Source organism: Mycobacterium sp. IEC1808 (genome assembly GCF_002101935.1).
Lineage (GTDB): Bacteria > Actinomycetota > Actinomycetes > Mycobacteriales > Mycobacteriaceae > Mycobacterium.
In genome coordinates, this window is the sequence record NZ_LQPV01000006.1 from 1 (window position 1) to 54,191 (window position 54,191).

General features: G+C 67.3%; 61 protein-coding genes and 1 tRNA gene (1 of these 62 running past the window's edge). 30 read left to right on the forward strand and 32 right to left on the reverse strand.

Translation table 11 applies throughout. The annotated features are described in order from the left end of the window. From AWB92_RS03400 to AWB92_RS29250, 3 genes are all read right to left on the reverse strand, one after another. A partial coding sequence (locus tag AWB92_RS03400) for a PE family protein (RefSeq protein WP_085184343.1) occupies positions 1–656 on the reverse strand: 656 nt, incomplete at its 3' end. 927 nt (positions 657–1,583) lie between these two features. Further along, complete coding sequence (locus AWB92_RS03405; RefSeq protein ID WP_068107770.1) at positions 1,584–3,044, reverse strand: trehalose-6-phosphate synthase; 1,461 nt, start codon at positions 3,042–3,044, stop codon at positions 1,584–1,586. Next, on the reverse strand, positions 3,045–3,209 hold the full coding sequence (locus AWB92_RS29250) for a hypothetical protein (protein ID WP_142281923.1): 165 nt from the start codon (positions 3,207–3,209) through the stop codon (positions 3,045–3,047). Positions 3,210–3,462: 253 nt separating this feature from the next. On the opposite strand from AWB92_RS29250, the gene AWB92_RS03410 reads away from it, so the two are divergent. Beyond that, on the forward strand, positions 3,463–4,380 hold the full coding sequence (locus AWB92_RS03410; protein ID WP_068107772.1) for an enoyl-CoA hydratase: 918 nt from the start codon (positions 3,463–3,465) through the stop codon (positions 4,378–4,380). Between the two features lie 73 nt (positions 4,381–4,453). Further along, entirely contained in the window at positions 4,454–5,284 is an 831-nt protein-coding gene (locus AWB92_RS03415; protein WP_068107774.1) for an SDR family oxidoreductase, read from the forward strand. Here the strand turns inward: AWB92_RS03415 and AWB92_RS03420 are convergent. Further along, positions 5,267–6,157 (reverse strand): NAD(P)-dependent oxidoreductase, encoded by an 891-nt coding sequence (locus AWB92_RS03420; protein WP_085184086.1) that lies wholly within the window; start codon positions 6,155–6,157, stop codon positions 5,267–5,269. The two genes, AWB92_RS03415 and AWB92_RS03420, sit on opposite strands and share 18 nt — an antisense overlap. 65 nt (positions 6,158–6,222) lie before the next feature. On the opposite strand from AWB92_RS03420, the gene AWB92_RS03425 reads away from it, so the two are divergent. After that, positions 6,223–7,014, forward strand: coding sequence for an SDR family NAD(P)-dependent oxidoreductase (locus tag AWB92_RS03425; RefSeq protein WP_085184087.1), 792 nt, complete (start codon positions 6,223–6,225; stop codon positions 7,012–7,014). Between the two features lie 18 nt (positions 7,015–7,032). Here the strand turns inward: AWB92_RS03425 and AWB92_RS03430 are convergent, their stop codons facing one another. The 3 genes from AWB92_RS03430 to AWB92_RS03440 all read right to left on the reverse strand — a co-directional run bounded on the left by AWB92_RS03430 (position 7,033) and on the right by AWB92_RS03440 (position 9,536). Then, positions 7,033–8,586: an LCP family protein gene (locus AWB92_RS03430; protein ID WP_085184088.1), complete on the reverse strand. Its 1,554-nt coding sequence runs from the start codon at positions 8,584–8,586 to the stop codon at positions 7,033–7,035. Positions 8,587–8,874: 288 nt separating this feature from the next. After that, positions 8,875–9,258: an integrase gene (locus tag AWB92_RS03435; RefSeq protein ID WP_085184089.1), complete on the reverse strand. Its 384-nt coding sequence runs from the start codon at positions 9,256–9,258 to the stop codon at positions 8,875–8,877. An 8-nt stretch (positions 9,259–9,266) separates the two neighbouring features. Continuing rightward, positions 9,267–9,536 carry a hypothetical protein gene (locus AWB92_RS03440; protein WP_085184090.1) on the reverse strand — a complete coding sequence of 90 codons (270 nt, stop codon included), beginning with the start codon at positions 9,534–9,536 and terminating at the stop codon, positions 9,267–9,269. A gap of 72 nt (positions 9,537–9,608) precedes the next feature. Between AWB92_RS03440 and AWB92_RS03445 the strand changes: the two genes are divergently transcribed. The 4 genes from AWB92_RS03445 to AWB92_RS03450 all read left to right on the forward strand — a co-directional run bounded on the left by AWB92_RS03445 (position 9,609) and on the right by AWB92_RS03450 (position 11,816). Continuing rightward, a complete protein-coding gene (locus AWB92_RS03445; protein ID WP_085184091.1) occupies positions 9,609–10,355 on the forward strand; it encodes an alpha/beta fold hydrolase in 747 nt (248 codons plus the stop codon). Positions 10,356–10,536: 181 nt separating this feature from the next. Next, positions 10,537–10,677 (forward strand): hypothetical protein, encoded by a 141-nt coding sequence (locus AWB92_RS29965; RefSeq protein WP_173817339.1) that lies wholly within the window; start codon positions 10,537–10,539, stop codon positions 10,675–10,677. 28 nt (positions 10,678–10,705) lie between these two features. Then, entirely contained in the window at positions 10,706–10,882 is a 177-nt protein-coding gene (locus tag AWB92_RS29750) for a hypothetical protein (RefSeq protein ID WP_156766622.1), read from the forward strand. Between the two features lie 61 nt (positions 10,883–10,943). Continuing rightward, positions 10,944–11,816: an alpha/beta hydrolase gene (locus AWB92_RS03450; RefSeq protein ID WP_193791384.1), complete on the forward strand. Its 873-nt coding sequence runs from the start codon at positions 10,944–10,946 to the stop codon at positions 11,814–11,816. Here AWB92_RS03450 and AWB92_RS03455 read toward each other — a convergent pair. The 4 genes from AWB92_RS03455 to AWB92_RS03470 form a co-directional block, all read right to left on the reverse strand. Beyond that, on the reverse strand, positions 11,794–13,320 hold the full coding sequence (locus AWB92_RS03455) for a bifunctional phosphatase PAP2/diacylglycerol kinase family protein (protein WP_085184092.1): 1,527 nt from the start codon (positions 13,318–13,320) through the stop codon (positions 11,794–11,796). The genes AWB92_RS03450 and AWB92_RS03455 overlap by 23 nt on opposite strands. Positions 13,321–13,387: 67 nt before the next feature. Next, a complete protein-coding gene (locus tag AWB92_RS03460; RefSeq protein WP_085184093.1) occupies positions 13,388–14,401 on the reverse strand; it encodes a VOC family protein in 1,014 nt (337 codons plus the stop codon). Positions 14,402–14,424: 23 nt separating this feature from the next. After that, entirely contained in the window at positions 14,425–15,273 is an 849-nt protein-coding gene (locus tag AWB92_RS03465; protein ID WP_085184094.1) for an alpha/beta hydrolase, read from the reverse strand. A gap of 10 nt (positions 15,274–15,283) precedes the next feature. Beyond that, on the reverse strand, positions 15,284–16,831 hold the full coding sequence (locus AWB92_RS03470; RefSeq protein WP_085184095.1) for a bifunctional 3-(3-hydroxy-phenyl)propionate/3-hydroxycinnamic acid hydroxylase: 1,548 nt from the start codon (positions 16,829–16,831) through the stop codon (positions 15,284–15,286). 88 nt (positions 16,832–16,919) lie between these two features. On the opposite strand from AWB92_RS03470, the gene AWB92_RS03475 reads away from it, so the two are divergent. From AWB92_RS03475 to dmpG, 4 genes are read left to right on the forward strand one after another with little or no spacing between them, the layout of a single operon-like run. Then, on the forward strand, positions 16,920–17,576 hold the full coding sequence (locus AWB92_RS03475) for a TetR/AcrR family transcriptional regulator (protein ID WP_085184096.1): 657 nt from the start codon (positions 16,920–16,922) through the stop codon (positions 17,574–17,576). Beyond that, on the forward strand, positions 17,573–18,370 hold the full coding sequence (locus tag AWB92_RS03480; RefSeq protein ID WP_085184097.1) for a fumarylacetoacetate hydrolase family protein: 798 nt from the start codon (positions 17,573–17,575) through the stop codon (positions 18,368–18,370). Before AWB92_RS03475 ends, AWB92_RS03480 begins: the two co-directional genes overlap by 4 nt. A gap of 11 nt (positions 18,371–18,381) precedes the next feature. Next, positions 18,382–19,329: an acetaldehyde dehydrogenase (acetylating) gene (locus AWB92_RS03485; protein WP_173817340.1), complete on the forward strand. Its 948-nt coding sequence runs from the start codon at positions 18,382–18,384 to the stop codon at positions 19,327–19,329. Between the two features lie 2 nt (positions 19,330–19,331). Continuing rightward, positions 19,332–20,348 carry a 4-hydroxy-2-oxovalerate aldolase gene (dmpG, locus tag AWB92_RS03490; RefSeq protein WP_085184098.1) on the forward strand — a complete coding sequence of 339 codons (1,017 nt, stop codon included), beginning with the start codon at positions 19,332–19,334 and terminating at the stop codon, positions 20,346–20,348. Between the two features lie 26 nt (positions 20,349–20,374). Here dmpG and AWB92_RS03495 read toward each other — a convergent pair whose 3' ends face one another. Further along, entirely contained in the window at positions 20,375–21,562 is a 1,188-nt protein-coding gene (locus AWB92_RS03495) for an AI-2E family transporter (RefSeq protein WP_142281924.1), read from the reverse strand. Positions 21,563–21,834: 272 nt separating this feature from the next. Here AWB92_RS03495 and AWB92_RS03500 point away from each other — a divergent pair, with 272 nt between their 5' ends. The 7 genes from AWB92_RS03500 to AWB92_RS03530 all read left to right on the forward strand — a co-directional run bounded on the left by AWB92_RS03500 (position 21,835) and on the right by AWB92_RS03530 (position 27,281). Further along, complete coding sequence (locus tag AWB92_RS03500; protein WP_068187339.1) at positions 21,835–22,431, forward strand: HdeD family acid-resistance protein; 597 nt, start codon at positions 21,835–21,837, stop codon at positions 22,429–22,431. Between the two features lie 7 nt (positions 22,432–22,438). Beyond that, on the forward strand, positions 22,439–22,690 hold the full coding sequence (locus AWB92_RS03505; RefSeq protein ID WP_085184099.1) for a hypothetical protein: 252 nt from the start codon (positions 22,439–22,441) through the stop codon (positions 22,688–22,690). A gap of 133 nt (positions 22,691–22,823) precedes the next feature. Next, positions 22,824–23,471 (forward strand): S1 family peptidase, encoded by a 648-nt coding sequence (locus AWB92_RS03510; protein ID WP_085184100.1) that lies wholly within the window; start codon positions 22,824–22,826, stop codon positions 23,469–23,471. Positions 23,472–23,602: 131 nt separating this feature from the next. After that, positions 23,603–24,073 carry a lipoprotein LpqH gene (locus AWB92_RS03515; RefSeq protein ID WP_085184101.1) on the forward strand — a complete coding sequence of 157 codons (471 nt, stop codon included), beginning with the start codon at positions 23,603–23,605 and terminating at the stop codon, positions 24,071–24,073. 44 nt (positions 24,074–24,117) lie between these two features. After that, a complete protein-coding gene (locus tag AWB92_RS29970) occupies positions 24,118–24,984 on the forward strand; it encodes an MAP_0585 family protein (protein ID WP_173817341.1) in 867 nt (288 codons plus the stop codon). 101 nt (positions 24,985–25,085) lie between these two features. Beyond that, on the forward strand, positions 25,086–25,865 hold the full coding sequence (locus tag AWB92_RS03525; RefSeq protein WP_085184102.1) for an enoyl-CoA hydratase: 780 nt from the start codon (positions 25,086–25,088) through the stop codon (positions 25,863–25,865). 99 nt (positions 25,866–25,964) lie between these two features. Continuing rightward, complete coding sequence (locus AWB92_RS03530; protein WP_085184103.1) at positions 25,965–27,281, forward strand: PE domain-containing protein; 1,317 nt, start codon at positions 25,965–25,967, stop codon at positions 27,279–27,281. On the opposite strand, the gene AWB92_RS03535 is transcribed toward AWB92_RS03530, so the two are convergent. Then, positions 27,278–28,024: a DUF4383 domain-containing protein gene (locus tag AWB92_RS03535; protein WP_158090352.1), complete on the reverse strand. Its 747-nt coding sequence runs from the start codon at positions 28,022–28,024 to the stop codon at positions 27,278–27,280. The genes AWB92_RS03530 and AWB92_RS03535 overlap by 4 nt on opposite strands. 191 nt (positions 28,025–28,215) lie before the next feature. Here AWB92_RS03535 and AWB92_RS03540 point away from each other — a divergent pair, with 191 nt between their 5' ends. After that, the gene (locus AWB92_RS03540; protein WP_085184105.1) at positions 28,216–28,446 is read left to right on the forward strand and encodes a deoxyribodipyrimidine photolyase; all 231 of its coding nucleotides are present in this window, start codon (positions 28,216–28,218) and stop codon (positions 28,444–28,446) included. On the opposite strand, the gene AWB92_RS29975 is transcribed toward AWB92_RS03540, so the two are convergent. Then, positions 28,447–28,590 (reverse strand): hypothetical protein, encoded by a 144-nt coding sequence (locus AWB92_RS29975; RefSeq protein ID WP_173817342.1) that lies wholly within the window; start codon positions 28,588–28,590, stop codon positions 28,447–28,449. A 277-nt stretch (positions 28,591–28,867) separates the two neighbouring features. On the opposite strand from AWB92_RS29975, the gene AWB92_RS03550 reads away from it, so the two are divergent. Beyond that, positions 28,868–29,650, forward strand: coding sequence for a cutinase family protein (locus tag AWB92_RS03550; protein ID WP_085184347.1), 783 nt, complete (start codon positions 28,868–28,870; stop codon positions 29,648–29,650). Positions 29,651–29,688: 38 nt separating this feature from the next. Here the strand turns inward: AWB92_RS03550 and AWB92_RS03555 are convergent, their stop codons facing one another. The 4 genes from AWB92_RS03555 to AWB92_RS03565 form a co-directional block, all read right to left on the reverse strand. Beyond that, on the reverse strand, positions 29,689–30,030 hold the full coding sequence (locus AWB92_RS03555) for a hemophore-related protein (protein WP_085184106.1): 342 nt from the start codon (positions 30,028–30,030) through the stop codon (positions 29,689–29,691). A gap of 231 nt (positions 30,031–30,261) precedes the next feature. Beyond that, positions 30,262–30,495, reverse strand: coding sequence for a hypothetical protein (locus AWB92_RS29255; protein WP_142281925.1), 234 nt, complete (start codon positions 30,493–30,495; stop codon positions 30,262–30,264). A 225-nt stretch (positions 30,496–30,720) separates the two neighbouring features. Then, positions 30,721–30,795 (reverse strand) — tRNA-Thr (locus AWB92_RS03560). Positions 30,796–30,822: 27 nt separating this feature from the next. After that, positions 30,823–31,542 (reverse strand): hypothetical protein, encoded by a 720-nt coding sequence (locus tag AWB92_RS03565; protein WP_068187356.1) that lies wholly within the window; start codon positions 31,540–31,542, stop codon positions 30,823–30,825. 170 nt (positions 31,543–31,712) lie between these two features. Between AWB92_RS03565 and phoP the strand changes: the two genes are divergently transcribed. Next, positions 31,713–32,432, forward strand: coding sequence for a two-component system response regulator PhoP (gene phoP, locus AWB92_RS03570; protein ID WP_067155676.1), 720 nt, complete (start codon positions 31,713–31,715; stop codon positions 32,430–32,432). 28 nt (positions 32,433–32,460) lie between these two features. Beyond that, on the forward strand, positions 32,461–33,903 hold the full coding sequence (locus tag AWB92_RS03575; protein ID WP_068187358.1) for a HAMP domain-containing sensor histidine kinase: 1,443 nt from the start codon (positions 32,461–32,463) through the stop codon (positions 33,901–33,903). Here AWB92_RS03575 and AWB92_RS03580 read toward each other — a convergent pair. After that, on the reverse strand, positions 33,891–34,295 hold the full coding sequence (locus AWB92_RS03580) for an HIT family protein (protein ID WP_068107860.1): 405 nt from the start codon (positions 34,293–34,295) through the stop codon (positions 33,891–33,893). The genes AWB92_RS03575 and AWB92_RS03580 overlap by 13 nt on opposite strands. A 92-nt stretch (positions 34,296–34,387) precedes the next feature. On the opposite strand from AWB92_RS03580, the gene AWB92_RS03585 reads away from it, so the two are divergent. Next, positions 34,388–35,035, forward strand: coding sequence for a dihydrofolate reductase family protein (locus AWB92_RS03585; protein ID WP_085184107.1), 648 nt, complete (start codon positions 34,388–34,390; stop codon positions 35,033–35,035). A 290-nt stretch (positions 35,036–35,325) separates the two neighbouring features. Here AWB92_RS03585 and AWB92_RS03590 read toward each other — a convergent pair whose 3' ends face one another. From AWB92_RS03590 to AWB92_RS03630, 9 genes are all read right to left on the reverse strand, one after another. Beyond that, positions 35,326–35,748 (reverse strand): ketosteroid isomerase family protein, encoded by a 423-nt coding sequence (locus AWB92_RS03590; protein WP_085184108.1) that lies wholly within the window; start codon positions 35,746–35,748, stop codon positions 35,326–35,328. Positions 35,749–35,763: 15 nt separating this feature from the next. Then, complete coding sequence (locus AWB92_RS03595; protein ID WP_085184109.1) at positions 35,764–37,776, reverse strand: FAD-dependent oxidoreductase; 2,013 nt, start codon at positions 37,774–37,776, stop codon at positions 35,764–35,766. 15 nt (positions 37,777–37,791) lie between these two features. Continuing rightward, positions 37,792–38,919, reverse strand: a complete 1,128-nt coding sequence (locus tag AWB92_RS03600) for an NDMA-dependent alcohol dehydrogenase (RefSeq protein WP_085184110.1) — start codon at positions 38,917–38,919, stop codon at positions 37,792–37,794. A 152-nt stretch (positions 38,920–39,071) separates the two neighbouring features. Further along, positions 39,072–39,626, reverse strand: coding sequence for a hypothetical protein (locus tag AWB92_RS03605; protein ID WP_068187368.1), 555 nt, complete (start codon positions 39,624–39,626; stop codon positions 39,072–39,074). Between the two features lie 2 nt (positions 39,627–39,628). Next, positions 39,629–39,838, reverse strand: a complete 210-nt coding sequence (locus tag AWB92_RS03610; protein WP_068107848.1) for a ferredoxin — start codon at positions 39,836–39,838, stop codon at positions 39,629–39,631. 12 nt (positions 39,839–39,850) lie between these two features. Further along, positions 39,851–41,206 carry a cytochrome P450 gene (locus AWB92_RS03615; RefSeq protein WP_085184111.1) on the reverse strand — a complete coding sequence of 452 codons (1,356 nt, stop codon included), beginning with the start codon at positions 41,204–41,206 and terminating at the stop codon, positions 39,851–39,853. Then, positions 41,203–42,027, reverse strand: coding sequence for an SDR family oxidoreductase (locus AWB92_RS03620; RefSeq protein ID WP_068107853.1), 825 nt, complete (start codon positions 42,025–42,027; stop codon positions 41,203–41,205). The genes AWB92_RS03615 and AWB92_RS03620 overlap by 4 nt, the downstream gene beginning before the upstream one ends. Continuing rightward, positions 42,028–43,239 carry a cytochrome P450 gene (locus tag AWB92_RS03625; protein ID WP_085184112.1) on the reverse strand — a complete coding sequence of 404 codons (1,212 nt, stop codon included), beginning with the start codon at positions 43,237–43,239 and terminating at the stop codon, positions 42,028–42,030. It lies immediately after the preceding gene. Then, positions 43,236–43,856 (reverse strand): TetR/AcrR family transcriptional regulator, encoded by a 621-nt coding sequence (locus AWB92_RS03630; RefSeq protein ID WP_085184113.1) that lies wholly within the window; start codon positions 43,854–43,856, stop codon positions 43,236–43,238. Before AWB92_RS03630 ends, AWB92_RS03625 begins: the two co-directional genes overlap by 4 nt. Positions 43,857–44,040: 184 nt before the next feature. On the opposite strand from AWB92_RS03630, the gene AWB92_RS03635 reads away from it, so the two are divergent. The 4 genes from AWB92_RS03635 to AWB92_RS03650 all read left to right on the forward strand — a co-directional run bounded on the left by AWB92_RS03635 (position 44,041) and on the right by AWB92_RS03650 (position 47,648). Then, positions 44,041–45,510: an aldehyde dehydrogenase gene (locus AWB92_RS03635; protein WP_085184114.1), complete on the forward strand. Its 1,470-nt coding sequence runs from the start codon at positions 44,041–44,043 to the stop codon at positions 45,508–45,510. A gap of 9 nt (positions 45,511–45,519) precedes the next feature. Then, positions 45,520–46,269 carry an SDR family oxidoreductase gene (locus AWB92_RS03640; protein WP_085184115.1) on the forward strand — a complete coding sequence of 250 codons (750 nt, stop codon included), beginning with the start codon at positions 45,520–45,522 and terminating at the stop codon, positions 46,267–46,269. Between the two features lie 75 nt (positions 46,270–46,344). Further along, positions 46,345–47,199, forward strand: a complete 855-nt coding sequence (locus AWB92_RS03645; protein WP_085184116.1) for an NAD(P)-dependent oxidoreductase — start codon at positions 46,345–46,347, stop codon at positions 47,197–47,199. A gap of 11 nt (positions 47,200–47,210) precedes the next feature. Then, complete coding sequence (locus AWB92_RS03650; RefSeq protein WP_068187384.1) at positions 47,211–47,648, forward strand: carboxymuconolactone decarboxylase family protein; 438 nt, start codon at positions 47,211–47,213, stop codon at positions 47,646–47,648. Positions 47,649–47,672: 24 nt separating this feature from the next. Here the strand turns inward: AWB92_RS03650 and AWB92_RS03655 are convergent, their stop codons facing one another. Continuing rightward, complete coding sequence (locus AWB92_RS03655; RefSeq protein WP_085184117.1) at positions 47,673–48,758, reverse strand: aldo/keto reductase; 1,086 nt, start codon at positions 48,756–48,758, stop codon at positions 47,673–47,675. A gap of 93 nt (positions 48,759–48,851) precedes the next feature. Here AWB92_RS03655 and AWB92_RS03660 point away from each other — a divergent pair, with 93 nt between their 5' ends. Continuing rightward, positions 48,852–49,259 (forward strand): MarR family transcriptional regulator, encoded by a 408-nt coding sequence (locus AWB92_RS03660; RefSeq protein WP_085184118.1) that lies wholly within the window; start codon positions 48,852–48,854, stop codon positions 49,257–49,259. A gap of 24 nt (positions 49,260–49,283) precedes the next feature. Beyond that, positions 49,284–50,552, forward strand: a complete 1,269-nt coding sequence (purD, locus tag AWB92_RS03665) for a phosphoribosylamine--glycine ligase (protein WP_085184119.1) — start codon at positions 49,284–49,286, stop codon at positions 50,550–50,552. Here purD and AWB92_RS03670 read toward each other — a convergent pair. Both AWB92_RS03670 and AWB92_RS03675 read right to left on the reverse strand, forming a co-directional pair. Then, positions 50,549–52,132 (reverse strand): gamma-glutamyltransferase family protein, encoded by a 1,584-nt coding sequence (locus AWB92_RS03670; protein ID WP_085184120.1) that lies wholly within the window; start codon positions 52,130–52,132, stop codon positions 50,549–50,551. The two genes, purD and AWB92_RS03670, sit on opposite strands and share 4 nt — an antisense overlap. A 143-nt stretch (positions 52,133–52,275) precedes the next feature. Further along, complete coding sequence (locus AWB92_RS03675; protein WP_085184121.1) at positions 52,276–53,175, reverse strand: alpha/beta hydrolase; 900 nt, start codon at positions 53,173–53,175, stop codon at positions 52,276–52,278. A gap of 43 nt (positions 53,176–53,218) precedes the next feature. Here AWB92_RS03675 and AWB92_RS03680 point away from each other — a divergent pair, with 43 nt between their 5' ends. Then, positions 53,219–53,854 carry a TetR family transcriptional regulator gene (locus AWB92_RS03680; RefSeq protein ID WP_173817349.1) on the forward strand — a complete coding sequence of 212 codons (636 nt, stop codon included), beginning with the start codon at positions 53,219–53,221 and terminating at the stop codon, positions 53,852–53,854. A 4-nt stretch (positions 53,855–53,858) separates the two neighbouring features. On the opposite strand, the gene AWB92_RS03685 is transcribed toward AWB92_RS03680, so the two are convergent. Beyond that, positions 53,859–54,191, reverse strand: partial view of a DUF429 domain-containing protein gene (locus tag AWB92_RS03685; protein ID WP_085184122.1) — the end only. The gene runs 396 nt beyond the window's last position; only the last 333 of its 729 coding nucleotides appear in the window; the start codon falls outside the window, past its right edge; the stop codon is at positions 53,859–53,861.

The window sequence follows — 54,191 nt, forward strand, 5'->3', positions numbered from 1 at the left end:
GCCCCGCCCATGCCGCCAGTGCCGCCGACGGCCGTGGCGATCCCGCCGGCCCCGCCGGCGCCGCCGGAACCGATCAGCCATCCGCCCCGGCCGCCGACGCCGCCCGTCCCGCCCGTCCCGCCCTGCCCGCCTCGGCCGCCGTTGCCGATGAGGCCGGCGTGCCCGCCCGCGCCGCCGGGCGCGCCGGGATTGGTGCCGTTGCCGCCGGCACCCCCGTTGCCAAACAAGATCCCGCCGGGCCCTCCGGGCTGCCCCACCCCGTTGATGGTTTGCCCCGTGGCGCCGTTGCCGATCAATGGGCGTTTGAACAGCGCTTCGGTGGGTGCGTTGATCACGCCCAGCACGTCGTGCTGGAGGATCTGCAGCGGTGAGACGTTGGCGGCCTCGGCCGCCCCGTACGCTCCCGCAGCGGAAGTGAGGGCGTTGACGAACTGGTCGTGAAAGGCCGTCGCCTGGGCGCTGATGGACTGGAATGCCTGGGCGTGCTCGCCGAACACCACCGCGATGCCCGCCGACACTTCGTCCGCGCCCGCAGCCAAAACCTTGGTGGTGGGCGACGCCGCGGCCGCGTTGGCCATGCTGATCGCGGACCCGATGCCCGCCAAATCTGTCGCCGCCGTTGTCACCGTCTCCGGCACCGCGATCACAAAAGACATTCCGTACCTCCCGACAGTTCGGCTTTCGCCCGTTTGGTCACCGAGGAAAATCAGAAACGACAGCAGCGTATCGCTGTCATTACAGCAAATTCCACTGTTTTATTGAAAATCTTGGTTCGAGGCTGGCTTTGCCAAGGTCGCGGGGGCAATGCGTCTCCGTCGGAAGTACGTCCTTATATTCGTTGGACAGCTATAGCGGGCCGGCAATTTTCGCCGGCATGCCGGTGCCGACTCGAACCCGAACTCGCCGCCTTCGACAACTGTCTTCGCGCCGGCCGAACCAAACAGACAACCGTGGCGGTGACGGCGATCAATAATTCTCTACCGCGCACCGGGTTATTACCGCTGGGAATCAATGACTTCTTCCCCTGCCGGACGACCTGTCCCGGTCATGCCGCTTTCCTGCCAGGCGATCCGCAATTTTGAAGTACGTAAATCGCCTGTTCAACGGACCAACCGAATGGTCCGCGGTCTCAGCGGAGACTTGCGTACGGCAATATTAGTGCGTCAGACATCGTTAGCGCTTCATGTGAAGATTCGCACGACTTCCGGGGCGCGCGAAACGGACAAGAGTCGGCCCTTAGAGTGAACTGTCGCCTCCGGGAGTGGTTATGGGGCCGCGCTCACTTACGACTCGGAATTGATTTCGATTCGAACGCTCCCATCGATAGGCAGGTTCGCATCGTACGACCGGTTCGGTCAGCCAATCAAGACATCTTCAGCGATTTAGCGGGCAACGGGAGGCCCTGCGGCCGCTTTGGCCGGTCGACAAATAGCGGAGCACCAGAGAGTTTTGCCAGCAAACAAGACCAGTTTTCACTAGCGGTATTCGTTGAAACTGCCACGCGTTTTACCGGGCGGCCAACCAGCCGCGGCAGCGGCCGGATATGGGTGAGCGCGGCTGCGTTCAGCCCAGCGCGTCTGGTTTCAGGCGCGGGGATGCGACTCGGCGAGCGCATCGAGGAACGAGCGCGCCCAGCGGTCCACGTCGTGCGCGAGCACCTGCCGTCGCAGCGCGCGCATGCGCCGCCGTCCCTCCTCGGGGGACTGGTTGAGCGCCGCTTCGATCACGTCCTTGACGCCGTCGGTGTCGTGCGGGTTCACCAGGTACGCCTGCCTGAGTTCGGCTGCGGCACCGGTGAATTCGGACAGGACCAGCGCGCCGCCGAGATCGCTGCGGCAGGCGACGTACTCCTTGGCCACAAGGTTCATCCCGTCGCGCAGCGGGGTCACCAGCATGACGTCGCTTGCCACGAAGAACGCGATGAGCTCGTCACGGGGGACCGGCCGATGCAGGTAGTGCACCACCGGATGACCCACCTCGGCGTATTCGCCGTTGATGTGGCCGACCTCGCGCTCGATGTCGTTGCGCAGGATCTGGTAGCTCTCCACGCGTTCGCGGCTGGGTGTCGCGAGCTGAACCAGCACGGTGTCGTCGCGTTTCGCGCGGCCCTCGGCGAGCAGCTCCGAGAAGGCCTTCAGCCGAACGTCGATGCCCTTGGTGTAGTCGAGCCGGTCGACGCCGAGCAGGATCTTGCGCGGGTTGCCGAGCTCGGCCCGGATCTCTCGCGCTCGGCGGCGCACGTCGCGGTCGCGGGCCGCATGGTCGAGCGCGGTGGAGTCGATCGAGATCGGAAAGGCGCCCACCCGCACGGTGCGCGACGGCAGCTCCACCTCGCCGAATCGCGACCGGACGCCGACGGCGCCGCGGGAGGTGTTGACGCCGATAAGCTGCCGGGACAGGAACAGGAAATTCTGCGCACCGCCGGGCAGGTGGAAGCCCACCAGGTCGGCCCCGAGCAGGCCCTCGACGATCTCGGTGCGCCACGGCAGCTGCATGAACAGCTCCACCGGCGGGAACGGGATGTGCAGGAAGAAACCGATGGTCAGGTCGGGCCGCAGTTCGCGCAGCATCTTGGGAACCAGCTGCAGCTGGTAGTCCTGCACCCACACGGTCGCCCCGCGGGCCGCGGCGCGCGACGTGGCCTCGGCGAAGCGGCGGTTGACGTCGACATAGCGGTCCCACCATTCGCGGTGGTAGATGGGTTTGACGATGACGTCGTGGTACAGCGGCCACAGCGTGGCGTTGGAGAATCCCTCGTAGTACTCGGCGACGTCGTCGGAGGTCAGCCGCACGGGGTGCAGATGGAGGTCGTCCTGGACGACGGGCTCGTAATCCAGCTCGTCGTCGTCATCGGCGACCCCCGGCCACCCGACCCACGCGCCGCGCCGGCGCCGCAGCAGCGGCTCGAGGGCCGTGACCAAGCCGCCGGGGCTGCGTTTCCAGGCGGTGGTGCCGTCGGGAAGGCGCTCGAGGTCGACCGGCAGCCGATTGGCCACCACTACGAAATCGGAATTGCCGAATTGTTGGCCCCCGCTGGGAGTCATTTAGGTGTCGTGTTTTGCCGGTCCGATACCCAGCATGGACAGGAAGACGCGGCACTCGTCGGCGTCGTTCGCGTAAGCGGCGACCACTCGCCTGGCCTGGCTCGCGGTGCTGTCGGCCAGGGGCTCCACATCGCCGAGTTCGCCAGGATCAGATTTCGTAGGCATAAGACAACTGTAGGCGACGTCGATATTCGCCTGCAGGCGTCTCGCGCCGGCGACCGGCCCGCACCCGCTGTCGTTGCTGGTCAGGGCGGATCCCGTTGCGCTGTGGGAAGCGCTTCGGGCGGCGCCGCGCCCCCTGGGGATCCGGATCGCGGGCGGTGGCCGTAATGTGCAGAGAGTCGGCCCGGCATTTACGGATCGACCCCAACTTGTAACGGAGCCCCATGACCCCGATGACCAAAGGTAGGTGGGCGGAATGACACTCTCCGACCAAGCCGGCACTCAAGCGACCGACGCCGAACAGCTGGTGGCCTATGAAACCCTCGACGACGGCCGCATCGCCCGGATCTGGCTCAACCGGCCCGAGGCCCACAACGCGCAGAGCCGCGGCCTGCTCGTGCAGCTCGACGAGGCGTTCCTGCGCGCCGAGGCCGACGACACCGTGCGGGTGGTGATCCTGGCGGCGCGCGGCAAGAACTTCTCCGCCGGCCACGACCTGGGCTCGGAGTTGGCGATCGCCGAGCGCAGCCAGCTGCCCAGCTTCCGCATCAACGGCGGCACCCGCGATCCCATCGCGGAGAAGATCTATCTGCAGGAGTGGCACTACTTCTTCCAGAACACGTGCCGCTGGCGCGATTTGCGCAAGATCACCATCGCCCAGGTGCAGGGCAACGCGATTTCGGCCGGGCTGATGCTGATCTGGGCCTGCGACTTGATCGTCGCGGCCGACAACGCGAAGTTCAGCGACGTCGTGGCGGTGCGGTTGGGGATGCCCGGCGTCGAATACTACGCCCACCCTTGGGAATTCGGGCCGCGCAAGGCCAAGGAGCTGCTGTTGACCGGCGATGCGCTGGACGCCGACGAGGCCTACCGGTTGGGCATGGTGTCGAAGGTGTTCCCGGTCGACGAGCTGGCGGAGAAGACGCTGGAGTTCGCCCGGCGCATCGCCGACCGGCCCACGATGGCGGCGCTGCTCGTCAAGGACTCGGTGAACGCCGCCTCCGACGCGATGGGATTCACCGAGGCGCTGCGGCACGCATTCCACATTCACGAGCTGGGCCACGCGCACTGGGCCGCCCACAACGAGAACAGATACGCGGTCGGCCTCCCACCCGACGTCGAGGACTGGCGCGACGCGAAGCCCACGCAGATCGCCCGCCGCGATACGCCCTAGCGTGACCCGTGTGGCGGCTGTGACCGCTCGCCTATGCTAGAACCCGTTTCAGTTTCGGCATGAGAGGCGCGGCGTGCAGCTTTCTTTCGTAAACCGGACGTACCTGGTGACCGGTGGTGGCAGCGGGATCGGAAAGGGGGTCGCCGCCGGACTGGTCGCGGCCGGCGCCTCCGTCATGATCGTCGGGCGTAACGCCGACCGGCTGGCGGCCGCGGTCCAAGAGATCGAAGTGCTCAAGGCGAGCGGCGCGATCCGCTACGAGCCGGCCGACATCACCAACGAGGAGGAGGCCGCCCGCGCTGTGGACGCCGCAACGGCGTGGCATGGCCGGCTGCACGGGGCGGTGCATTGCGCGGGCGGGTCGGAGACCATCGGGCCGATCACCCAGATCGACTCGGAGGCGTGGCGGCGCACGGTCGATCTCAACGTGAACGGCACCATGTACGTGCTCAAGCACGCCGCACGCGAATTGGTGCGCGGCGGCGGCGGTTCCTTCGTCGGGATCTCGTCGATCGCGGCCAGCAACACCCATCGGTGGTTCGGCGCCTACGGCGTCACCAAGTCGGCCGTCGACCACATGATGCAGCTGGCCGCCGACGAACTCGGTCCGTCCTGGGTGCGGGTCAACAGCGTCCGCCCCGGCCTGATCCGTACGGATCTCGTTGTGCCCATTACGGAATCACCGGAACTGAGCGCGGACTACCGGCAGTGCACGCCACTGCCACGGGTGGGTGAGGTCGAGGACGTCGCCAACCTGGTGATGTTCTTGCTAAGCGATGCAGCCAGCTGGATCACCGGGCAGTGCATCAACGTGGACGGCGGCCACATCCTGCGGCGCGGCCCCGACTTCTCCGCGATGCTGGAACCCGCCTTCGGCGCCGAGGGGTTACGCGGGGTGGTCTGAGCTGCCCGCGTCGCGGGCGGCCAGCGCGGCGAGCGCGGACCAGTCCAGGTGTCCGCCGCCCGTTGCGACCAGGGTGAGGAAGCGGTCTCGCAGCAGGCTGGCCACCGGCAGCGGCACCTCCAGGTCCTCGCCGGCGGCGAGCACCAGCCGGACATCCTTGAGACCGAGCCGGGCCGCGAACCCGGCCGGCTCGAACTCCTGCCGCGCGATAAGCCCGCCGTAGGTCTGATACGCCGGCGCGGCGAACAGCGTCGAGGTGAGGATGTCGACGTACTGCTGGCGGTCGACGCCGGCCTTGGCGACCAGCGCGACGGCCTCGCTGATGCTCTCGATCGCCGACGCGATCAGGAAGTTGCCGCTCAGCTTGACCAGGTTGGCGGTGTGCGGCTGCTCGGACACCACGAACGTCCGCTGCCCGATCGCGTCGAACAGGTCCGACAACGGTTGCAACACCTCCGGGGCGCCCGCGGCGATGACGAAAAGCTTTGCCGCGGAAGCGGCCTCGGGCCTGCCGAACACCGGCGCGGCGGCATACCGCTGACCGGCCTCGGCGTGCGCGGCCGCCAGTCGCTCGGAGAGGGCGACGCTGATCGTGCTCGACGACACGTGCGTGGCGCCCGGTGCCAGCGACGCGACGATCCCGTCGGGACCGAGCGTGACGGCCTCGACGGCCCGGTCGTCGGACAGCATGGTGAACACCACGTCGCCACGACTGGCTTCGGCGACGCTGCTCGCCGCGGTCGCGCCCTGCCGGGCGAGGGCTTCCGCCTTCTCGGGGGAGCGGTTGTACACGTTGAGGCGGTGGCCGGCCTTCATCAAGTTCGCGGCCATGCCCTGACCCATGTTGCCCAGCCCAACGAATCCAATGTCCATGCGTCTAGCCTGCCCGTGACGGCCGCTCTTTACCATGATGGCCGGGCCAACCGACGGGAGAAGCAATGAAGCGACTCGAGGGCAAGAGGATCCTGGTGACCGGCGCAGCGTCCGGGATCGGCCAGGCCAGCGCGCTGCGATTGCTCGACGAGGGCGCTGCCGTGGTGGCATCCGACATCGCGGAGGACGGCCTGGCCGCCACCCGGGCCAGCGCGGATCAGGCCGGAACCGCCGGACGGCTCACCACCATGCCGATGGACGTCGGCGACGAGGGCTCGGTGATCGACGGCGTCCGCCTGGCCGTGCAGACGCTCGACGGACTCGATTCGCTCGTCAACGCGGCCGGCATCCTGCGCGCCGCGCACACCCACGAGACCAGCCTCGAACTGTGGAACCGGATCGTCGGGATCAACCTCACCGGAACGTTTCTGGTGGTTCGCGAGGCGCTTCCGACGCTGCTGGGCAATCCGCGCAGCGCCATCGTGAATTTCAGCTCCACGTCGGCGTCGTTCGCCCATCCCTACATGGCGGCCTACGCCGCGAGCAAGGGCGGCATCCAGGCCTTCACCCATTCGCTGGCGCTCGAATACGCCAAGGACGGCCTGCGCGCGGCGTGCGTGGCGCCCGGAAGCATAAAGTCCGGAATCACCGACGCGACAGGTGGATACATCCCCAAAGACGCGGACTGGTCGCTGTTTCCGCGGCTCATGCCGATCCTGCCGACGACCGTCGAATCCAGCGGCGCCGGCATGGCCGAGCCGAGCGCGATCGCCGGTGTCATCGCCATGCTGGTGTCCGACGACGGCGCCTGGATCACCGGCACCGAGATCCGCATCGACGGCGGAACCCACGCGTGATTGGCTGCCTGACCGCGGCTAGTTAACGCACGGCACGCCGCCGGCGGCCATCGGCTTTCCTTGATCGGGCGTCGGATACGTGGTCGTCGTGCCGTTGTAGTAGTACGTGTTCGACTTGCTGGTCGTCGTCGTGGTGGTGTCGTCCATCGCAGTCTCGTCCTGAGGCGGCATCGAGAAGTCGGTGTCCACGGTCACCCTGACGTGCCCGGGCTGGATCGTAGGGTTCGGCTGCTTGGGCGCGTCGAGCCCGAGCAGGGTCGCCACGTTGTGCGCGTCGGTTTCCGCGCCGGCGCCATACTCGATGGTGGTGGCGGTCGGTTCGCCCGAATTGCGGTCGCGCACTTGACCCGCGGTGTACCCGCGCTTCTTCAGCGCGCGGGACACCTCGCTGGCCATGCCGCTCATGGCGCCCGCGTTGATTACGTCGACGACGGTGGACGGGCTGGGTTTGGCGGCGGTGGTGGCGGCTGTGGTCGACGGCGGCGGCGCCCCGATCGCCTCGGCCACCTCGGCCTTGATCGCCGCCGGGTCGATGATGTTGACGTCCTGCCCGTCAATGTTGTCGTAACGCACCACCGGCAGCGTCCGGAATTCGAGGTTGCCGCTGGACGCCAGCGACCCCAGCCGCTGGATCAGGTCCTCGTCCCAACCCCCCGACAGCACAACGTCTTTGCGCGCCACCGCCATCAGGCTCTTGAGCTTGTCGATGTCGGTGAACGTGCCCGACGCCTGCAGTTCTTGCATGACCGACGACAGGAACGCCTGCTGCCGGTGCGTGCGATCCAGGTCTCCATTTTCCAGGCCGTGGCGCTGCCGGACGAACGACAGCGCTTGGGACGCGTCCAGTCGCTGCCGGCCCGCTGGGAAGTCCGCACCCGAATACGAGTCCTCGACAGCGTGATTCAGACACACCTCCACGCCGCCCAGGGTTTGCGCCAAGTCGTAGAAGCCGGCCAAATTGACCTCGGCGAAATAGTCGATCGGGACGCCGGTCAGGCTGCGCACCGCGCGCAGCGTCGCCGCCCGGCCCGCCTCACGGCCCCGAGTCTCGAGTTCCTTCTGGGTGATGCTGCCCTGGCTGGCGAGCTTGTTGGCGACGTACTGCTTCGTAAGCCCGTATGCCTCTTTGATTTTGATGTGGTTGTATCCGGGCACGCCGTTGAACGGCACCCAGTCGTCGCGCGGGATAGAAAAGGCGACGGCTTTGTTGTCGGCCCCGACATGGATGAGTATGAGGGTGTTGGTGTTATAGCCGCCGTTGTCGGAATCGCCTGCGTGCAAATGCTTTAGGATCGACCAGGGCAGGTCGTTGCCGTCCTGGTCTTTGCGCGAGTCCAGTCCGATGAGCAAGATGTTCATGTTGTCGCCGCTGGACCGTGGGTCCTCCGGCGACAGGGCATCCGAGACGGTGATGCCGCCCAGCGCGCCGTGAGCCACGTAGTATCCCGTGCCCGTCATCAGCACGGCCGCCACCGATACCAGCGTCATCAAGCTGCGCGTCAGCGCCTTGCGAAGGCGCGACGGTTGCCGAACGGCGCGGTGGCGACGATGTGCGCCACCAGACTGTGCCATCAAAAACCTCGCCCCGTGACCAGCGCACCACCCGCCACCGCAATCGTGGTTTGCGGTGATGTCGCTTGCAGCATGCTGTCAAGTATGCGTTAGCTTGCTATGAACCCTCCAATTAAGCGGGTCGATGTAAGCTGGCTCACCTGCCGGGGATACCCGGATTTTAAGCCGTCAATCGGGCTCTGACCAGCGCCTTTGGCCGCTATCGCCGAGCCTGCCCACCGCGATCGTGCCGAGATCGAGCCCGACTTGTTACACCGCCGGCATCAAATGTTGGCCGGCCAAGGCCGTTCAGCAATAGGGGTATTCGATGTGCCATCTGCCGTTCACGTAATCGGCGCGATATTGGCCACCAAGTTGCGGATTGGCGTCCCGAATGACACCGGAGCCGCCGACGTTCGGCGCGAAGCCGGGCGGATCCCAGGTGATCGACTGGGGGTTGGGCGGCAGGCTTGGCGTGCAATTGATTTGCTTCTGGATGTAGCCGTCTTTGATCTTCTGCTCCGCCGTGGCCTGGTCACCGGCGTCGGGTGCTGGATCGGCCGGGCAGAAAGCGCTTGTGCCGCATGCGCTTTGGCGCGCGCCGACGAGTGACACCGCACCGGCGGGCGCGCTCGTCATCAGCAGTGCCGATACGAGCATTCCCGTTGCCGCGGTGCCGCCACGTCGCCACATCTGGCCCCCTAGCCCGCCTTGACCAAATCTTCGCCCGAGCTGTAAAAGAGGCGAATATTTGAGCCCGCGATGATTTCGGCGAGGTATACGCCGACCGGTTCCACCTCGTAGTAATAGTGAATATTGCCCTGCGGATCCACCGCCGTCGCGCAAAACAGGCCCGGCGCACCGCACCTTTGCTTGACCGGTATCGCGAGGATGCCGATTACCAGCGCGACAAGCAGCACGACCGCGACCGGGACTCTGTTGGCTGCGTGCCGGGTCGGCACAGGATGCATCAAAGGAGTGTAAGCGTCTTCCCGGCGGCTGGCCCTCCCGCCGGACGGTCGTGTCATGCCACGATATTCGCCATGACCGTGGTTCTGGTGCATGGCAATCCCGAGACTGCCGCCATCTGGGGCCCGCTGGTCGAGGCCCTCGGGCGCCAGGATGTGGTGCTGCTGTCGCCGCCGGGCTTCGGGGCGCCCTTGCCCGACGATTTCCCGGCCACCTACCTGGCCTACCGCGCCTGGCTCGAGGCCGAGCTCGAGCGCATCGAGGGACCGATCGATCTCGTCGGGCACGACTGGGGCGGCGGCCACGTGGTGAATGCCGTGATGCACCGGCCCGAACTCGTGCGCAGCTGGGTCAGCGACGTCGTCGGGCTCTTCGACCCCGACTACGTGTGGCACGACTTCGCGCAGACGTGGCAGACGCCAGGTGAGGGCGAAGAGCTGGTGGCCACGCTGCTCGGCGGCACGGTCGAGGACCGCGCGCAGCGGATGGCCGCCTTTGGCATCCCCTCAGACATCGCGACCTCGATCGCCCCGGAGCAGGGGCCGGAAATGGGTCGGGCCATCCTGTCGCTGTACCGCTCGGCGCGCCAGCCCGCGCTGGCCGAGGCCGGTCGCGGGCTTGAGAAGGCCGCGGCCCGGCCGGGGCTTTCGCTGCTGGCCACCGAGGACCCGTTCATCGGGGCGGCCGACAACCGGCGCCGCGCCGCCGACCGGGCGGGCGCGCGCACCGAGGTGCTCGACGGGCTCGGGCACTGGTGGATGGTGCAGGATCCGGCGGCGGGCGCGGCGGCATTGACGCGCTTCTGGGAAACGCTCGGCTAGGCCATTTTTCGGGGCGCGTCGAGTGTGAAAGAAGGGCTTTCGATGTGAGGTGAGGGCGGGTTTTTCGACGATTCTCAGCCCTCACTACACACCCAAAGCCCTCAATGCACACTCAACGCGGGAGCCGGACCTTCGGCTTCCGTTCGTTTTGGTACGCGCGCCCGGCGGGTACGCACCGATGATGATCGACACCGAACCCGGTACCCCGGACGAGACGCCCGAGCGGCTGACGCCGGCGGAACCACCCGAACGGCTCACGCCGGCGGACCCGCCGGAGCGCCTGACGCCGGCGGACCCGCCCGAGCGCCAGCTGCCGGCATGACAGACCCGACCACGGATGGAGATGACGCATGCGCGCCGAAGAAGGCGACGAAACGGTCAAGGACTATGCCGCCGAGGGCGAGCAAACCCTCGGGCGGATCAAGGATTCGCAACGCGCGGGCAGTCGTCTCGGTCGGCTTTTCCTGCGGATAACCAAGTTCGTCGGGGTCAACCGGGCTTCCTCCGGCGGCCGGCGCGCCGGCTGATTCAGCAACTCTTGGGCGACGGAAACGCCCGGAGATCTCGAGAGGGTCTTACTATCTCCTGGTGACTACCGCGCCCGAGACGTTCTCGACCCAGGGCCCCGGTGGCGTCCGCATCGTCGCCGACCGGTTGGGCGACCCCCAGGCCCGCGCCGTGGTGTTCTTGCACGGCGGCGGACAGACGCGTCGTTCCTGGGCCAAGGCGGCCGCGGCCGTCGCCCAGCGCGGCTTCCAGGCGGTCACCATCGACCTGCGCGGCCACGGCGAATCCGACTGGTCGAGCGAGGGCGACTATCGCGTGGTCAGCTTCGCCGCCGACGTCCAGGAGGTGTTGCGTACCCTGCCGCCGCAGCCTGTGCTGGTGGGCGCGTCGCTGGGCGGCTTCACCACGATGCTGCTGGAGGGGGAGCTCGCGCCGGGCACCGCCAGCGCCGTCGTCCTCGTCGACATCGTGCCCAACATGGAGCAATCCGGCGCGAACCGCATCCACAGCTTCATGGCCGAGCGCGTGGAATCAGGATTCGCCTCGCTCGATGAAGTTGCGGACGCGATCGCCGAATACAACCCGCACCGTCCCAGGCCCACCGATCTGGACGGCCTGACCACCAACCTGCGCCGACGCGGCGATCGCTGGTATTGGCATTGGGACCCGCAATTCATCAGCGGCACGGCCCCGTATCCTCCGTTCGAAGTCACCGACGCCGACCGCATGCACACCGCCGTCGAGGCGATCGTGCGCAACGGCGTGCCGATGCTGTTGGTGCGGGGTCAGGTGAGCGACCTGGTCAGCCAGGAGCGCGCGGACGAGTTCCTCGCCCGCTTCCCGCAGGTCGAGTTCACCGATGTGCGCGGGGCGGGACACATGGTCGCCGGCGACCGCAACGACATCTTCGCCGAGGCGGTCCTCGATTTCCTCACCCGCCACGTGGGCGGCTGACGCCGAAACCGCGAAGCAATGGCGGTGGGCTGAACACCTGAAGAACGCGGTAGCGAGCGCGAAACCTGGCGTCGTCGAAGTATCCGGCCAGTTCCCCGTCCAGCGCGACGGCGGTCGGCCCGTCGACGGCGGTGAAGCTGAACTCCGGGACGTGCTGCTCGTGATAGAGCCGGCTGCGTTGCAGGCGACCGAGCACGAGCGCCGTCATGATCCGCAGCCTGCCGAACCGGCGGCCGGCCTCGAGGATCCGCACGTCGATCAGGCCGGTGTCCATCCGGTTGCGCTGCGCGGGCGCGAAGCCGGACGGCACGTACGTCGAGTTGCCCAGGAAGAACAGAGACGCCTGAATGTCCCTGTTGCCGTAGTTGATTCGCACCGGAGCATCGTGGCGCAAGCTGTGAAACGTCGCGTAGGCCGCCGCGAGAGGCTTGCCGACCTTGCGTTCGTAGCGTTCTCGCGTCCGCACGAATCTCGGATAGGCGCCGATGCTCGCGGTGTTGATGACCACGCGGGTGTCGTTGAAGGACACCAGGTCGACGCGCGAAGTCGTGCCCTGTCGGATCGCCCGAATCGTCTTGGCTACGTGATCGCAACCGATGTCCTTGGCGAAATGGTTGAACGTGCCGGCCGGGAACACCGCGAGTGGGCGGCCGAGATCGGCCGCAATTCCCGCGGCGCACGCCACGGTGCCGTCGCCGCCGCCGATTCCAAGCACCTCGGCTCGCTCGGCCGCGTCGCGAAGCAGCTCCACCAAGTCGTCTTCGGGTGTCAATTCGATGATTTCGGCTTTGGGCAGTTCCCTTCGGACCTCGCCGATGACGCGCCGCCCGGTACCGCTGCCCGACGCCGGGTTGACGACCAGCACCAGGCCGGCGCCGTCGGGGCGGGGCGGCACATCGATGCGCAGCGGGTCGGCGGGCGGGAGATGGTGCTCGACGATCGGCGGGACTAGGCGGCCGCCCACCACGGCTATCGATGCGCCGATGCCGAAGCCCGCCAGGACGTCGCCGGGATAGTGCGCGCCGGTCGCGACACGCGACAAGCCGACGAGCCCGGCAAGCGGCGCCAGGGCCAAACCCAGCATGGGGCTTTGCAGGCCGGCGCCGATCGCGAAGGCGGCCGCGCTGGCGGCGTGCCCGGAGGGCATGGAATGCGACTTCGGATATCTTCGCAGGCGTCGCATCGGGGGAACCAGCCCGCGATAAGGGCGCTGCCGCCGCCAGATGCGCTTGGCCAGCTGATTGGTCACCAGGCTGGTCACCGCAAGACTTGCGACGCCTCGACCGGCGGCGTGCCGAGCCGACCGATTGCCCGACATCCCCATGGCCAACGCGATGGCCAGCCACAGCTTGGAGTGGTCTGCGGCGCGACTCAGCGCCGGCATCGCCTTGTCCAGCAGAGGATTTCGGGTGTCCGCGATCGCGGCAAACACCTCATCGTCCAGGGTTGCGAGACCCCGGGTGACCTCGCGGACTCCGCGCGATGTCTGCGCCCGCCACGTCATAACGCGTCATCGTGTCGGTCCGCAGAACCCCTGCGTAGGGTCCAAAGTCATCGATATGGCGGCGGCGCTAGTCGTCGGCGATTCCGGGTTCGCTCAGCGACGCGACGGTGTCTTCGCGGTACCGCAGCGAGCGCGCGGCCACCGCGAACTGGCGCAGCTTGTCGATGACGGTCTGCCCTTCCGGCTTGTGGCCCCAGATGCTGATGCCCTGGTGCGTGGTCGGCTCCCAGGTCGATTCGTTGACGACGATCGGGTTCCACCCGACCTCCCACTCGAACCCAGACGGGGTCACCGCGTAGTAGGACAGTTCCTTGTCGTTGGTGTGCTGGCCGACCGACAGGGCCATGTCAAACCCGAGCCCCTTCACCCGCTGATACGACGTGAGCATATCGTCGAGCGTGGCGACCTGCACGTTGACGTGTTGGACGCGAGTGCGAATCGGGTTGAGAGGCAACATTGTTGCGGCGGCGATTGCCACGGAATGGTGACGCTCGTTGACTCGCAGGAACCGGATCTTGAGCTTGAGGCCGTTGATTGTCTCGTCGATGTAGTCCGACAGCCGGGCGTCGAAGACGTGGTTGTAATAGCCGCGGACCAGGTGCGGATTCTTCGTGGTGAGGGCGAGATGGCCCATTCCGCCTGCGCCGGTGACGAATCCGCGCCCCGGTATCTCCAGCGACAGCGGCGCCGTGCGGGCGGTGGTGTAGATCTCCTGGGCGAGGCCGTTCGGGCCGGGGAATCGCAGGAAGCGCTCGACCCCGCGCAGCTTCGCCTCTTCATCGGTGCCCTCGACCGAGGGCACGCCGTGGTCGGCGACGCGGCGACTGATTTCGTCGAACGTCGCGTGGCCGTCGAGCTGCCAACCCAGCGCGACCACGTCCTCGGCCGGCCCCCGCCGCAGCAGCACGCGACATTCGTTGTCGTCGAGGCGGAATCGAATCGTGTCGGGCGCCATGTCGTCGAGGTGCATACCGATCGCGTCGCGGCCGAAGCGCTTCCAGTCGCTGATCTTTTCGGTCTCAATCACGACGTAACCCAGGTGCACGTTGCCGAACACCGAAGCCTTTTGAGTGGTAGACATCTTTATCCTTGTAATCTGTTGCGTTAGCTAGGTTTTAAAAAAGAGGTGGTGACCGCGTTGAACAGTTCGGCGCGCTCCCACTGCACCCAGTGTCCGGCGTTGGCGGCGAACAGGACGTCGGCGTTGGGCATCCGCTCGGCCAGCATTTCCGCCCCGCCGGGTTTGTTCACCTTGTCGTCCCGACCCCAGATGATCAGCGTCGGCGTCGAGAGGCTGCTGAGCCTGCGGTCGCGGGTGAAGTCCATCCGCCACAGGGTGCGCAACCCGGACGGGCGTTGCAGTGGAGGGTTGGCGACGACCTCGGGATCGATCGATGCCGTGTAACGGGATTCGATCAGCGAGTCGGGCACCGAGTCCGCGTCATACACCAGGTACGAGCGGATGAAGGTGCGCAGCTTCTCGAGGCTCGGTCCCTCACCGCCGTAATAGCCCAGCAGATTTTTCAGGCCGGCGCTGGGCAGCCCGCGGCTTGTCCCGACGCCACCGGGACCCATCAGCACGAGTTTGTTCACTCGGTACGGGGTATCCAGCGCGAGCCGCAGCGCGCAGGATCCGCCGTAGGAGTTACCGACCAGGTGCGCGCTGTCGATGCCGAGCTCGTCGAGCATCCCCCGGATGTGATCGGCGAGGTATCCGAACGGATCTCGCCGGTCGACACCCTTGGTGGAGCGGCCGTACCCGGGCATGTCCGGAACGATGACCCGGAAGTTCTCGGCGAGTGGCTCGATGTTGCGCGTGTAGTTGGACACGCCCGACGCGCCCGGTCCGCCGCCGTGCAACAGCACCACGGCGGGGCCGCTGCCCGTCTCGGCGAGGAAGATCTCCTTCCCCTTGACCCGGACCGTGCGTTCCGTGAGGGTGGCGGTAGTCATGTTGTCTCCCTTAAGATTTGAAGCCGGCTGGCGGCGGTGGCAGGGGCTGACCGGCGGCGGCGCCGGCGTAGACGAAGCCGTCGGGCCGGACGGCCACCACCGACGCGCCCTTCTTGGCGAGCCAGGCGGTTAGCGACCCATCGGTGTCGACGACGCAGTCGGCACGCGGAACGCTTCCGGGCGGAGTGACTTGCATGACCGGAATGCCCACGGCCCGCCAGTCCGGCCAGTCGGATCCCGGGCCGGTGTGCAGCACGGTCCAGCGGCCGCCAATCACGTCATCGAGGCGCACGCTGTCACCCTTTTCGTCGCGCACGTGCGGCTGGGGGACCAGCCAGCCGACGGCCCGGTTGCCGTTGCGGGCCAGCAGGCCTTCCTGGTAGTGCGCGTCGGGGATCCAGCGGTGGTTGCGCAGCCAGGTGAGGAAGCCCGGCACCTTGCTGGCCGTGCGGAAGATGTGATTGCGGGCCGCCGCGCGAAACCGGTTGCGCTGGATGATCAGCTTGCCGGTCTTCACCGCGCGGTTGGTCACCTCCTTGACATGCGGCATCCGCTCGGTCTGGTAGGTGTCGAGCACGGATTCCGGCAGCGACCCGTTGAGCACGGCGCCGAGCTTCCAGCACAGGTTCGCCACGTCGCGCACGCCGGCGCACATGCCCTGGCCGATCCATGGGGGCATCGCGTGGGCGGCGTCGCCGGCCAGGAAGACCCGGCCCACCCGCCACCGGTCGGCGAAACGGACGTGATGGCTGTAGCAGGCATAGCCGAGGATCTGCACGTTGTCCGGCGATATTCCCTGGCCGCGCAGCACGTTCCAGATTGCTTCCTCGTGCAGGAGGTCCTTCTCGTCCTCCTCGTCGCGTACCGGGAACTCCCAGCGGTGGTGTCCCAGCGGGGTGGGGCAGTCGACGGTGGGCCGTTCGGGGTTGCAGTGGAACCGCAGCCGGTCGTGGCCCGGCCATTCCTTGAGCACCTTGGTGTCGATGACGATCCAGCGCTCGCCGTAGGTGCGGCCGCCGAACCCGACACCCAGCTGCGCGCGGGTCGCGCTCGATCCGCCGTCGGCCGCGATCACATAGGAGGCCCGGATCCGGCGGAACTCGTCGGCGTCGAGGTCGGCGAGCATCAGCTCGACGTGGTCGTCCTTCTGGACCAGGCGTAGGCATTCGTGCTTGAGCAGGATGGAAACGTTGGGGAAGCGATCGACGCCTTCGCGGAGCACCTTCTCCAGCGCCGGCTGGTAGATGAACTGCTGCGGCGGGTGGCCGTTGCCGCGCGAGACCGGTAGCAGCTTGACGAACGGCACGCCATTGGCGTCGACGAAGTTGGCGCCGCGGCCGGGCTGCATGTCCGCGTTGAGGCGATCGGCCAGCCCGACCTGCTGCCAGATCCGAACGACCTCCTCGTCGGTCGAGATGGCGCGCGCTCGCGCATAGATGTCGGGGTCGCGTTCCACCACGACGACGTTGAGGCCCAATTGGCCCAACAGGTTCGCCGCGGTGCAGCCGACCGGGCCGTAGCCGACGATCGCCACGTCATAGGTTTTCTGGTCTTTCATTTCCGGCCCCTTCGCCAGGCTTGTTAATGTAGCGATCCATACAGTAAGCTCTTGTAGCGTGAGCGTCAACACCCAAAAAGGAGGGAACGTGACGGCAGAACCCGAAAAGACGGGCGCAACCGCACCTCGCGGCCGCAGGCGCACCCGGGCCAACGGGGAACAGTCGCGCGAGCGGATCCTCGATGCGGCGACCGAGGTCGCCACCGAACGCGGCTACGAAGGAACCACCATCTCCCTGGTCAGCAAGAAGAGCGGCCTGCCGCCGACGTCCATTTACTGGCACTTCGCCGACAAGGACGACCTGATCGCCGCCGTCATCGAGCGCAGTTTCGGGCGGTGGATGGCGGTCCTGGACCTGCCGGGTGGCGAAATGGCCGCAGAGCGGGTGAACGAGCTCGGGATGCAGGTGGCCAAGGCGCTGCTGGATGCCCCTGACTTCCTCCGGCTGGGCCTGATGCTGGCGCTGGAGCGCCGCCCGGTCGAGCCGCGCGCCAGGGCGATGTTCCTCGAGGTCCGCGACCGCGCGTTTCACCGGTTCGAGGCGGTCGTGCGCGACCTTGCCCCCGAGCTCGACGCCGAAGGCGTGCGCCTGCTCACCACCTATGCGATCGCCGGAGCCGACGGCCTGTTCATCGCCAAGGAGGTCGGCGGCGACTCGGTCGACTTGCTCAAGCTGTTCGACCTGCATGTGCGCCTGGTCTTCCAGGCGGCGGCGAAGCTTTTGGAGTCCGGAGAACCGACATGATCGATGTGACCGCACGTGACCCGCAGCTCGACGACGCCGCGAGGCGGCTGTATGCGGCGCAGGTGGGCAGCAGTCCCATCCCGCCGCTGACCGATACCTATCTGAATCTCGGTGTGGCGCAAGCCTATTCGGTGCAGCGGCGCAACTTGGCCCGCCACCTGGCTGATGGCGCGCTGCTGTGCGGCCACAAGATCGGGCTGACCTCCGCGCCGATGCAAAGCCTGCTGGGTGTCAGCGAGCCCGACTTCGGCTATGTCCTCGACAGCATGGTGCTGACCGACGGGACTTCGGTGCCGAGAGCTGCGTTCTGTGCGCCCCGGGTGGAACCCGAAGTGGCGTTTCTCCTGCGGGCTCCGTTGCGCGGCCCGGGGGTGACCGTCGCCGAGGTGATGGCGGCCACCGAAGCGGTGGCCGCGGCGCTGGAGATCGTCGACAGCCGCATCGCCGACTGGCGGATCACGCTGGCGGACACCATTGCCGACAACGCCAGCTCTGGTGCGGTGGTGCTCGGCGAGTGGGTCCCGATCTCCGACGCGCCGCCGCTGTCCGGCACCACCGCGGCGCTGTACCTGAACGACGTGCTGGTCGAAAAGGGGCAGGGCACCGCCGTCATGGGCGATCCGGCCGTCGCCGTCGCGTGGCTGGCGAACGCCCTGGCCGAGTACGGAACCGGAATCGACGCGGGGCAGTTCGTGATGTCCGGCTCTTACACCGGGGCCGCGTTTGTCGGGGCCGGCGACCGCGCCGCGGCCACGATCACCGCCCTGGGCGCCGTCAGCATCACGTTTGAGTAGAGGAGAAACCCATGGCCAGTCAACAATTCCCGGTGGCGATCATCGGGTCCGGCAACATCGGCACCGACCTGATGCTCAAGATCCTGCGCAGTGACGGACCGCTGACGATGGCGGCGTTGATCGGAATCGATCCGACCTCCGACGGGCTGGCGCGGGCGAAGCGGGCCGGCGTGCCGACGTCTGCGCAGGGCGTGGACGGGCTGCTGGCGATGCCGGGCTTCGACCAGATCCGGTTGGTGTTCGACGCCACGTCCGCCGAGGCCCACGTCAAGCACTGGGAGGCCCTGCGCCACACCGGTGTACGTGTGCTCGACCTGACTCCCGCCGCCATCGGCCCGTTCTGTGTGCCGGTGGTCAACCTAGAGGACCACATCGACGAGCCCAACCTGAACATGGTGACCTGTGGCGGGCAGGCCACCGTCCCGATTGTGGCCGCGGTGAACCAGGTGGCGCCGGTGTCCTACGCCGAGATCGTGTCAGCGATCTCGTCGAAGTCCGCGGGCCCGGGCACCCGGGCCAACATCGACGAGTTCACCGTGACCACGGCGACCGCGCTGAAAGTCGTCGGCGGGGCGCAGCGCGGCAAAGCGGTGATCGTCCTCAATCCGGCCGATCCGCCGGTCATCATGCGCAACACGGTGTACTGCCTGGTGGAAGGCGACTGCGACCAAACCGCCATCGAGGCGTCCATCGCGGCGATGATCGAGCGGGTCCAGGACTACGTTCCCGGTTATCGGCTCAAGCAGCCGGTGCAGTTCGAGACCTTCGGTCCCGACAAGCCGCTACATATTCCCGAGACCGGGAAGTTCATCGGCACGAGAGTCACCACGCTGCTGCAGGTGACGGGCGCCGCGGATTACCTTCCCGCGTACGCCGGCAACCTCGACATCATGACCTCCGCGGCGCTGGCGACCGCCAAAAGCATTGCCGCGCACGAGATGACGAACGTAGGAGTGTAACGATGGACAAGTCGCTTTACATCAGCGACGTTACGCTGCGGGACGGGATGCACGCGGTTCGCCACCAATACACGCTGCGGCAGGTCGCCGACATCGCCGCGGCGTTGGACGCCGCGGGCGTCGATTCGATCGAGGTCGCCCATGGCGACGGGCTGGGCGGCTCGAGCTGCGTTTACGGCTTCGGCGGCCACACCGACCTGGAGTGGATCGAGGCGGTCGCCGGCGTGGTGCGCCGGGCGAAGATCGCGACCCTGATCCTGCCGGGCGTCGGCACGATCAGGGACCTGGCCGCGGCGCACCGGGCCGGGGCCGGCGTGGTGCGGGTCGCCACCCACTGCACCGAGGCCGACATCTCCGCACACCACATCACCGCGGCCCGCGAGATGGGCATGGACACCGTCGGATTCCTGATGATGAGCCACCTGACCACTCCCCAGGGGCTGGCCGAGCAGGCCAAGTTGATGGAAAGCTTCGGGGCCGGCTGCGTGTACGTCGTCGACTCCGGCGGCGCCATGACCATGCGCGACGTCGCCGAGCGGGTCGACGCGGTGCGCCAAAACCTTTGTCCGGAAACCGAAATAGGCGTCCATGCTCACCACAATCTGTCGTTGGGCGTGGCCAACTCGATGGTCGCTGTCGAGCACGGGTGTCGTCGCGTCGACGCGTCCCTGGCCGGCATGGGTGCCGGCGCGGGCAACGCACCGCTGGAGGTTTTCATCGCGGCCGCCACCCGCATGGGCTGGGAGCACGGCTGCGATCTCAATGCCCTCGAGGATGCCGCCGACGACCTCGTCCGCCCTCTGCAGGAACGTCCGGTGCGCGTCGATCGCGAGACGCTGACGCTGGGCTACGCCGGGGTGTACTCCAGCTTCTTGCGCCATGCGGAGGCGGCGGCGGAGCGGTTCGGTGTCGACGCGCGAACGCTGCTGGTCGAGGCAGGGTGTCGCGGGATGGTCGGCGGCCAGGAAGACATGCTCGTCGACATCGCCCTGGACCTGTCGGGCGCGGCGCCGCGCTGACCGTTCCCGAGGGTATTCGGCGCGGCTCACGCCTCGTCGAGCACCGGGAACAGCAGCTGTTGCATGAGTAGCTGCACGGCCGCCGCGAGCGGGATCGCCACCAACGCCCCGACCACGCCCAGCCACGCCGCGCCGAGGAGCACGGCGACCACGGTAACGCCGGCCGGCACTCGCACCGCACGGCCGATGATTTTGGGCGTCAACAGATAATCCTCGCCCAACCGGAAGCCCATGTAGAAGAGAACGGTCACGATGGCGACGGGGATCGAGACGCTCAGCGCGACCGCGGCGACGATGAATCCGCCCACTGTCGAGCCGTATGGGAAGAGGTCCAAGACGGCCACCACTACGCCGAGCAGTACCGCGTATGGGACGTCGAGAACGAGACACCACACAAAGGTGGCGGCCCCCGCAATCACCGAAGTCAGCACGTTCCCAAACAGATACGCACCAAACTTGGCCACCACCTCGTCACCGATCAGGATGGCGCGCGGCCGCCGAGAGTTGGGCATGAGGCGGTAGAAGCCGGCGCGGATGCGGCGCATGTCGGCGAGGAAGTAAACGGTAAGCATTGCCACGATGCCGACGTGCGACATGACGCCGAACACCTCCGACCCGGTCCGGACGATCCCCGCGACGGTGAACCGGCCGGACCCGTTGACCAGGTCGGTGATTCGCTGTTGCAGGTGGACGCGTTCGTTGAGCCTGCCGATGAGGGACGAACGGTCCTGGGCGTGCTGCAGGTAATGGGGCAGTTGGTCGACGAGCTGACGCGCCTCTTGCACCAGCGGGGGAATGGTCGCGGCCAATGTGCCGGCGATGAGGGCGAACACGGCCGTCAGCACGATCGTGACCGCCGCCCAGCGCGGCACCCTGCGGTTGACGAGCCACGACACGGCGGTCTCGAGTCCGAGCGCGAAAAACATCGCCAAGCCGATCAACACCAGCACCGACGACATTGACCCGAGGACGAGCACCGCGCCATACGTCACGGCCACGCCGGCTGACGCGGTCAGCCCGACAACGAACGGGGAGCGCCTGTTGAACGGCTGCCCGCGCCGGCCGAGTTGATGTGTGTCGGAACGCAGTTGCGCGGCGCGCTGTTCGGCGTCGACGATCGGTCCTTCGTCGGCGCCGTGTGGGCGACCCACCAACCGGTGATGGCCCCGATCGGCAAGGTCTTGTTGTGGCTCCGGGTTGTCAACCACCTGCATGCCCCGTTTCATCGGCCCGAGCCGGGCAGCTCCTGGCCCGACGTCTTTACAGCGTGACGGGCGCGGGGCTCATCCGGTCGCAATGACACGCGCCTACCGGCAGGCACGGGCGTTCGGAGCGCTCCTGTCGCCGTTCGGCCGAAGCGGTTGCCAGACAGACGCTTCCGACCGCGGCGATTCACCGCGGATCAGGGACTTTGTGCCCTAGGTGCGCGGCCCGCAAAGCCGCACGATTTTGGATGCGGATACCACAAGGCGTTAAGGAGCGTGCCATGACCGCAGTGCAGACACCGGAAATATTTCGTGATTTGTGGAAGACGGTCCTGGCGTCCGGGGTGATGGCCCTGGCGCTGGGCGTGGTGGTGCTGATCTGGCCCGGAAAATCGATCCTCGTCGCGGCGGTGTTGTTCGGCGCGTATCTGGTGGTCTCGGGCATTGCGCAGGTCGCTTTCGCGCTGACGTTCGATGTGCCGGCCGCCAGCCGGGTGCTGTACTTCATCTCCGGAGCGCTCTCGGTTGTCCTGGGCGTGCTGGCTTTCCGGCATTTCGGCGGCGGCTACGCGGTTCTGCTGCTGGCGATCTGGATCGGCGTCGGCTTCATCTTCCAAGGCGTCACGGAGGCGGTGCTGGCGATAAGCCATCCGGAGCTGCCGGAGCGGCCATGGCACACCTTCCTTGGGATCCTCACAACCATCGCCGGCATGGTCATAATCACCTGGCCTTTCGACAGCATCGTGATGCTTGCGCTCGTCACTGGGGCGTGGCTTGTGGTCATCGGAATCTGTCAAATCGTCTGGGCATTGCGGGCCCGCAGGACCGCCGACCACGCGGTGCAAGGAATGGGGCGTCTGGCCGGTGCCGCCAGCTGAGGTCGGCATGCCCGATTTGATCGCACCCATTCGCGAAATCATCGAAAAGCACCGCGCGGTGCAGGATGTCGACGATTCGGGGGTGTCCTGCAGTTGCGGAGCGGAAGGGTTATCCGATCACTCGGGGCATGTTGCCGAGCGGATCCTCGATCGGTTGCGGCTCAAGCCCGAAGCCATCGATGACGCCAAGAAGAAGATCCGCTATGCGACGGCGTGGCTGGATTGGGAGCTGACCATAGCCGAGGGCGCACAATGCTGATCAGTCTCTGTCGTTGTCCATAACAAATCCATACCCTCCGAGCACCCGCGCTTGACGGCGTCGCACGCCACTTCGTAGCGCGGGCCGGTGGTCGCGCTGTTAACATGCTGCCCTACACGAGAAGAGAGGCGGCGTGACCGTGCGGTGGTTGCGGGGGTTGGGGCTGGTCGGTGCCGTCGTCATTGCCGCGGTGGGCTTGGCGAGTCCGGTGTGGGCAAATCCGGGTGTGGAGCCGGGCATCAGGGTCGAAGATGAAAGCAGCAGGTGCACAGCGGGTTTCGCCGCCCAAGGCAACGACGGTAGCTATTACCTGATGACCAGCGGGCACTGCGACGCGCACGACGGCTCGGCGTGGACCTACGGCGATAACGTGCCGCTGGGCCGGATCACGGCCAGCGAGCACGAAGCCGACACGAGGGATGCCGCGATCATTCGCCTTGATCCGAGCGTCGGCACGCCGGTCGGCCACGTCGGTGGCCGGTATGTGGTCCGGGATGTGCTGAGCGCGAACCAGATTCAGGTCGGCATGCCGTTCTGCAAGATCGGCGCTGTCACCGGTGAGACGTGCGGCGCCGTCAAGGGCATCGAGGGCGACGTCGTCGAAGCCAGCGTGTACAGCCTCAACGGCGACAGCGGCAGCCCCGGCTTCGTGAAGAACCCGGACGGCACCGTCAGCGCCGTCGGCCTGTTGATGTCCTCGCCCGATGACGACGATTACACGACGTACTTCGCACTCGTGAATCCACTGCTCGGCAGGTGGGGCTTGCACGTACTGCCCTGAGGCCGCGGCCCTGAGAACTGGCGTTTGCAATTTGCGGGATCGGGTATCCGGCGGAGCGGCGTTTATCAGCGTCCGTCTATTGGAGCCTGTCAACGAAATAGTACGAACCAGCGACACCAAGGAGATCAGTAGTGAAGCGTGGGATCGTGGTCGGGGTAGCGGGGGTGGCCGTGGTGGTCGCGGCGTGCGCCGGCTGTTCGAGTAACAAGTCCAGCACGGGAGCGTCATCGAGTTCTTCCGCGCCGGCGGCGGCCGGACCTCAGGTCGTCGTCGACGGGCAAAACCAGAACGTCAGCGGCCAAGTCACGTGCAACTCGGCTAACGGCGTCACCACCATCGGCATCGGCGACCCGACGGCCGGAGTCGGGGCGGTGGTCAGCAACGACAGTCCGCCGATCGTGCATTCGGTCGGACTGGGCAGCGTCAACGGGATTGCGCTCGGTTTCTCCGACGCCGCCCCCAACCAAGCGAGCAACGCAGGGGCTGCCGTCAATGGAAAGTCCTACGCCATCAAGGGCACCGCGACCGGCACCGATATGAGCAATCCGCAGCAGCCGAAGACGGTGACCAAGCCATTCGAACTGGACGTGACCTGCCCGTAGCGCAGGCGATCTAAACCCACCAGAGGGGACGCACTGAAATGTCTATGAAACGTATCGTCAGCGCGGCGGCGGTCGCGGCGGGGCTGAGTATCTCCGCCCTGAACCCGGGGTTCGCCAGCTCGGCGCCGCTAGACCCGCCACCGCCGTGCCCGAACTGCCACGGCGGCGGTGGTGGTGGCGTCGGCGGAGCGACGCAGGCCCCGCAGAATCCGCCGCAGACCCATGAGCCGAGCACCCAAAGCCAGCCGCCGGCCACCCAAAGCCAGCCGCCGGCGACGCACTCGACGCAGCCGCCGGCCACCGAGAGCACGCAGCCGCCGGCGACCCAGTCCAGCGAGCCGCCCGCGACCGAAAGCACGCACCCGTCGTGGACCCGAGGCAGCGAGCCGTCGAGTCCGGCAACCACCCAGCCGGGCGGGCAGACGACGGCGCCGAGCGCACAAACCACCGCGCCCGCGAGCGGGCAAACCACCCCGCCGTCCGGCCGGGAGGCGCGCCCGGCGCTCAACCCGCCGAGCACGCAGCCGCCGCACCCGGCCTACGTCCCGCGCCGCGATCTGGTCACGGCGAGCGCGGAAATCGGCGGCCCGGCAGGCGATGTCCAATTCAGCGTCGTGGGCCGCGGCGCGCCGCCTCCGCCGCCGGAGCGTGGGTGGGGCTGGAACGACGGCCCGGCCCCGCACCACGCCCCGCCCGGCTGGTATGGCCCGCCGCCGCCCGGCGGATGGGACGGCCCGCCGCCTCCCGGCGGGTGGAACCGCCCGTGGGACGGCCCGCCGCGCGACGTGGTCTACGCCCGGTCCGACTTCGGCCCGTTCGAGTACAACACCTTCACCGTCTTCCCCGTCTTCAACTGGTACTACGGCGGTTGGGGTTACTGGTTCTTCGGCGTCTGGGTTCCGCTGTACTGACGCCTCGCAGGCCCGCAGAGACAAACGAGAAGCCGCCCCGGCCCGCGCCGGGGCGGCTTTTTGTTGCTGACCTTTCCCCGCGACTGGTGTACGCGTAGAGCATGCACACGACGGACAGCCAATTCGTCAGGCTCGGTCGCGATGGCGGCTCGGTCGCCATCGAGTTGATCAACTCCAAGCCGCTGAACATCATCGGCACCGCCGCCATCGAGGCGCTGACCGAGGCGTTCGGCGCCGTCAGCCAGGACGGCGACGCGCGGGTCGTCGTGTTGCGCGGAGCGGGCGAGAGGGCGTTCATCGGCGGAGCCGACATCAACGAGATGGTCACCCTAGACCGGTCCAGCGCCGAAGTGTTCATCCGCCGGCTCGCGGGGCTGTGCGAGGCCATCCGCGACTGCCCCGTCCCGGTCATCGCGAGGCTTGCGGGCTGGTGCCTCGGCGGTGGGTTGGAGGTCGCGGCATCATGCGATCTGCGGATCGCGGAATCGGGTGCCAAATTCGGGATGCCGGAGGTGGCGGTCGGCATCCCGTCGGTCATCCATGCGGCGTTGATCCCACGGCTGATCGGGGCCTCGCATGCGACCTGGCTGCTGCTCACGGGTGAAACGATCGACGCCCGCACGGCCGCCGCCTGGGGCCTGGTGCACGAGGTCGTCGCGGCCGACGCCCTCGACGCCCGCGTCGCCGAGCTCGGCGCCAAGCTGAGCGGGTTCGGCCCGCAGGCGGTCCGGCAACAAAAGCGCCTCCTCAACAGCTGGTTCGACATGACTGTTGAGAGGGCCGTCGAGGACAGCGTCGAGCAGTTCGGGCTGGCGTTCCTGACCGGCGAGCCGCAACAGCAGATGCGGACGTTCCTCGCGCGCAAGGACGCTCGGCGGTAAGCCTTTCGCGTGCCGGTGATTGGTCGAAATCGGCCACACCTTCGCCCGTCGCGCTCCATGATGGCTAGTACTCAAAACCAAACCGGGGGGTTTAGGCGAATGTCATCTGTGCTCGTTCTGCCAGAAATATTGGAGACGGTCGCGGCCGATCTGGCGCGCATCGGTTCGGACGTGACCGCCGGCAATCTGGCCGCGGCCTTTCCGACGACCGAGCTGGCGGCGGCGGGCGGCGACGAGGTGTCGGCGGCAATCGCGGCGCTGTTCGGCGCGCACGCCCAGGACTATCAGGCGGCGGCGGCGCGGGCGACGACGTACTACGAGCAGTTCGTGCAGACGTTGACCGCGGCGTCGTCGTCGTACATGGCCACCGAGGCGGTCAACGCCGCCAGCCTTTCCAGCGAGCTGCGGGCGTTCCTCAACGCTCCGCTCAACACGATCACCGGGGCCTGGGCCAACAGCCCATTCGGAAGCGCGATCGACCAGGCGCTGTTCGGCACCGGGGGCAACCAGCAGTCGATCGTCATCGAGTTCGTGCGGCACGGGCAGTCAGTTGGCAACGCCGCCAACCTGATTGACACGGCCGTGCCTGGGTTGCCCCTCACGCCGCTGGGCATGCAACAGGCGACGGCCATCGGCACCGCGCTCGGGCCGCAAGGTAACTTCGCGGGGGTTTTCGAGTCGCAGCTGACCAGGGTCCAGCAGACCGCGTTCTTCGCCGGCATGAACAACGTGCCAATATTGGCCGGGCTCAACGAGATCAGTGCCGGCGTCTTCGACGGCGCACCGGACATCAGTCCCCAGGGCCTGCTGTATTTGGTTGCGCCGCTGGCGTGGACGCTCGGATTCCCCATCGTGCCGATGCTCGGCCCTGGCTCGGCCCACATCAACGGGATCGTTTTCGACCAGGGGTTCACCCACGCGATGCAGACGATGTATGGCACCGCGATGACGAATCCCGTCGTGAACCCGGGCAACGGCCAAATCACCGACGTCGCGTTCTCCAGCGAGTTCGCGATCGAGGTCGGCACGCTGATGAACGTCAACAATCCCGATCCCTTGCTGATGCTCACCCACCCGCTGCCCAACACCGGCGTCGTCGTGGTGCAGGGCAATCCCCAGGGCGGTTGGTCGCTGGTCAGTTGGGACGGCGTGCCGGTGGGGCCGCCGACCTTGCCGACCAAGCTGTTCGTCGACGTGCGCGACCTGATCACGGCGCCGCAATTCGCGGCGTGGAACAGCTTGACGGCCCTTGGCACCGGCGATCCGGCGACGATCTTGGGCGCGGTGCAGAACGGTGTCGACGAGGTCGCCGCCGCGACGGTTCACTTCCCGGTCGCGGTGGGCCGCGACTTGATCCACGCCGTGACCAACACCAGCGTCAGTGGGCTGACGGCCGAGCTGACCGGATCGCTCTAGCGACCGCGGCGGCGTAGCCACACGGCGATGACGACGGCGGCTGCCAGGACCGCCACAGCGACTGCGGCGCGGCGTGATCGCACCGCGTCCGTCTCGACGCCGTGGTAGGCCGAGGGCTCGTCGGAAGCTTCGCTCCTCGACCGCTCGAGAGGTTCGGGAACGCTGACCGGCGGGGCGGGTGGCTCCGGCATGCCTGCGGGAGCACGCGACTCCTGCACCGGTGCCGGCGCGGGGAGCGGCGCCGTGGCCGCCAAGGGGGGCGAGGGCGCCCGCCGATCCCGCCCCCGGCGCCGTCGGGGCGCCCAGACCTCGTCTCCCAGCTCGTCGGGAATCAGCCACATCAGCAGCGCGAGGTTGACCACCGCCAGAATCCCGTGCAGCAAGATGTCGGCGGCGTGGAAGCCCATCGGCGTCGGGACCCTGCGCGCCGTGGCGACACTGGTGAAGAACAACAACATCGTGTAGCCCACCGCGCCGACCGCCGTGACCGTCACCGCCGCGCGGCGATGCACGACGGCTGCAATGGCCACCACCCCGAACGCCAGCAGCAGGCCGCTGTGCGCCGGGGTCGACGTGAGGCCGAGAACGGGGGCGCCGGTGGGTCCGGCGTGCGGATGCATTGCCGCGGAGACCAACCCGGCGATGCCGAACGCGCTCACCAGCACGCCCTCGATCAGCAGGAACCAACGCCCGCTGTGGAAGCGCCCCGGGTCCATCGGGACCCTGCGCAAACCCGACGTCATGCCGGGAACGTGACCCGCGGTAACCGGCATCGCGTGACCTCCAGACTGAAAAAACGCTTGAGCACCGGCTACCCGCTACCGGCCGGACTACTCCAGCGGTCCCTGGTCCTGGCATGGTTGCCCGCCCAGTTGGGTATCTATCCGGTCAGATCGGCGCACGTCCGGACTGTGTCGTTCATCGAGGAGGCATCATGTTGCACAGCGTTGTCCTTGCCGCGGCACAACAACCCGAGGCTGCGGGCATCATCCTCAAGGGGATCAAAGGCATCTTCGTCGCGATCGGAAGCATCATCGCCGCCATCGTGTGCGCCGTGATCGCCGGCATGAAGGGTCGCAGCGCCCTCGGTTGGGGCTTGCTCGGGCTGTTCTTCTCGATCCTGACGCTGATCGTCGTCATCGTCATCCCGTCGAAGAAGTCGTGATTACCAACCCCACTCGTCGTCGTCCAGGACATCCACCGTGAGGTCGTTGTCGGCGGCCCCTTGCGTCCCGTAGAGAAAGGTGATCAGGGTTCGGTCGTCGTCGAGGGGCTCGGTCGCGACGATGGTGGCGTGCCCGATCCTCATGCGGATCCTGTCTCCGGGCTTCAACTCGTCAACACGCCTAAGGGCCACGCTCAACCAGTGACGCCGAGAAGATTGCTCATGTTAGGTGTCGATGATTCGCCGGGCCGCCACCTCGGCGCAACTCCGACACGACCAGGGGCCGGCCGAGGTCATACATAGCCGCGGGGCCGGCCGTTGGGGTCGGTAATTTGCTGAGAGGGGGGGTATTTGCCCGCTCGGTATGGCAACATTTAACGAAGCCACGGGTCGGGGGATGCCGCGACACTGTGGGGTGCAAATGAAAGTCAGGAAACCAATACAAGCTGAGTGGGCGCGTCGCCTGCTGATCCTCGTCAGCGCCCGCCAGATCGTTCGTTTCGTTGGGGCTGGCGCTGTCGCGACCTGCGCGGCGCTGCTTGGGACGCCCGTCCCGTCCGCGTCCGCCCAACCATGCTCCGACATTGAAGTCGTGTTCGCCCGCGGTACCTACGAGCCACCCGGCGTTGGCGCGGTGGGACAGGCATTTGTCGACTCCCTGCGCGCGCAAGCCGGCAATCGGTCGATCGGGGTATACGGGGTTGACTACCCCGCGAGCGGCGATTTTCCCCCCGCCGGCGATTTGCAAGCCGCCTTACCGTTCCTCAGCACCGTCATGAACGGGATCTACAACGCAAGGGATCATGTTGAGTACACGGCGGCGAACTGCCCGAACACCAGGATGGTGATCGGCGGCTACTCCCAAGGCGCAGTCATCGCGGGTTTCCTCACCTCGGCTTCCGTACCGAAGGAAGTACCTGCTGAGTACATGCCGTACGTACCCAAGCCGATGCCGCCGCAGATCGCTAACCACGTCGCCGCAGTCGCACTGTTTGGTAAGCCCTCGGACCAGTTCCTGAGCAGCTACGGCGCGCCGCCCATCAGGATCGGCCCGCTGTACGCGCCCAAGACCATCGAGTTGTGCGTTCCCGGCGACGACATCTGCTCTGGCGTCCCCAACCCGCAGCCGGGACTCGCACACCTCATGTACAGCACGAACGGGATGACCAACGACGCCGCAGCGTTTGCTGTGAGTCATCTCTAACAGCGCTGCTTGGGAAGTGGAGTGCTCGTATCCGGCCGTTAGCCGGCTGGATAGCTTTTGCAGGTGTTGGCCATCGTCACGAGAAGTCCGGCGTACTGGTTGACCGCAGCCGCCTGCTGCTGGATCAACTGCCGGCGCTGCTCAGCCCCCGAGTCGAGAAATGCATGTAGCCAGGTCTGCCTCTCCGGGGAAGCGGCGTACTCCGCGCCACCATCGGGCGAAGCCGCGTTCAGCGCCGCCGCCGCTTGCGGATAAGTGCAGTTCGTGTTGATGAGGGGAGTCAGATCTGGGTCTGCGGACGCGACCCCGGCCCCGGTGGTCCATGCCAATGCCGGAGCGCAAACCACGACAACCAGTCTTGCCGGCGAGTGTTTGGCCATTTCGTGCGCCTTCCTACCGATGCACCATTAACCCGCTGCCCGACCACGAGCCGTCTTTCTTCGCGACGCTAGCAGCCTCGTCATTGCGCTAAAAGCATCTGAAATCTGATCTCGAGGAATTGAGGCCCTTATCAGGATTGACCCGACGACCGCTCGCTTACCAAGGCGGCCCAGCACGCGTTATCTGCGGGCGTCTCACCGTGAGCGCCGTCAAATGAACTAGCGGGACGGTCAGTGTTGTTCGGCCGGTGCGGGTGGCGGTGGGCACGGCTTGCCGCCGCGTACGCCAATGACCGTTAATCCCGTGCTCGTGGTCACCGGTCCGACCGTCACGCCGCACGGCCAGTTGGACTGGAGGCCGGGATCATTCGGGTCCGGATCCACATAATCAGCTTGGGCTACCCCGGCGCCGAACGCCAGGGCGACCAGCGCCAGCCCCGCAGCGATGATTGGTGGTTTACGCATTTTCTTCACCTCTACCGGTGGAAAGGATGCCCTCGGAAGCCGCCATCATGACCGCCGCGGGCTGAGTAAACGCGAGACGGAGCGGGCTTGCCGCGCGCCCCAAAACTCTTTACCCGCGTCCCCCCGCCAGTGAAACGGAGCCAGACCGGCTCATCGATGATGCTGGGCGCCCGACAGTGTTGCGACGTCAGTCAGTAGTGCTTCCGCAGTAGAACGGCGCCGAGTTGGAGCCCCCTGTCAGGATTGAACTGACGACCGCTCGCTTACAAGGCGAGTGCTCTACCACTGAGCTAAGGAGGCCGGGTACCAGGGTGCCAGCCTAACGGGTCATTCGTCGCTTTCGATGATGCGCGTTGAGCGCACCGACCGAGACGACGACGGACGCCGCCGGCCCGGCAGCGGAATGCGGTCGGCGATGTTGCTCAACGGGTTGACCACCATGGTCAGGCCGACGACGGCGTCCTGCAGGGTGGCGATGGCCGGCTCCAGCGCCTCCATCCCCGGGGTCAGCCGCGCCAGGGTGTCGGCGACGTCGGCGAGCTGTTCCAGCGGACCGTTCCTGGCGGTGAGCTTGTCGACGAGGCCGCCCTCGGCGAGCAGCCGGTCCGCCAGCCCGTCCTCGGACAGCACCCGCTCGACCAACCCGTTTTCGTCGAGCAACTGATCGGCCAGCCCGCCGGGCTGCAGCGCGCGCTGCAGCGCGCCGCCTTCCGCGGTCAGCCGGTCGAGCACGCCGCCCTCGGAGGTCAGCATGTCGACTACGCCGCCGGGTCGCAGCAAGCGGTCCAACGGGCCGTCGGGCGCCACGGCGCGTCCCAGCGGCGCGTCGTCGTCCAGCAGCCGGGCCAGCCGGTTGGCGCGCACGATCGCCTCGTCGATCCCGAACATCGAAGCCATCGCGTAGGTACCGGAGTCCCCGGCGTCGCCCAGCGCACGCTTCGCCACCCCCACCGCCGCGGTAGCGACGTTCAAGCCCGCGTCGGCCGCGGCCAGCCCGACCCGCGCGGGGGCCGTCGCGAGCGACACGATTCCCTTGGCGAAGTTCATGCCTTCAGAGTCTATTCGCGACACCCCTGCGCGAACCCAGCCGTTCCAAGCTCATACCATGATTCTTTGCAGGCTGTTAGCAGACGACTGGCATCGAGCTTCCAGGAATCACACAATAATTGGAAAGGCTTTTCCAAATAAAGGTTCAAGCAAAGGACAGAAGTGACCTCATGACAGCGCCCAGCCAAAGCGGATCGAAACCGGAAGCTCGCGTCCTCGTGATCGACGACGAGGCCAACATCGTCGAACTGCTCTCCGTCAGCCTGAAGTTCCAGGGGTTCGAGGTGTACACCGCCACCAACGGCGCCCAGGCCCTGGATCGCGCCCGTGACGCCCGCCCCGACGCGGTGATCCTCGACGTGATGATGCCGGGCATGGACGGCTTCGGGGTGCTGCGGCGGCTGCGCGCGGACGGCATCGACGCTCCAGCGCTGTTCTTGACCGCCCGCGACTCCCTGCAGGACAAGATCGCGGGCCTGACGCTCGGCGGCGACGACTACGTGACGAAACCGTTCAGCCTCGAGGAGGTCGTCGCGCGGCTGCGGGTCATTCTGCGGCGCGCCGGCAAGGGCGGGGCCGAACCGCGCAACGCCCGGCTGAGTTTCGCCGACATCGAACTCGACGAGGAAACCCACGAGGTGTGGAAGGCCGGCGAACCGGTGTCGCTGTCGCCTACCGAGTTCACCCTGCTGCGCTACTTCGTAATCAACGCGGGCACGGTGCTGAGCAAGCCGAAAATCCTCGACCACGTGTGGCGCTACGACTTCGGCGGCGACGTGAACGTCGTCGAGTCCTACGTGTCGTATCTGCGTCGCAAGATCGACACGGGGGAGAAGCGACTACTGCACACCCTGCGGGGCGTGGGCTACGTGCTGCGGGAGCCGCGCTGAGCGGCGAGCGGTAGCGAGGAAGATGGGAATGCCGAATAAGGTTCGACGCGGATTGCCGCTCAGGGTGGGCCTGGTGGCCGCCACGCTGCTCCTGGTGGCCTGCGGTCTGGCGGTCTCCGGCCTGGCCGTCACCTCAATCCTGCGGCACAGCCTGATCAGCCGGATCGACCAGACGCTGCTCGACGCGTCGCGCAGCTGGGCGCAGGCCCCGCGGCGCCAGTCGCCGCCGCCCTACGAGGGCCCCGATCCCGGTCGCCCTCCCTCCAAGTTCTACGTGCGCGGCATCGGCACCGACGGCACCCCGTTCACCGCCATCAACGACCGCAACGCCGAACCGGCGCTGCCGCCCAACAACGACGTCGGACCCAATCCGACGACGCTGCCCTCGGTCAACGGCTCGGACATCCAGTGGCGTGCGGTGTCGGTGCGCGGGCCGCACGGCCTGACGACGGTCGCGGTCGACCTGTCCGACGTGCAGCACACGCTCAGCTCGTTGGTCTGGCTGCAGATCGGCATCGGCGTGGCGGTGCTCGCCGTCGTCGGGATCGCCAGCTTCGCGGTGGTGCATCGCAGCCTGCGGCCACTGACCGAGGTCGAACACACCGCCGCCGACATCGCCGCCGGCCAGCTGGATCGCCGCGTGCCCGAACGCGATCCCCGAACCGAGGTGGGGCGACTTTCGTTGGCGCTCAACGGAATGCTCACCCAGATCCAGCAAGCCGTGGCCTCTTCGGAGTCGTCCGCCGAGAAGGCGCGCGGTTCCGAGGAACGGATGCGGCGGTTCATCACCGACGCCAGCCACGAGCTGCGCACCCCGCTGACCACCATCCGAGGCTTCGCGGAACTGTATCGCCAGGGCGCTGCGCGCGACGTGTCGATGCTGTTGTCGCGCATCGAAAGCGAGGCCAGCCGGATGGGCCTGCTGGTGGACGACCTGCTGCTGCTGGCCCGGCTGGACGTGCAGCGGCCGCTGGAACACAACCGCGTCGACCTGCTCGCGCTGGCCAGCGACGCCGTCCATGACGCGCAGGCGATCGATCCCAAGCGCGCCATCACCATGGAGGTCCTGGACGGGCCCGGCACCCCGGAGGTGCTCGGCGACGAACCCCGGATTCGCCAGGTGCTCAGCAACCTCGTCGTCAACGCCCTGCAGCACACCCCGCCCAGCGCCGACGTCACCATCCGGGTCGGCACCGCGGGCAACGACGCGGTGCTCGAAGTGGCAGACAAGGGACCGGGAATGAGTCAGCAGGACGCGTCGCGGGTGTTCGAGCGGTTCTACCGCACCGACTCTTCGCGAGCGCGGGCCAGCGGCGGCACGGGCCTTGGGCTGTCCATCGTCGACTCGTTGGTGCGCGCGCACGGCGGTGACGTCACGGTGACGACCTCACCCGGCGAGGGGTGCTGCTTCCGCGTCACGCTGCCCCGGGTCAGCGACATCCCCGCGCCGGAGCCGGTTCACGCCAGCTGAGCCAGCGCCGCCTTGATCTTGGCCTGGGCCGCATCGAGGGATTCCGCTGAGGGGTTTCGGTCCACGTTGGCGAAACCGAAGTCCTTCAGGCTGCGGGTCGGGAAGACGTGGACATGCAGATGGGGCACCTCCAGCCCGGCGATGATCAGGCCGGCACGCTCCACCCGGAACGCCTTGCACACGGCCTTGCCGATCAGCTGGCTCACCGCCATGACGCGGGCGAACACCGCACCGTCGACGTCCTGCCACTGATCGATTTCGGCGCGGGGCACCACCAGCGTGTGGCCCTGCGTCATCGGCTCGATCGTCAGGAACGCGACGATGTCGTCGTCCTCGTAGACGAAGCGGCCGGGAAGTTCACGGTTGATGATCTTGGTGAAGATCGACGCCATGGCCCCCAGCATAGGTTCGGCGTTCGACCGATGAGTTTGGCGGGTGTGGACGGTCAATCCTGCGACGACAATCGACGCAGAGGAGTCCCGCCATGTCACAGGTGCGCGTGCACAATTTTTCGGTTTCCCTGGACGGTTTCGGCACGGGCATCGGACAAAGCGAGGACGCGCCGTTCGGGCATGCCGGCGGCCGGTTGCACGAGTGGTTCTTCGGGACGCGCACCTTCCGCGCGATGCACGGCGAGTCAGGTGGGACGACGGGCATCGACGACGCCCTGGCCCGCACTTGGGAGCCCGGCATCGGCGCCGAAATCATGGGACGCAACAAGTTCGGCCCACAGCGTGGCCCGTGGATCAGCGGCGACGAATGGAAAGGCTGGTGGGGAGCCGACCCGCCGTTTCACACCCCGGTCTTCGTGCTTACCCACCACCCCCGGCCATCGATCGAGATGGACGGCGGCACCACCTTCCACTTCATCGACGCCACCCCGGCGGAAGCCCTCGAGATCGCCCGAAAAGCGGCCGGAGGCGGCGACATTCGCCTCGGTGGGGGACCGTCGAGCATCCGGCAGTTCCTCGCCGAGGACCTGGTCGACCGCATGCACGTCGCCGTGGTGCCCATCATCTTGGGGCGCGGGGAATCGCTGTGGCAGGGACTGGAAGGCCTCGAGCGGCGGTTTGCGGTGGAGTCGGTGACCAGCCCGAGCGGTGTCACGCACTTGAGCTTCACGCGCCGCTAAGCGTCGCGGGCGAGCCGGGCAACCGGCCAGACGGCGCGGGTGGAGTCACACCCGCCGCAGGAGTCTCCGCCGGAGCGGGCACCTTTTGTGCCCGCCTCCTAGCGACAACTGCAGGCGCACACTCGATCACGCCGGATTGTCGCTCCGAGGCGGGCACGAAGGAGCATCCCTCCCGTCAGAGGCCAACGTGACGGAGGTGACAAGACGTCTTCGCCGATCGCTCGCGGCCTCAGCGGAAGATGTTGACACTAGGGCAACCTCACCGGGCTCGGGCGCATCGGCTGAGCGGCCTACTCTTCCTTGCCGAACTTCATCATGTCGAGGTTCCAGTACCCGCGCATGTTGGTGATCAGGCCCGCATCGTTGACCTTGTAGGTGAACACCCCGCGCACCGTGCTGGTGAACCCGCCCTCGAACTTGCTGTGCAGCACCAGGATATGGGCGATCTCGTCGGGCGAACTCGACGGGAACGTTTCCTCGCAGGTGATGGTCAGCTGATTGGCCGCGATGTTGTTGTCGTAGAAGGCCGCGACGCCCTCCTTGCCCTTGACACCGTCGCCGTCGGGGTTGGTGACGGACTTGCCGATCGGGTCCTCGACGACGACGTCGTCGGCCATCAGCGCGAGCCAGCCCTCCCGGTCGTGGGCTTGCACGCAGCGCCACGAGGATTGCGACGCGGCCAGTGCCGGTGAGGCCTGAGCGGTTTCGGTCATGGTGTTCTCCTGTCTCTAGATTGCGCACGCGGCGCGTGCGCCTTCCTCGGTGGCTTTGCGGATGAGGCCGAGGCCGGTGCAGTCGCCGGCGGCGTGCACCTCGGCGCCCGGCATGGCGGCGACCAGGGTGTCGAACAGGCCGGTGTCGGGCTGGACCGTTCCGGCGATGACGACGCTGTCGGCGGTCAGGTGCCGGGTGGCGCCGCCGGCCGGCGTGAACACCACGGCCTGGGTCGTGATTCTTTCGACGGCCGCGCGGACGTGCACGGTGACGCCGAGTCGGTCGAGGCGATCCATGTGCTCGGTCTTGCGTTTGTTGCCCACCTCGGGCGCGATGTCCTTGCCTGCCTCGAGAATTGACACCAACCGGCCGCGGGCGGCGAGGAACTCGGCGAGTTCGAGAGCGACCAGGTCACCGCCGATGATGGCGACCCGCCGGCCCAACGGCATCCACGCGCGACTTGCCAGCCGGAACGCTGCGGGGTGCACCAGCCGCTGTCGCCGGCCGGCGAACAGTCGGCCATCGAGCAATTCGCGCAACCCGGGACCGGTGTGCACGTGCGGCAGGTCGGCGCCGGGAATTGCCGGCACGGCGACGTGCCCGCCGGTGGCCACCACGACCGCGTCGGGGGCCTGTGCGGCCACTTCGTCGGCCGAAACACCGCGGCCCAGACGAACTTTCACCGTGCTGGCCTTGATCTCCTGGCGCAGGTATTGCAGGAAGGGCTGGTTCTCCGGATGCAGGACCGACGCCCACCGCAAGGCCCCGCCGAGTTGGCCGCCGCGCTCGAAAAGCGTCACGCGGTGGCCGCGCTCGGCGGCCACGCGGGCGGCCTCCAGCCCGGCCGGACCGCCGCCGATCACCACCACGCGCTTGGTGCGGTCGGCGCGGGGCGCGGCCAGCTCCCGCTCCTTGCCGGTGCGGGGATTGACAGCGCAGTCGACCGAGAAGCGTTGTTCCATTGCATCGATGCAGTTTTCGCACGAAATGCACTTGCGGACCTGGTGCGCACGGCCGGACCTCAGCTTGCCCGGCAGGTCCGGGTCGGCCAGCAGCGGGCGGCCCATCGCGACGAAATCGGCACGCCCGTCGGCCAGGATCCGTTCGGCCCGCACCGGGTCGTGGATGCGGCCCACGGCGATCACCGGCACGTCGACCACCTGCTTGACCGCCGCCGCGGCGCCGACGTTGAGCTCGTCGCCGTCGTCGGCGCCGTTGACCATCCCGGTGACGAGCCGGTCGATCACGCCGCCGCTGACGTGAAACGCGCTGACGCCTGCGGCGACGAGTTCGGTTGCCAGACGCGCGGTTTCGTAGATCGGCCGCCCGCCCGCGACCCGCTCGTAGCCGGAGATGCGTAACGTGATCGGCAAGGCGTCGCCGATCTCGGAGCGGATCGCGGCCAGCGCCTCCAGCACCACCCGCACCCGGCCCCGCGCTGAGTCGCCCCGATAGTCGTCGGTGCGCCGATTGCGTTGCGGGGCAAGGAAAGAACCCAGCAACATGTAGCCGTGCGCGGCGTGTAGCTCGATACCGTCGTAGCCGGCCTCGACGGCACGGCGCGCCGCGGCCTTGAACAGATCGAACACCTCGCAGAGCTGGCGCTTGCTGATCTCAGCCGACGGCCGCCCGGTCAGGTAGGAGGGGATCACCGAGGGCCCCAGCGAGGTGACGCCGAACATCTCCGGGCCGAGCCCGTCGGGCCCGGCGTGCACGATCTGGGGCTGGATCTTGGCGCCGTATTCGTGCACCACTTCGACCAGCGCCCGGTGCGCCTCGACCGCATCGTCGGTGGCCAGGTGCAGGCCTCCCGGCGTCTCGGGGTGACGATGGTCGACGCCGGTGGCGCCCAACGTGATCAGGCCGACCCCGCCCTTGGCGCGCGCGGCGAAGTAGTCGCGAGTGCGCTGTGACGGCAGCCCGTCCGGGGTGCCGTACATCGTCTCCATCGGAGACATGACGACCCGGTTGCGTACCGTCATGGCGCCGATTCGTCCCGGCGCCAAGAGGTGGGGAAAGCTGGTCACCGAGGACCGGTCGGATTACCGGTCGGCGTCGGTGTACCGGATGACGCCGCGAATGTTCTTGCCGTCCAGCATGTCCTGGTAGCCGTCGTTGATCTGCTCGAGCTTGTACTGGCGGGTGATCATGTCGTCCAGGTTGAGCTTGCCGGCCTTGTACATCGACAGCAGCTGCGGGATGTCGTACTGCGGGTTGCCGCCGCCGAAGATGGTGCCCTGCAGGTTCTTCTGCATCAGGGTGAGCATCGCCAGGTTCAGGGTCACGTTGGTGTCCAGCAGGCTGCCGATCGCGGTCAGCACGCAGGTGCCGCCCTTTTGGGTGATGTTCAGGTAGGCGTCGACGTCGGCGCCGTGCAGCTCGCCGACCGTCACGACCACCTTGTGGGCCATCAGGCCATAGGTCACCTCGGCCATGCCCGCCAGCGCGGCGTTGATGTCGGGGTAGACGTGTGTGGCGCCGAACTTCAGGGCCTGGTCGCGCTTCCACTCCACCGGGTCGATCGCGAAGATGTAGCGTGCGCCCGCGTTGACGGCGCCCTGCAGCGCCGCCATGCCCACGCCGCCGACGCCGACGATGGCGACGTCCTGGCCCGGCCGGATGTCGGCGGTGCGGACCGCCGAACCGTAGCCGGTGGTGACGCCGCAGCCGACCAGGGCGGCCACCTCAAACGGGACCGACGGGTCGATCTTCACCACCGAGCTGCGGTGCACGACCATGTACGGCGAGAAGGTGCCCAGCAGCGTCATGGGAAAGACGTTCTGGCCGCGGGCCTGGATGCGGAAGGTGCCGTCGGATACCGCGGCGCCGCCGAGCAGCCCGGCCCCAAGGTCACACAGGTTGCGCATGCCGGCCTGACACGTCGGGCAGGACCCACAGGACGGGATGAACGACAGCACCACGTGGTCGCCCGGGGCGATGTCCTCCACGCCGGGCCCCACCTCGGTGACGATGCCCGCGCCCTCATGTCCGCCCAGCACCGGGAACCCCGCCATCGGGATGCCGCCGGTAACTAGATGGTGATCCGAATGGCACATCCCGGCCGCTTCCATCTGGATCTCGACCTCATGCGCCTGCGGGTCACCGATCTCGATTTCCTCGACGGACCACGGCTGGTTGAATTCCCAGATCAGCGCGCCTTTTGTTTTCATGAAGGACCTCCATCAGCATGCCCTGACCCGAGTGTCGGCGAAAGGGGCCGGCCGGTGCCGGACGGCAATTTAGAACGTGTTCTCATTCGCAGACCATTATGACCTTCATCACCGGGCTGTCGACAGGGGGGGACCACCAACCGGTGGGGAGATCACCAAATGGGTACCGGAGCCTGGCCGAGCGGGTAGTAGCCGGGAAGTTTCTCGCCGGCCAGGCTGCGCTCGATGCGCTTCTGCATGCCCGCGGACAGGTCGCCGGACTCGATCAGGGTTGCGAACATCTTCGCGACGTGACCGAAGTCGAAGAAATCGCGCTGCCACTCGATGAGCTGGTCTCCGTTCAGGCGGAACCAGCTGCCGCCGATGCCGTAGATCTCATCCTGGGTGCCGTCGGCCTTGTTGACGATCTGCTTCCAGAAGCCGACGATCTCGCCCTGCTTTTCGTCGATGAGCACCTTCTGGTACTCGTAGACCCAATTCTCCAGGCCTTCCATCTCCAGGCCGAGCGCGATGTCGCGGATCTCGTCGACGCCCACGCACATCACGTCCTCCTTGGGACCGATGTTCCACCCGTAGGTGGCGTCCTTGGCGTAGAAGTCCGCCAGCGGCTTCCAGTCACCGGCTTTTTCGCAGTCCCGGTTGGCCTGCAGCCAGCGGTCGACCCATGCCTCGAGTTCCGCGCGTGAGTGTGACGGCTCCGACGTCATTGTCAGTCTTCTTTCTCTTTGATGAATAGTGCTTGGGTTGGGCACATAGCGACCGCGCGCTCGACTTCGTCGCGGGCGTCTTCGGGCGGTTCGGGGTCGAGGATCTCGACCTTGCCCCGCTTGGGTACCCGGAAGTAGTCCGGCGCCTCCAATTCACACATGGCGTGGCCCTGACACAAATCCAGATCCGCTTCGATCCTGAATCCGCCCATGGGACTGACTCCTTACGCGCTGCGATTGCGGTAGCGGGCCTTGGCCGGCCGGGCGAGCTGGACGACCATCTTGGAGTGGTCGTTGTGGTAGCTGTCGGCGGGCTGCGCCATCTCGAACTCGTACTCGCGCAACAGGACCGAGAAGATCGCCTTGATCTGCATCTGGGCGAACGCGGCGCCGACGCAGCGGTGCCGGCCTGCGCCGAACGGAATCCAGGTCCAGCGGTTGACGATGTCGGCCTGCTCGGGCTTGTTGTAGCGGTCGGGCTTGAAGGCGTCCGGCTCGGGAAAGTCCTCGGGAATCCGATTCGAGATCGCCGGGGAGGCCGCGACGTAGTCACCGTCGTGAATCGGGAAGCCTTCGACCTCGAACTCGCCCTTGGCGACCCGCATCAGGATGATCAGCGGCGGGTGCAATCGCAGGGTTTCCTTCACCACGTTATCCAGCTTCGGAATCGAGCGCAGCGCATGGAAACTCACCTCCTGACCATCGGCGTACAGCTCGTCGAGCTCGGCCAGCACCTCGGCGTACACCTCGGGATGGCGGATCAGCTCTATCAGGGTCCATGCGGAGGTTCCCGAGCTGGTGTGGTGCCCGGCGAACATCAGCGAGATGAACATCCCGGTGACCTCGTCGGCCGAGAAGCGCAGGTTGCCCTCCTCGTCCTTGATCGAGACCAGCACGTCGAGCATGTCGCGGTCGGCCTTGTCCTTGGGCGGGTTCGCGATTCGCTGATCCATGATTTCCTGCACCAGCGCAACGAGTTTCACGCGTGCCTCGTCGCGGAGCTTGAAACTCTCGATCGGCAGGTAGGGGTCGACGTAGCACAGCGGGTCGGTGCCGCGCTCCAGCATGTGGTAGTACTCCGCGAACCGGTGGTCGAGCTGCTCGCGGAACTTCAGCCCGATCAGGCAGGCCGTCGAGGTGTAGATGGTCAGCTCGGCGAAGAAGTCGAGCAGCTCGATCTCGCCCTCGTCGCCCCAGTTCGCGATCATCTTCTTGACTTCGCCCTCGATGGTGGCGGCGTGGCCCTTCATCTGCTCACCGCGCAGCGCCGAGTTGTGCAGCATCTCCTTGCGCCGCTCGGGGCTGGCGTCGAACACCACACCCTTGCCGAAGATCGGCGTCATGAACGGATAGGCCTCGGCCTGGTCCAGGTCCTCGTCGGCGGAGCGGAAGAAGAACTCGTTGGCATTGGCACCGGACAGCAAGATGACATGCTTGCCGGCCAACTGGAACCAGCCGACGTCTCCGCACTCGTCACGCACACGTTGCATCAAACCGATTGGGTCGGTGCGGAATTCCTCCAGATGACCGTGCTCTTCTTCGCCGCCGGAAACCCGGGGCACGGTTGCGGTGGTTGTCATGACGGCATCCCCTCTTCGCCGAGTGCGAGTTTCTGGCGATGTTTGTTGTCGGCCAACGGGGCTTCGGGCTGGAGCTCCATGTTCGCGATGAAGCCACCGCGCGGCGTCTCGGCGACGAACGTGATGGCCCGCGCCAGGTCCGCCGCGCGCAGGAAGTAGTCGTGGCGGGCCTGGCCCCACTTGGCCCAATCTTCCAGGGCGGGGCCGATCTTTTCGGCCGGCAGGCTCCATCCCATCGCCGTCTTCGTCGGGCCGGGGTGCACGATCGAGGCCCGCACACCGGTGCCCTCGAGCTCCATCTGGAAGTTGGTGACCATCGCGAGGAGCGCGGCCTTGGCCGCGCCGTAGGCGCCCATGTGCGGCCGCTGGCGCAGGGCTACGTCGGAGCCGACGAAGATGAGGTCGCCGCGCTGACGTTCGAGCATGCCCGGCAGGACCGCGGCGGCCAACCGGTTGGCGCCGACGAGGTGGATCTGCAGCTGTGATTCGAACTCGTCGGTGGTGATCTCGGCGAGCTTGCCGAAGTAGGTGTCACCCGCGCCGGTCACCAGCACCTCGATGTCACCGAGCGCGTCGACCGACTGCGCGACAAAGGATTTCACCGAATTAGGGTCGGTGACGTCGAGGTGGAATCCGACCGCCTCGCCGCCCTCGGCGTTGATCTTTCCGACGATGTCGTTGAGCTTTTCCACCCGGCGCGCCCCCAGGGCGACGGGGAAGCCGTGCGCCGCGAGTTCGATGGCGGTGGCCTCCCCGATCCCGGAGGATGCGCCGGCAACGATCGTGGGCCGGCGTTCGGGCAACGGGTCAAAGCGGGGCATTTAGCGGACCTCCACGGTGATCGGTAGGTGAGCGAATCCGCGGACGTTGCTGGAGTGGACGCGGACGGCGTTGGCCTCGTCTACCTCATATCCGCGGATCCGCTTTAACAACTCGGTCAGCGCCACCCTGGCCTCCATCCGGGCGAGGTGGGCGCCCAGGCAAAAGTGCGCGCCGCTACCGAAACTAAGTAGCTTGGGCCCGATTTCGCGACCGATCAGGAAGTCGTCGGGCTTGTCGAAGACCCGCTCGTCACGATGCCCGGAACCGGGCAGCAGCAGCAGGACGTCGCCCTCCGGGATCGTGGTGTCGTAGAGGGTGAGCTCTCCCGACACGGTGCGGGCCAGGATCTGGCTGGAGGTGTCATAGCGCAGCGTCTCCTCCACCCACAGCGGAACCCGGGACAGATCGGCGTAGACCGGCCCCAGCTGGTCGGGGTTCTTGTGGCCCCAAAAGGCGGCGTTGGCAAGGAGTTTGGTGGTCGTCTCGTTGCCGGCGATCACCATGAGGAACATGAAGCCGAGGATCTCGTCGTCGGTGAGGCGGTCGCCGTCGATCTCGGCCTCCAGCAGCGCCGAAGTCAGATCATCGGTCAGCTTTTCGCGCCTCTCTGCCACCATTCCCTGGTAGTAGACGATGAGGTTGATGGAGGCCTCGACGGCCTCCGGCGGCACGTCCGTAACGCCCTCGTCGCGGTGCATCACGCCGTCGGCCCACGCCCGGACCTGTGCTCGATCCGGCTCGGGAACACCCATCAGCTCGGAGATGACGTCCATCGGCAGCTTCCCGGCGAACTCGTCGATGTAGTCGACCGCGCCGTCCCTGGACTTTTCCAGCATGGTGTCCAGGTGCCGCGTCGCGATCTCGGTGACGCGGGGCTCGAGTTCGCGAATCAGGCGCGGGGTGAAGCCTTTTGAGACCAGTGTCCGAAGACGCAGGTGAGCGGGATCGTCCATCGCCAGAAACGACATGGTCTTGCTGGCGTGCGGGCCGCGCGACGCCGGATCCAACGAGACACCGTATTTGTTGGAAAGCGTTGTGCTGTTGCGGAACCCCTGCAGCACGTCTTGATGCCGCGACAACGCCCAGAACTTCAGCTCCTCGTTGCGATACAGCGGGGCCTCGTCGCGCAGTCGCTTGTAATACGGGTACGGATCTTCGTGGAAGTCGTAGTCGTAGGGATCCAAGACCGGCTTCTCGGTCTGTACGGTCATTGCTCTTCTCCGGGGCGGGGCAGGATGAGGCCGACGACATAGCCGAGACGGTCGGCGATTTGGTGGTAGGTGTAGGCGCCGCTGGCGGCGTTGACCAGCGCGCCGAAAAACGTCATCTCGAGCGCGGACACCGTCAGCGGGTCGGCGTCGGGGCCGATCGCCGAGGTGATGCGCCGGTGGATTTCGGCGCCGATGCGATCGCGCACCGTTCGCACCGCCGGATCGGCGCCGCCCGACAGCAGTGCCGTAGTGCACGCCGCGGCGACCTCCGGTTCGTCGGCCACCACGAGGGCGAGTTGGCGCAACGCCTTGTCCACCCGGGTCTGCATGGTTTCGTTCACGTCGGTGAAGTACGGGACCCGCCGCACCAGGTCGAGGTAGACCTCGGCGATCAGGTGGTTCTTCGACGAGAAGTAGGTGTAGGCGGTGGCCGGGGCGACCTTGGCCCGGGCGGCCACCGCGCGGACGGTCAGGTCGGCGTAGGACTTCTCGCGCAGGGTTTCGATGCCGGCGGTGAGCACCTTACGGAACGTCTCTTCCTGGCGGCGGTTGCGCACAGGCTCTCCGGTCTGCTGGTCGGCCTGGGATACGACGGTAACCAGGGCATCGCTGGACACGTGTCCACGCTATCGGAAGTCGGCGACAGGAAGCAAGCACGAGTTGTGAACACCCAGCTTAACGCGGTATATCACGCTTGCCGGCGGCCACCGAAGACATCGGCCCTTGCACCTCGGACCGCCCGGCGGCTAGGGTTCGATCGGACAACTGTCCACCTGCCATGACTATTCGGGAGCGGGAGATATGGCGTTATTGGCCGACGGCGCGAGCGCATTGTTCATCGACGGCAAACTGGCACCGGGCAACGCGGGCACGTTCCCGACGATCAACCCGGCAACCGAGGAAGTGCTGGGGGTCGCCGCCGACGCCGACGCCGACGACATGGGGCGCGCCATCGATGCGGCGCGGCGGGCCTTCGACGACACGGACTGGTCGCGCAACACCGAGTTGCGGGTGCGGTGCGTGCGCCAGCTGCGCGACGCGATGCAAGCCCACCTCGAGGAGCTGCGCGACATCACCATCGCCGAGGTCGGCGCGCCGCGGATGCTCACCGCCATCGCCCAGCTCGAGGTCCCGGTCAACGACCTGGCGTTCGCGGCCGACACGGCCGAGTCCTACGTGTGGAATCAGGATCTCGGTGAGGCGTCGCCGATGGGAATCCCCACCCGGCGCACGATCGCGCGCGAGGCCGTCGGGGTCGTCGGCGCCATCACGCCGTGGAACTTCCCACACCAGATCAACCTCGCCAAGCTGGGTCCCGCGCTGGCCGCGGGCAACACCGTCGTCCTGAAGCCCGCGCCCGACACGCCCTGGTGCGCGGCGGTATTGGGCGAGCTCATCGCCGAACACACCGACTTCCCGCCCGGCGTGGTCAACATCGTGACCTCCAGCGATCACGCCGTCGGAGCGCTGCTGGCCAAAGACCCACGGGTGGACATGGTTTCGTTCACTGGGTCGACGGCCACCGGGCGCAGCGTGATGGCCGACGGCGCTGCCACCATCAAGAAGGTCTTCCTGGAGCTGGGCGGCAAGTCGGCGTTCATCGTGCTCGACGACGCCGACCTCGGCGGTGCCGTGGGTGTCGCGGGGTTCTCCGTGTGCATGCATGCCGGGCAGGGGTGCGCGATCACCACCCGGCTGCTGGTTCCGCGGGCCCGCTACGACGAGGCCGTCTCCATCGCGGCCGCCACGGTGGGCGGGATCAAGGCCGGAGACCCCAACGACGCGGGAACCATTTGCGGTCCGTTGATTTCGGCGCGACAGCGTGATCGGGTGCAGGGCTACCTGGACTCGGCCGTCGCCGAGGGCGGGACGTTCGCGTGCGGCGGCGGCCGCCCGGCGGACCGCGACGTCGGCTTCTTCATCGAGCCCACCGTGATCGCCGGCCTCGGCAACGACGCCCGCGTCGCCAGGGAGGAGATCTTCGGGCCGGTGCTCACCGTCATCCCCTACGACGGCGACGACGACGCCGTGCGCATCGCCAACGACTCGCCATACGGCCTGTCGGGCACCGTCTTTGGCGCCGACCCCGAGCGGGCCGCGGGGGTTGCCGCGCGGATCCGGGCGGGCACCATCAACGTCAACGGCGGCGTCTGGTACTCGGCCGACGCGCCGTTCGGCGGGTACAAGCAGTCCGGCAACGGCCGCGAGATGGGCCTGGCCGGGTTCGAGGAATACCTGGAAATCAAAACCATTGCGACAGCGGTTAGCTAGAGGAGCGGCATGCGGTTCGAGAACAAGGTTGCCATCGTCACCGGATCGGGCGGTGGCATCGGCCAGGCCTATGCCGAGGCGCTGGCCCGCGAGGGCGCGGGCGTCGTCGTCGCCGACATCAATGTGCAAGGTGCTGAGAAGGTGGCCGACGGGATCAAGGGCGAGGGCGGTACGGCGCTGGCCCTACCCGTCGACGTGTCGGATCCGTTGTCGGCCAAGGAGATGGCCGACCGCACGCTGGCCGAGTTCGGCGGCATCGACTACCTGGTGAACAACGCCGCGATATTCGGCGGCATGAAGCTGGACTTCCTGCTCACCGTCGACCCCGAGTACTACAAGAAGTTCATGAGCGTGAACCTCGACGGCGCCCTGTGGTGCACCCGCGCCGTGTACACGAAGATGGCCAAGCGTGGTGGCGGGGCGATTGTCAACCAGTCTTCCACTGCGGCATGGCTTTACGCCAACTTTTACGCACTGGCCAAGGTCGGCATCAACGGCCTGACCCAGCAGCTCTCGCGCGAACTGGGCGGGCAGAACATCCGGATCAACGCGATCGCGCCCGGGCCCATCGACACCGAGGCCAACCGGACCACCACGCCGCAAGAGATGGTCGCCGACATCGTCAAGGGGCTGCCGCTGTCGCGGATGGGAACTCCCGACGACGTCGTCGGGATGTGCCTGTTCCTGCTGTCCGACGAGGCGTCGTGGATCACCGGGCAGGTTTTCAATGTCGACGGCGGGCAGATAATTCGGTCATGACCGCGCCGGCGACGATGCAGAGCGAAAAAGCGATGTGGGGGCACCTCCCGCTTGCGGGGGAGAGGAGCGGCGCAAATGACTGAGCACTTGCGCCTGGGCTACATCGGCCTTGGCAACATGGGCGCGCCGATGGCCACCAAGATGACGGAATGGCCCGGCGGGGTGACGGTCTACGACATCCGGACCGAGGCCATGACGCCGCTGGCCGAGAAGGGCGCCACCCTTGCCGACAGCGTCGCCGACGTGGCCGCGGCCGACATCATCCATGTCACCGTCCTGGACGATGCGCAGGTGCGCGAGGTCGTCGGCGAGCTCGCGGCACACGCCAAGCCCGGCACCGTCATCGCGATCCACTCGACCATCAGCGACACCACCGCCGTCGAATTGGCCCGCGAACTGAAACCGCGCGACATTCACGTCGTCGATGCGCCCGTCAGCGGTGGCGCGGCCGCCGCCGCGAAGGGCGAGCTCGCCACCATGGTGGGGGCCGATCGTGAGGTATACGAACGGATCAAGCCGGCGTTCAAGCACTGGGCCGCGATGGTCGTCCATGCCGGTGAGCCCGGCGCGGGAACCCGAATGAAGTTGGCGCGCAACATGTTGACGTTCACCTCGTACGTCGCGGCGTGCGAGGCCATGAAACTGGCCGAGGCGGCGGGGCTGGATCTGCAGGCGCTGGGCCGGGTGGTCCGCCACACCGATGCGCTCACCAGTGGGCCGGGGGCGATCATGGTGCGCGAGAACATGAAAGACCTAGAGCAGGAAAACTTCCTGTACCAGCCGTTCCTGCACACGCGTGGGCTCGGGGAGAAGGACCTGAGCCTGGCGCTAGGTTTGGGTGAGGCGTTGTCGGTCGACCTGCCGCTGGCGCAGCTGGCATTTGAAAACCTGGCGGCCGGCCTGGGGCTGCCGCACACCGCGTCGGACTGATTGGAGGGCTCATGGACGAGCTGCGTCGCAAGGGCCTCGAGAAGATGAACGAGGTCTACGGCTGGGAGATGCCCAACATCGAGGGCGACCCCTACTTCGACCTGACCGTCGACCACCTGTTCGGCAGCATCTGGACCCGCCCCGGGCTGTCAATGCGCGACAAGCGCATCATGACCCTGACCGCGGTGACCGCTGTCGGAAATCGCGACCTCGCCGAGATCCAGATCAACGCCGCGCTGCTCAACGGGGAACTCAGCGAGACCGAACTGAAAGAGATGGCCGTCTTCCTGACCCACTACCTCGGGTTCCCGCTCGGCTCGGCGCTCAACGGCGCGGTCGACGCCGTCGTGGCCAAGCGCAAGAAGGCCGCCGCTAAGGGTGCCGGCGAGGACAAGAAGGCCAACGTTGACGCCGCGCTGAAGATGCACTCGGGCAACGCTTCCGACTAGCTTCGCTCGCGGTGCTGACGGACCTCAGTACGGCTGGACGCCCTGCGGCATCACATATTCCGATATCGGCCCGGACACGTCGTTGACCGTCGTTCCGCCGTTGATGATGCCCGGCGCCATTTCCAGCATGTTGTTGGGAAATCCGAACGTCGGTTTGGTGAGCACGTCGAGCCGGGCGAGTTCGTCGGCGCCGAGCGCGACGTCGACGGCGCGGAGGTTGTCGTCGAGCTGTGAAAGCCGGCGAGCTCCGATGATGACGGACGAGACGCCAGGTTGTGCGCGTACCCAGGCCAGCGCCACGCTGGCGACGTTCGTCTCGTGCGCCTTGGCGATGATCTCGAGTTCGTCGACCACCGCGTAGGTCTGCTCGTTGAGGAAGGCGTCCACCAGCGCGCCGCGACCGGGATTGTGCTGTCCGGCGTTTCGGCGGGTGTACTTGCCGCTGAGCACGCCGCTTTTGAGCGGGGACCAAGGTGTGATGCCCAGGCCGAATTCGGACGCCATCGGCACCAGTTCCTGTTCGATGGAACGTTCCAGCAGCGAGTACTCGACCTGCAGGCCGACGAACGCCGACCAGCCCCGGAAGCCCGCGATGAGGTTGGCTTGGGCGATCTTCCACGCCGGGGTGTCGGAAACGCCGATGTAGCGCACCTTGCCCGACCGGACGAGGTCGTCGAGCGCCGCCATTGTCTCCTCGATGGGGGTATTCGCGTCCCAGATGTGCAGCCAGTACAGGTCGATGTAGTCGGTCTGCAGGCGCCGCAGCGAGTTTTCGCACGCGCTGATCAGTGATTTGCGGCCGGAGCCGCCACCGTTGGGATCGCCGGGATACAGGTTGCCGCTGAACTTGGTGGCGATCACCAAGCGATCGCGGCGGGCGGCGTTGCGCCCGACGTGGTCGCCGATGATCTTCTCCGAGTGGCTCCTGGTGTAGAAGTTGGCGGTGTCGATGAAGTTCCCGCCGACTTCGGTGTAGCGATCGATGATTTGTTGGGACTCTTCCACACTGGTGCCCCAGCCGAGGTCTTCGCCGAATGTCATGGCGCCCAGGCACAACGGGCTGACGCGCAAGCCGGAGCGTCCGAGTGTCACGTATTGGTCCAGTCGCATTTCCGCAGACATAGGATCGCTTTCTGGTAGATTGTTCGGTTATGAGCTTGTTCCGTTCTAAACTAGTTTATACCTGAACGATCTGGCAAGTCGATGTCATCGGGCGACGCGGCCAAGATCTGGTCGTTGAATTACCGGCTGCTGGTTTCGGTCATCTCGGGCGCCGAGGCCGACATTTGCGCGCTCGGGCTCGAGTCCAAGGAGCTGTTTGTGCTCGCCGAGATCGACGAGCATCCCTATCCGGCCGAACTCGCGGCGACGCTGTGCATGCCCAAGGCGACGGTGACGGTCTACCTAAAACGGCTCGAGGCCGCGGGATTCGTCCACCGGGAGATCGACCCCGCCGATCTGCGTCGCCACCGACTGCTGCTCACCCCCGCCGGCCGCAAGGTCGCCGCCGACGGGCTGGGGCTGCTCTCGGCGGAGTTCGACAAGCGCCTCAGTCGTCTCACGGCCGCGCAGCAAAAGGAGTTCAAAGGCCTGCTGGAGCGAATCGTTTGAATGCCTGAGCTAGTCTGACGTGTCGTGCGCGTCCTGGTAATCGGTTCCGGTGCCCGTGAGCATGCGCTGCTGCTGGCGCTTCGGGAAGACCCGCAGGTCACGGGCCTGGTCGTCGCGCCGGGCAACGCCGGCACCGGCCGGCTCGCCGAGCAGCACGACGTCGACATCACCTCGGGTGAGGAGGTCGTCGCGCTGGCGCGCGAGGTCCTCGCCGACCTGGTGGTCATCGGTCCCGAGGTGCCGCTGGTACTCGGGGTGGCCGACGCCGTGCGCGCGGCCGGCATCGTCTGCTTCGGGCCCAGCAAGGACGCCGCCCGCATCGAGGGCTCCAAGGCGTTCGCCAAGGAGGTCATGGCCGCGGCCGGCGTGCGCACCGCGTCCAGCGAAATCGTAGACAGCCCAGCGCGTTTGGATGCTGCCCTGGACCGGTTCGGGCCACCCGCCGGTGACCCCGCCTGGGTGGTGAAGGACGATGCCCTGGCCGCCGGCAAGGGCGTGGTTGTGACCCCCGATCGGGATGTGGCGCGCGCACACGCGGCCAGCCTGCTCGAGTCGGGACACCCGGTGCTGCTGGAGTCCTATCTCGACGGGCCTGAGGTATCGCTGTTCTGCGTCGTCGACGGCGCCACCGTGGTGCCGCTGTTGCCGGCGCAGGACTTCAAGCGCGTCGGTGACGACGACAGCGGACCCAACACCGGCGGCATGGGCGCGTACGCGCCGCTGCCGTGGCTGCCCGAGCACGTGTACCGCGAAATCGTCAGCGGAATCGTCGAACCCGTTGCCGCCGAACTCGTTAAGCGGGGCAGCCCGTTTTCTGGATTGCTCTACGTCGGCCTGGCGATCACCGCAAAGGGACCCGCAGTGGTCGAATTCAACTGCCGCTTCGGGGATCCCGAGACCCAGGCCGTGCTGGCGCTGCTGGAGTCGCCGCTCGGCCAGCTGCTGCACGCCGCGGGCACCGGGACGCTCGCCGAGTTCGGGGAGTTGCGCTGGCGTGACGGCGCCGCGGTGACCGTGGTGCTGGCGGCCGAAAACTACCCGGGGCGCCCCCGCGTCGGCGACGTCGTCGTCGGGTCCGAAGCCGACGGAGTGCTGCACGCGGGAACGGCGCGCCGCGACGACGGCGCTGTCGTCTCGTCGGGCGGCCGGGTGCTGTCCGTGGTGGGTACCGGCGCGGACCTGTCCGCCGCCCGCGCGAATGCGTACAAAGTTCTGGGCTCGATTAAGTTGCCCGGCAGTCACTTCCGTAGTGACATCGCCCTCGCGGCGGCGGAGGGCAAGATCAGCGTCTAGAAAGCCGCGGCTTGCCCGTCGCGGCGTGGATCGCTCACCGCCAGGTACCCGTCATCGAGGCGCCAGATCGCCTGGCAGCTGCCGAACTGGTTGTAGTCGTCGACGGCAACGAGGTCGTGACCGCGCCGGCGGAGTTCGTCGAGCGTGGCTGGCGGAAAGCCGTTTTCGCAACTGACCTGCATGCCCTGCACCCAGCGGAACCGCGGGCCGTCGCACGCGGCCTGCGGATTCTGCCCGTGGTCGGCGATGCGCACCATCACCTGCACGTGGCCCTGGGGCTGCATGGTGCCGCCCATCACCCCGAAGCTCATCACCGGGGCGCCGTCCTTGGTGACGAATCCCGGGATGATCGTGTGGTAGGGGCGTTTGCCGGGCCCGACCCGGTTCGGATGGCCCTCCGTCACAACGAAATCCGCGCCCCGGTTCTGGAGGGAGACACCGGTGCCCGGCACCACGACACCCGAGCCGAACCCCATGTAGTTGGACTGGATCATCGACACCATCATCCCGCTGGAGTCGGCGGCGGTCAGATACACCGTGCCCCCGCGCGGGGTGCCGGCCGACGCCGGTTTGGCTCGTGTTCGATCGATCAGGGCCGCGCGCTCGCGCAGGTAATCCTTGTCCAGCAGGCGATCCGGAGCCAGGGCCATGTGGTCGATGTCGGCGACATAAGCGTGCGCGTCGGCGAAAGCGAGCTTCACCGCTTCGATCTGCAGGTGCACGCTGTCGGCGGAATCCGCCGGCAATGCGGACATGTCGAAGTGCTCCAGGATGCCCAGCGCGATCAGCGCCACGATCCCCTGGCCATTGGGCGGTATCTCGTGCACGGTGTATCCGCGGTAACCGGCATCGATCGTGCCGACCCAGTCGGCGCGGTGCGCGGCGAGGTCGCTGGCCCGCATCACGCCGCCGTTGGCCGACGAGTGCGCCTCGAGTTCGGCGGCAATGTCTCCGCGGTAGAACGCCTCGCCTTTGGTCGCCGCGATCCGCTCGAGCGTGGCCGCATGAGCGGGAAACCTGAACAGCTCACCGGGTTTCGGTGCCCGGCCCCGGGGCAGGAAAGCCTCGCCAAACCCGGGCTGGTCCCTGAACAGCGGCACCTGGGCGGCCCATTGCTCCGCGACGGTCGGCGAGACCAGGAAACCGTTGCGGCCGTAGGAGATCGCGGGTTCGAAGAGCTTATCGAACGGAAGTTTGCCGAATTTTGCATGTAGCTCCGCCCACGCGGACACGGCCCCGGGCAGGGTCACCGAATTCCAGCCGGCCGCGGGAATGGCGTTGCCGCCGAAGTATTCCGGCGTCCAGCCGGCGGGGGAGCGACCGGACGCGTTCAGGCCGTGCAAGCGCTGCCCGTCCCAGACGATGGCGAACGCGTCCGAGCCGATGCCGTTTGACACCGGCTCCACCAACGTGAGGGTGACGGCGGTCGCGATCGCGGCGTCGGCCGCGCTGCCGCCCTCGGCCAGCATGCGGAGACCAGCCTGGGCCGCGAGGGGTTGCGAGGTGCAGACGACGTTCGCCGCGAGGACGGGCTTTCGCGGCCAGGCGTAGGGGAGGCTCCAACCGAACGGTGTGGTCACGGTCGGATCGTCGCACGGGCGCCCTGTGAACCCCCTGTCAGGGCCATATGACTGTGCTCAAACTTGATAGCGCATGTGCTATCGGATTCGGGACTCGCATATCCCCAAGGAGAGCCGGCTCTTCAGACCGCGTGGCTGCCAACTCAGGCCGTCAGCAGCGGCGCCATCCAGGTCAGCTCGGCCGGCAGTTGCGAGCTCCAGAATTCGCCGTTGTGCCCGCCGGGCGAGAAGCCGCCGGCGGGTGGGTTGGGCAGTTGCGCGATGAACTGCTTCGTCGCCCCGTAGAACGGGTCGCTGTCGCCGCAGTCGATCCGGATCGGGATCGACGCCAGCGCCGGCATTCCGAACACCGAGTTCGCCGCGAAGTCGTCGGGACCGTCGAACGCGCCGGGCGCGGCCGCCCCGGACGACAGCCACAACGCCGGGCTCACCGCACAGATCGCGGCGGTGCGCCCGGCCCCCAGCCGCCCGCCGAGCAGCAATGCGCCGTACCCGCCCATCGACCAGCCCAGGAACGCCACGCGGGAGGTGTCCAGATCCTGGCTCCCAAGCATCGGGATCAGCTCGTTCAGCACCATCGCCCCGGCGTCCTCGCCGGAGGCCCGCTTGTGCCAATAGCCACCGCCGCCGTCGACGGCGACCACCGCAAACGGCGGCAACCCGGCGTTGACCGCCTGCGCGAGGCCCTGTTCGACGCCGCCGGCCATCACGGTGGCGGCGTCGCTGCCCTTACCGTGCAGCGCGATCACCGGCCGCAGTGCCTTGGTCTGTCCGGGCGGCCGCGCGATCGCCCAGTTAGTGCTGACGCCGCCACGAGCCGCCGACACGAAGGAGCCCGTGACCATCGTCGGCGCGGCCTGGGCCGGCGCCGCGGGCTCGAGCGGTGCGGGCGCCGCGGGTGGGCGGCCGCCGCCCCAAGACACCGGCGTGGCGTGTGACGTTCGGGGCTGGAACAGGGCGTATGCTCCCGTAGCACCGATGGCCGCGCCGGCGCCGAGACCGAGCAGGGTTCGGCGGCTCAGGTCGGGCATGCGGGCCATCATGCCATGACCGTTTGGCCGAAATGGCAATGCAGTACCACTTTTGCTGGCACGATGGCTACTCGTGACTGCAGCAGTTACTCCAAAGGGAGAACGTCGACGGTATGCGCTCGTGAGCGCCGCCGCCGAGCTGCTCGCCGAGGGTGGGTTCGAGGCGGTGCGGCACCGGGCGGTCGCGCGGCGCGCCGGCCTGCCCCTGGCGTCCACCACCTACTACTTCTCATCGCTTGACGACCTGATCGCGCGTGCCGTCGAGCACATCGGAATGATCGAGATCGCGCAGCTGCGCTCCCGGGTCAACGCGTTGTCCCGGCGGCGCCGCGGACCCGAGACCACCGCCGAAGTCCTGGCGGATCTGCTGGTGGGCGACCTGTCCGATCCGGCGCTCACCGAGCAACTGATCTCGCGCTACGAGCGGCACATCGCCTGCACACGCCTGCCCGCCCTGCGCGAGACCATGCGCCGCAGCCTGCGCCAGCGCGCCGAGGCAGTGGCCGAGGCGCTGGAGCGATCCGGCCGATCGGTGCGCATCGAGCTGGTGTGCACGCTGATCTGCGCGGTCGACGGCTCCGTGGTCTCCGCCCTGGTCGAGGGCGGCGACCCCGCCGCCGCAGCGCTCGGCACCGTGGTCGAGCTGGTCGACGTGCTCGCCCCCATCGACCCGCGTCCGGTGCAGATCTGAGCCGTCACGGCAGCGACGGCGTCACGATGGCCCCGCTGGCTACATCGCCGTAGATCGTGACGTCGGCCGGGCGGCGCTCGGCGTACAACGCGACGTAGGCGCAGACGACGGCATCGACCGGATCTTCGGCGCGGCGCAGCTCGCTTTTGCGTTGCGCGGCGACGACTTGCCGGCGCAGCTCCGCCCAGCCGTCGTGGCTGTCGACTCGCAGCGGCATCGCGGCGTGGGCGAGCTTTTCGACGCCGTCCATCAGCAGCAGCAGCTCCGACTTGAGCCGCGCGACGTCACGGCCCGGTTTGGCCTTGTACTTCAGGGTCCGCTCGAGCCGGAACAGCAC

Coding starts and splice junctions, on each gene's coding strand:
- AWB92_RS03405 (WP_068107770.1), bottom strand. CDS start 3,044: ATGACTCCCAGCGGGGGCCAACAATTCGGCAATTCCGATTTCGTAGTG.
- AWB92_RS29250 (WP_142281923.1), bottom strand. CDS start 3,209: ATGCCTACGAAATCTGATCCTGGCGAACTCGGCGATGTGGAGCCCCTG.
- AWB92_RS03410 (WP_068107772.1), top strand. CDS start 3,463: ATGACACTCTCCGACCAAGCCGGCACTCAAGCGACCGACGCCGAACAG.
- AWB92_RS03420 (WP_085184086.1), bottom strand. CDS start 6,157: ATGGACATTGGATTCGTTGGGCTGGGCAACATGGGTCAGGGCATGGCC.
- AWB92_RS03425 (WP_085184087.1), top strand. CDS start 6,223: ATGAAGCGACTCGAGGGCAAGAGGATCCTGGTGACCGGCGCAGCGTCC.
- AWB92_RS03430 (WP_085184088.1), bottom strand. CDS start 8,586: ATGGCACAGTCTGGTGGCGCACATCGTCGCCACCGCGCCGTTCGGCAA.
- AWB92_RS03435 (WP_085184089.1), bottom strand. CDS start 9,258: ATGTGGCGACGTGGCGGCACCGCGGCAACGGGAATGCTCGTATCGGCA.
- AWB92_RS03440 (WP_085184090.1), bottom strand. CDS start 9,536: ATGCATCCTGTGCCGACCCGGCACGCAGCCAACAGAGTCCCGGTCGCG.
- AWB92_RS03445 (WP_085184091.1), top strand. CDS start 9,609: ATGACCGTGGTTCTGGTGCATGGCAATCCCGAGACTGCCGCCATCTGG.
- AWB92_RS29965 (WP_173817339.1), top strand. CDS start 10,537: ATGATCGACACCGAACCCGGTACCCCGGACGAGACGCCCGAGCGGCTG.
- AWB92_RS29750 (WP_156766622.1), top strand. CDS start 10,706: ATGCGCGCCGAAGAAGGCGACGAAACGGTCAAGGACTATGCCGCCGAG.
- AWB92_RS03455 (WP_085184092.1), bottom strand. CDS start 13,320: ATGACGTGGCGGGCGCAGACATCGCGCGGAGTCCGCGAGGTCACCCGG.
- AWB92_RS03460 (WP_085184093.1), bottom strand. CDS start 14,401: ATGTCTACCACTCAAAAGGCTTCGGTGTTCGGCAACGTGCACCTGGGT.
- AWB92_RS03465 (WP_085184094.1), bottom strand. CDS start 15,273: ATGACTACCGCCACCCTCACGGAACGCACGGTCCGGGTCAAGGGGAAG.
- AWB92_RS03470 (WP_085184095.1), bottom strand. CDS start 16,831: ATGAAAGACCAGAAAACCTATGACGTGGCGATCGTCGGCTACGGCCCG.
- AWB92_RS03480 (WP_085184097.1), top strand. CDS start 17,573: ATGATCGATGTGACCGCACGTGACCCGCAGCTCGACGACGCCGCGAGG.
- AWB92_RS03485 (WP_173817340.1), top strand. CDS start 18,382: ATGGCCAGTCAACAATTCCCGGTGGCGATCATCGGGTCCGGCAACATC.
- dmpG (WP_085184098.1), top strand. CDS start 19,332: ATGGACAAGTCGCTTTACATCAGCGACGTTACGCTGCGGGACGGGATG.
- AWB92_RS03495 (WP_142281924.1), bottom strand. CDS start 21,562: ATGCAGGTGGTTGACAACCCGGAGCCACAACAAGACCTTGCCGATCGG.
- AWB92_RS03500 (WP_068187339.1), top strand. CDS start 21,835: ATGACCGCAGTGCAGACACCGGAAATATTTCGTGATTTGTGGAAGACG.
- AWB92_RS03505 (WP_085184099.1), top strand. CDS start 22,439: ATGCCCGATTTGATCGCACCCATTCGCGAAATCATCGAAAAGCACCGC.
- AWB92_RS29970 (WP_173817341.1), top strand. CDS start 24,118: ATGAAACGTATCGTCAGCGCGGCGGCGGTCGCGGCGGGGCTGAGTATC.
- AWB92_RS03525 (WP_085184102.1), top strand. CDS start 25,086: ATGCACACGACGGACAGCCAATTCGTCAGGCTCGGTCGCGATGGCGGC.
- AWB92_RS03530 (WP_085184103.1), top strand. CDS start 25,965: ATGTCATCTGTGCTCGTTCTGCCAGAAATATTGGAGACGGTCGCGGCC.
- AWB92_RS03535 (WP_158090352.1), bottom strand. CDS start 28,024: ATGACGTCGGGTTTGCGCAGGGTCCCGATGGACCCGGGGCGCTTCCAC.
- AWB92_RS03540 (WP_085184105.1), top strand. CDS start 28,216: ATGTTGCACAGCGTTGTCCTTGCCGCGGCACAACAACCCGAGGCTGCG.
- AWB92_RS29975 (WP_173817342.1), bottom strand. CDS start 28,590: ATGAGGATCGGGCACGCCACCATCGTCGCGACCGAGCCCCTCGACGAC.
- AWB92_RS03550 (WP_085184347.1), top strand. CDS start 28,868: ATGAAAGTCAGGAAACCAATACAAGCTGAGTGGGCGCGTCGCCTGCTG.
- AWB92_RS03555 (WP_085184106.1), bottom strand. CDS start 30,030: ATGGCCAAACACTCGCCGGCAAGACTGGTTGTCGTGGTTTGCGCTCCG.
- AWB92_RS29255 (WP_142281925.1), bottom strand. CDS start 30,495: ATGCGTAAACCACCAATCATCGCTGCGGGGCTGGCGCTGGTCGCCCTG.
- AWB92_RS03565 (WP_068187356.1), bottom strand. CDS start 31,542: ATGAACTTCGCCAAGGGAATCGTGTCGCTCGCGACGGCCCCCGCGCGG.
- phoP (WP_067155676.1), top strand. CDS start 31,713: ATGACAGCGCCCAGCCAAAGCGGATCGAAACCGGAAGCTCGCGTCCTC.
- AWB92_RS03575 (WP_068187358.1), top strand. CDS start 32,461: ATGCCGAATAAGGTTCGACGCGGATTGCCGCTCAGGGTGGGCCTGGTG.
- AWB92_RS03580 (WP_068107860.1), bottom strand. CDS start 34,295: ATGGCGTCGATCTTCACCAAGATCATCAACCGTGAACTTCCCGGCCGC.
- AWB92_RS03585 (WP_085184107.1), top strand. CDS start 34,388: ATGTCACAGGTGCGCGTGCACAATTTTTCGGTTTCCCTGGACGGTTTC.
- AWB92_RS03590 (WP_085184108.1), bottom strand. CDS start 35,748: ATGACCGAAACCGCTCAGGCCTCACCGGCACTGGCCGCGTCGCAATCC.
- AWB92_RS03600 (WP_085184110.1), bottom strand. CDS start 38,919: ATGAAAACAAAAGGCGCGCTGATCTGGGAATTCAACCAGCCGTGGTCC.
- AWB92_RS03605 (WP_068187368.1), bottom strand. CDS start 39,626: ATGACGTCGGAGCCGTCACACTCACGCGCGGAACTCGAGGCATGGGTC.
- AWB92_RS03610 (WP_068107848.1), bottom strand. CDS start 39,838: ATGGGCGGATTCAGGATCGAAGCGGATCTGGATTTGTGTCAGGGCCAC.
- AWB92_RS03615 (WP_085184111.1), bottom strand. CDS start 41,206: ATGACAACCACCGCAACCGTGCCCCGGGTTTCCGGCGGCGAAGAAGAG.
- AWB92_RS03620 (WP_068107853.1), bottom strand. CDS start 42,027: ATGCCCCGCTTTGACCCGTTGCCCGAACGCCGGCCCACGATCGTTGCC.
- AWB92_RS03625 (WP_085184112.1), bottom strand. CDS start 43,239: ATGACCGTACAGACCGAGAAGCCGGTCTTGGATCCCTACGACTACGAC.
- AWB92_RS03635 (WP_085184114.1), top strand. CDS start 44,041: ATGGCGTTATTGGCCGACGGCGCGAGCGCATTGTTCATCGACGGCAAA.
- AWB92_RS03640 (WP_085184115.1), top strand. CDS start 45,520: ATGCGGTTCGAGAACAAGGTTGCCATCGTCACCGGATCGGGCGGTGGC.
- AWB92_RS03645 (WP_085184116.1), top strand. CDS start 46,345: ATGACTGAGCACTTGCGCCTGGGCTACATCGGCCTTGGCAACATGGGC.
- AWB92_RS03650 (WP_068187384.1), top strand. CDS start 47,211: ATGGACGAGCTGCGTCGCAAGGGCCTCGAGAAGATGAACGAGGTCTAC.
- AWB92_RS03655 (WP_085184117.1), bottom strand. CDS start 48,758: ATGCGACTGGACCAATACGTGACACTCGGACGCTCCGGCTTGCGCGTC.
- AWB92_RS03660 (WP_085184118.1), top strand. CDS start 48,852: ATGTCATCGGGCGACGCGGCCAAGATCTGGTCGTTGAATTACCGGCTG.
- AWB92_RS03675 (WP_085184121.1), bottom strand. CDS start 53,175: ATGATGGCCCGCATGCCCGACCTGAGCCGCCGAACCCTGCTCGGTCTC.